General features: G+C 65.1%; 52 protein-coding genes, 1 tRNA gene and 1 pseudogene (1 of these 54 only partly in view). 20 read left to right on the top strand and 34 right to left on the bottom strand.

Annotation, left to right across the window (positions count from 1 at the left end; genetic code table 11):
* Positions 1 to 494 carry the 3' portion of a flagellin N-terminal helical domain-containing protein gene (locus tag OIK40_RS13140; protein WP_273678803.1) on the top strand. 322 nt of this gene lie to the left of the window's left edge, so the window shows 494 of its 816 coding nt (coding positions 323-816); its start codon lies off the left edge, out of view; its stop codon occupies positions 492 to 494.
* 103 nt (positions 495 to 597) lie between these two features.
* On the opposite strand, the gene OIK40_RS13135 is transcribed toward OIK40_RS13140, so the two are convergent.
* The 15 genes from OIK40_RS13135 to flgB form a co-directional block, all read right to left on the bottom strand.
* Positions 598 to 2,055, bottom strand: coding sequence for a S41 family peptidase (locus tag OIK40_RS13135; protein ID WP_273678802.1), 1,458 nt, complete (start codon positions 2,053 to 2,055; stop codon positions 598 to 600).
* A gap of 98 nt (positions 2,056 to 2,153) precedes the next feature.
* Positions 2,154 to 3,629 (bottom strand): S41 family peptidase, encoded by a 1,476-nt coding sequence (locus tag OIK40_RS13130; RefSeq protein ID WP_273678801.1) that lies wholly within the window; start codon positions 3,627 to 3,629, stop codon positions 2,154 to 2,156.
* Entirely contained in the window at positions 3,626 to 4,609 is a 984-nt protein-coding gene (locus OIK40_RS13125; protein WP_273678800.1) for a flagellar motor protein MotB, read from the bottom strand. The genes OIK40_RS13130 and OIK40_RS13125 overlap by 4 nt, the downstream gene beginning before the upstream one ends.
* 1 nt (position 4,610) lies before the next feature.
* On the bottom strand, positions 4,611 to 5,474 hold the full coding sequence (motA, locus tag OIK40_RS13120; protein WP_273678799.1) for a flagellar motor stator protein MotA: 864 nt from the start codon (positions 5,472 to 5,474) through the stop codon (positions 4,611 to 4,613).
* Positions 5,475 to 5,504: 30 nt separating this feature from the next.
* Entirely contained in the window at positions 5,505 to 6,425 is a 921-nt protein-coding gene (locus tag OIK40_RS13115; RefSeq protein ID WP_273678798.1) for a flagellin N-terminal helical domain-containing protein, read from the bottom strand.
* Between the two features lie 15 nt (positions 6,426 to 6,440).
* On the bottom strand, positions 6,441 to 7,781 hold the full coding sequence (flgK, locus tag OIK40_RS13110) for a flagellar hook-associated protein FlgK (protein WP_273678797.1): 1,341 nt from the start codon (positions 7,779 to 7,781) through the stop codon (positions 6,441 to 6,443).
* Entirely contained in the window at positions 7,781 to 8,110 is a 330-nt protein-coding gene (locus OIK40_RS13105; RefSeq protein WP_273678796.1) for a hypothetical protein, read from the bottom strand. Before OIK40_RS13105 ends, flgK begins: the two co-directional genes overlap by 1 nt.
* Positions 8,107 to 9,204 (bottom strand): flagellar basal body P-ring protein FlgI, encoded by a 1,098-nt coding sequence (locus tag OIK40_RS13100; protein WP_273678795.1) that lies wholly within the window; start codon positions 9,202 to 9,204, stop codon positions 8,107 to 8,109. The genes OIK40_RS13105 and OIK40_RS13100 overlap by 4 nt, the downstream gene beginning before the upstream one ends.
* Positions 9,205 to 9,215: 11 nt before the next feature.
* Positions 9,216 to 9,932, bottom strand: coding sequence for a flagellar basal body L-ring protein FlgH (locus OIK40_RS13095; RefSeq protein WP_273678794.1), 717 nt, complete (start codon positions 9,930 to 9,932; stop codon positions 9,216 to 9,218).
* 8 nt (positions 9,933 to 9,940) lie between these two features.
* Positions 9,941 to 10,732, bottom strand: coding sequence for a flagellar basal-body rod protein FlgG (flgG, locus tag OIK40_RS13090; RefSeq protein ID WP_273678793.1), 792 nt, complete (start codon positions 10,730 to 10,732; stop codon positions 9,941 to 9,943).
* A gap of 25 nt (positions 10,733 to 10,757) precedes the next feature.
* Positions 10,758 to 11,504: a flagellar basal-body rod protein FlgF gene (locus OIK40_RS13085; RefSeq protein WP_273678792.1), complete on the bottom strand. Its 747-nt coding sequence runs from the start codon at positions 11,502 to 11,504 to the stop codon at positions 10,758 to 10,760.
* A gap of 3 nt (positions 11,505 to 11,507) precedes the next feature.
* Positions 11,508 to 12,320 (bottom strand): flagellar hook-basal body protein, encoded by an 813-nt coding sequence (locus OIK40_RS13080; protein WP_273678791.1) that lies wholly within the window; start codon positions 12,318 to 12,320, stop codon positions 11,508 to 11,510.
* Between the two features lie 31 nt (positions 12,321 to 12,351).
* Entirely contained in the window at positions 12,352 to 12,660 is a 309-nt protein-coding gene (locus tag OIK40_RS13075; RefSeq protein WP_273678790.1) for a flagellar hook capping FlgD N-terminal domain-containing protein, read from the bottom strand.
* Positions 12,660 to 13,076 carry a flagellar basal body rod protein FlgC gene (gene flgC / locus OIK40_RS13070; protein ID WP_273678789.1) on the bottom strand — a complete coding sequence of 139 codons (417 nt, stop codon included), beginning with the start codon at positions 13,074 to 13,076 and terminating at the stop codon, positions 12,660 to 12,662. The genes OIK40_RS13075 and flgC overlap by 1 nt, the downstream gene beginning before the upstream one ends.
* Positions 13,073 to 13,426 carry a flagellar basal body rod protein FlgB gene (flgB, locus tag OIK40_RS13065; RefSeq protein WP_273678788.1) on the bottom strand — a complete coding sequence of 118 codons (354 nt, stop codon included), beginning with the start codon at positions 13,424 to 13,426 and terminating at the stop codon, positions 13,073 to 13,075. The genes flgC and flgB overlap by 4 nt, the downstream gene beginning before the upstream one ends.
* Before the next feature lie 253 nt (positions 13,427 to 13,679).
* Between flgB and OIK40_RS13060 the strand changes: the two genes are divergently transcribed.
* Both OIK40_RS13060 and OIK40_RS13055 read left to right on the top strand, forming a co-directional pair.
* Positions 13,680 to 14,354 carry a MotA/TolQ/ExbB proton channel family protein gene (locus tag OIK40_RS13060; protein ID WP_273678787.1) on the top strand — a complete coding sequence of 225 codons (675 nt, stop codon included), beginning with the start codon at positions 13,680 to 13,682 and terminating at the stop codon, positions 14,352 to 14,354.
* Positions 14,351 to 14,773 (top strand): hypothetical protein, encoded by a 423-nt coding sequence (locus OIK40_RS13055; protein ID WP_273678786.1) that lies wholly within the window; start codon positions 14,351 to 14,353, stop codon positions 14,771 to 14,773. Before OIK40_RS13060 ends, OIK40_RS13055 begins: the two co-directional genes overlap by 4 nt.
* A gap of 13 nt (positions 14,774 to 14,786) precedes the next feature.
* Here the strand turns inward: OIK40_RS13055 and OIK40_RS13050 are convergent, their stop codons facing one another.
* Positions 14,787 to 15,878, bottom strand: a complete 1,092-nt coding sequence (locus tag OIK40_RS13050; protein ID WP_273678785.1) for a GGDEF domain-containing protein — start codon at positions 15,876 to 15,878, stop codon at positions 14,787 to 14,789.
* A gap of 161 nt (positions 15,879 to 16,039) precedes the next feature.
* Here OIK40_RS13050 and OIK40_RS13045 point away from each other — a divergent pair, with 161 nt between their 5' ends.
* The 6 genes from OIK40_RS13045 (at position 16,040) to OIK40_RS13020 (ending at position 21,253) form a co-directional block, all read left to right on the top strand.
* Positions 16,040 to 16,579 (top strand): flagella basal body P-ring formation protein FlgA, encoded by a 540-nt coding sequence (locus tag OIK40_RS13045; RefSeq protein WP_273678784.1) that lies wholly within the window; start codon positions 16,040 to 16,042, stop codon positions 16,577 to 16,579.
* Between the two features lie 77 nt (positions 16,580 to 16,656).
* Entirely contained in the window at positions 16,657 to 16,956 is a 300-nt protein-coding gene (locus OIK40_RS13040) for a flagellar biosynthesis anti-sigma factor FlgM (RefSeq protein WP_273678783.1), read from the top strand.
* Between the two features lie 4 nt (positions 16,957 to 16,960).
* Entirely contained in the window at positions 16,961 to 17,299 is a 339-nt protein-coding gene (locus tag OIK40_RS13035; protein WP_273678782.1) for a flagellar protein FlgN, read from the top strand.
* A gap of 104 nt (positions 17,300 to 17,403) precedes the next feature.
* Entirely contained in the window at positions 17,404 to 18,375 is a 972-nt protein-coding gene (locus OIK40_RS13030; RefSeq protein ID WP_273678781.1) for a transglycosylase SLT domain-containing protein, read from the top strand.
* A gap of 11 nt (positions 18,376 to 18,386) precedes the next feature.
* Complete coding sequence (locus tag OIK40_RS13025) at positions 18,387 to 20,522, top strand: flagellar biosynthesis protein FlhA (protein ID WP_273678780.1); 2,136 nt, start codon at positions 18,387 to 18,389, stop codon at positions 20,520 to 20,522.
* On the top strand, positions 20,519 to 21,253 hold the full coding sequence (locus OIK40_RS13020) for a sigma-70 family RNA polymerase sigma factor (protein ID WP_273678779.1): 735 nt from the start codon (positions 20,519 to 20,521) through the stop codon (positions 21,251 to 21,253). The genes OIK40_RS13025 and OIK40_RS13020 overlap by 4 nt, the downstream gene beginning before the upstream one ends.
* Before the next feature lie 3 nt (positions 21,254 to 21,256).
* Here the strand turns inward: OIK40_RS13020 and OIK40_RS13015 are convergent, their stop codons facing one another.
* Complete coding sequence (locus OIK40_RS13015) at positions 21,257 to 24,574, bottom strand: amidohydrolase family protein (protein WP_273678778.1); 3,318 nt, start codon at positions 24,572 to 24,574, stop codon at positions 21,257 to 21,259.
* A 216-nt stretch (positions 24,575 to 24,790) separates the two neighbouring features.
* On the opposite strand from OIK40_RS13015, the gene OIK40_RS13010 reads away from it, so the two are divergent.
* The 3 genes from OIK40_RS13010 to OIK40_RS13000 all read left to right on the top strand — a co-directional run bounded on the left by OIK40_RS13010 (position 24,791) and on the right by OIK40_RS13000 (position 28,583).
* Complete coding sequence (locus tag OIK40_RS13010) at positions 24,791 to 26,083, top strand: APC family permease (RefSeq protein ID WP_273678777.1); 1,293 nt, start codon at positions 24,791 to 24,793, stop codon at positions 26,081 to 26,083.
* 150 nt (positions 26,084 to 26,233) lie between these two features.
* The gene (locus OIK40_RS13005; protein WP_273678776.1) at positions 26,234 to 27,220 is read left to right on the top strand and encodes a bile acid:sodium symporter family protein; all 987 of its coding nucleotides are present in this window, start codon (positions 26,234 to 26,236) and stop codon (positions 27,218 to 27,220) included.
* A 19-nt stretch (positions 27,221 to 27,239) separates the two neighbouring features.
* Positions 27,240 to 28,583, top strand: coding sequence for an APC family permease (locus tag OIK40_RS13000; protein WP_273678775.1), 1,344 nt, complete (start codon positions 27,240 to 27,242; stop codon positions 28,581 to 28,583).
* Between the two features lie 7 nt (positions 28,584 to 28,590).
* Here OIK40_RS13000 and OIK40_RS12995 read toward each other — a convergent pair whose 3' ends face one another.
* The 3 genes from OIK40_RS12995 to OIK40_RS12985 are packed head-to-tail and all read right to left on the bottom strand — an operon-like array spanning position 28,591 to position 32,665.
* On the bottom strand, positions 28,591 to 29,877 hold the full coding sequence (locus OIK40_RS12995; RefSeq protein WP_273678774.1) for an acyl-CoA dehydrogenase family protein: 1,287 nt from the start codon (positions 29,875 to 29,877) through the stop codon (positions 28,591 to 28,593).
* A 3-nt stretch (positions 29,878 to 29,880) separates the two neighbouring features.
* Positions 29,881 to 31,233 (bottom strand): phosphotransferase, encoded by a 1,353-nt coding sequence (locus tag OIK40_RS12990; RefSeq protein ID WP_273678773.1) that lies wholly within the window; start codon positions 31,231 to 31,233, stop codon positions 29,881 to 29,883.
* 4 nt (positions 31,234 to 31,237) lie between these two features.
* Positions 31,238 to 32,665, bottom strand: coding sequence for an aldehyde dehydrogenase family protein (locus OIK40_RS12985; RefSeq protein ID WP_273678848.1), 1,428 nt, complete (start codon positions 32,663 to 32,665; stop codon positions 31,238 to 31,240).
* Between the two features lie 189 nt (positions 32,666 to 32,854).
* Between OIK40_RS12985 and OIK40_RS12980 the strand changes: the two genes are divergently transcribed.
* Together OIK40_RS12980 and mtnP are read left to right on the top strand one after the other, a co-directional pair.
* A complete protein-coding gene (locus OIK40_RS12980; protein ID WP_273678772.1) occupies positions 32,855 to 33,559 on the top strand; it encodes a glutathione S-transferase family protein in 705 nt (234 codons plus the stop codon).
* 40 nt (positions 33,560 to 33,599) lie between these two features.
* On the top strand, positions 33,600 to 34,466 hold the full coding sequence (gene mtnP, locus OIK40_RS12975) for an S-methyl-5'-thioadenosine phosphorylase (protein WP_273678771.1): 867 nt from the start codon (positions 33,600 to 33,602) through the stop codon (positions 34,464 to 34,466).
* A 58-nt stretch (positions 34,467 to 34,524) separates the two neighbouring features.
* On the opposite strand, the gene OIK40_RS12970 is transcribed toward mtnP, so the two are convergent.
* Together OIK40_RS12970 and OIK40_RS12965 are read right to left on the bottom strand one after the other, a co-directional pair.
* Entirely contained in the window at positions 34,525 to 35,187 is a 663-nt protein-coding gene (locus tag OIK40_RS12970; protein ID WP_273678770.1) for an HAD family hydrolase, read from the bottom strand.
* Positions 35,188 to 35,282: 95 nt separating this feature from the next.
* Positions 35,283 to 35,570: a YciI family protein gene (locus tag OIK40_RS12965; protein ID WP_273678769.1), complete on the bottom strand. Its 288-nt coding sequence runs from the start codon at positions 35,568 to 35,570 to the stop codon at positions 35,283 to 35,285.
* 152 nt (positions 35,571 to 35,722) lie between these two features.
* Here OIK40_RS12965 and putA point away from each other — a divergent pair, with 152 nt between their 5' ends.
* The 3 genes from putA to OIK40_RS12950 all read left to right on the top strand — a co-directional run bounded on the left by putA (position 35,723) and on the right by OIK40_RS12950 (position 41,627).
* Complete coding sequence (gene putA / locus OIK40_RS12960) at positions 35,723 to 38,869, top strand: bifunctional proline dehydrogenase/L-glutamate gamma-semialdehyde dehydrogenase PutA (protein WP_273678768.1); 3,147 nt, start codon at positions 35,723 to 35,725, stop codon at positions 38,867 to 38,869.
* Between the two features lie 757 nt (positions 38,870 to 39,626).
* Positions 39,627 to 40,181, top strand: a complete 555-nt coding sequence (gene dcd, locus OIK40_RS12955) for a dCTP deaminase (protein WP_273678767.1) — start codon at positions 39,627 to 39,629, stop codon at positions 40,179 to 40,181.
* Positions 40,182 to 40,451: 270 nt separating this feature from the next.
* The gene (locus tag OIK40_RS12950; protein ID WP_273678766.1) at positions 40,452 to 41,627 is read left to right on the top strand and encodes a saccharopine dehydrogenase family protein; all 1,176 of its coding nucleotides are present in this window, start codon (positions 40,452 to 40,454) and stop codon (positions 41,625 to 41,627) included.
* Between the two features lie 77 nt (positions 41,628 to 41,704).
* Here OIK40_RS12950 and OIK40_RS12945 read toward each other — a convergent pair whose 3' ends face one another.
* Positions 41,705 to 43,897 (bottom strand): TonB-dependent receptor, encoded by a 2,193-nt coding sequence (locus OIK40_RS12945; RefSeq protein WP_273678765.1) that lies wholly within the window; start codon positions 43,895 to 43,897, stop codon positions 41,705 to 41,707.
* 194 nt (positions 43,898 to 44,091) lie between these two features.
* Positions 44,092 to 44,166: transfer RNA gene (locus tag OIK40_RS12940), tRNA-Gly, on the bottom strand.
* Positions 44,167 to 44,418: 252 nt separating this feature from the next.
* Here OIK40_RS12940 and trxA point away from each other — a divergent pair.
* Positions 44,419 to 45,348: a thioredoxin gene (trxA, locus tag OIK40_RS12935; protein ID WP_273678847.1), complete on the top strand. Its 930-nt coding sequence runs from the start codon at positions 44,419 to 44,421 to the stop codon at positions 45,346 to 45,348.
* 9 nt (positions 45,349 to 45,357) lie between these two features.
* On the top strand, positions 45,358 to 45,969 hold the full coding sequence (locus tag OIK40_RS12930; RefSeq protein ID WP_273678764.1) for an LON peptidase substrate-binding domain-containing protein: 612 nt from the start codon (positions 45,358 to 45,360) through the stop codon (positions 45,967 to 45,969).
* A gap of 7 nt (positions 45,970 to 45,976) precedes the next feature.
* On the opposite strand, the gene OIK40_RS12925 is transcribed toward OIK40_RS12930, so the two are convergent.
* From OIK40_RS12925 to argB, 6 genes are all read right to left on the bottom strand, one after another.
* Entirely contained in the window at positions 45,977 to 48,895 is a 2,919-nt protein-coding gene (locus tag OIK40_RS12925) for a CHAT domain-containing tetratricopeptide repeat protein (RefSeq protein ID WP_273678763.1), read from the bottom strand.
* A gap of 89 nt (positions 48,896 to 48,984) precedes the next feature.
* Positions 48,985 to 49,614, bottom strand: a complete 630-nt coding sequence (locus OIK40_RS12920; protein WP_273678762.1) for a MarC family protein — start codon at positions 49,612 to 49,614, stop codon at positions 48,985 to 48,987.
* A 7-nt stretch (positions 49,615 to 49,621) separates the two neighbouring features.
* Positions 49,622 to 50,389 (bottom strand): Cif family virulence factor, encoded by a 768-nt coding sequence (locus OIK40_RS12915; protein WP_273678761.1) that lies wholly within the window; start codon positions 50,387 to 50,389, stop codon positions 49,622 to 49,624.
* The gene (folD, locus tag OIK40_RS12910; RefSeq protein ID WP_273678760.1) at positions 50,386 to 51,297 is read right to left on the bottom strand and encodes a bifunctional methylenetetrahydrofolate dehydrogenase/methenyltetrahydrofolate cyclohydrolase FolD; all 912 of its coding nucleotides are present in this window, start codon (positions 51,295 to 51,297) and stop codon (positions 50,386 to 50,388) included. The genes OIK40_RS12915 and folD overlap by 4 nt, the downstream gene beginning before the upstream one ends.
* Positions 51,297 to 51,590 (bottom strand): YggT family protein, encoded by a 294-nt coding sequence (locus OIK40_RS12905; protein ID WP_273678759.1) that lies wholly within the window; start codon positions 51,588 to 51,590, stop codon positions 51,297 to 51,299. The genes folD and OIK40_RS12905 overlap by 1 nt, the downstream gene beginning before the upstream one ends.
* Positions 51,591 to 51,700: 110 nt before the next feature.
* Complete coding sequence (gene argB / locus OIK40_RS12900) at positions 51,701 to 52,621, bottom strand: acetylglutamate kinase (protein WP_273678758.1); 921 nt, start codon at positions 52,619 to 52,621, stop codon at positions 51,701 to 51,703.
* Between the two features lie 145 nt (positions 52,622 to 52,766).
* Between argB and OIK40_RS12895 the strand changes: the two genes are divergently transcribed.
* Positions 52,767 to 52,916: a hypothetical protein gene (locus OIK40_RS12895; RefSeq protein ID WP_273678757.1), complete on the top strand. Its 150-nt coding sequence runs from the start codon at positions 52,767 to 52,769 to the stop codon at positions 52,914 to 52,916.
* Positions 52,917 to 52,989: 73 nt separating this feature from the next.
* Here the strand turns inward: OIK40_RS12895 and OIK40_RS12890 are convergent, their stop codons facing one another.
* The 4 genes and pseudogenes from OIK40_RS12890 to OIK40_RS12875 all read right to left on the bottom strand — a co-directional run.
* Positions 52,990 to 53,247, bottom strand: coding sequence for an HP1242/YdcH family protein (locus tag OIK40_RS12890; RefSeq protein ID WP_273678756.1), 258 nt, complete (start codon positions 53,245 to 53,247; stop codon positions 52,990 to 52,992).
* An 85-nt stretch (positions 53,248 to 53,332) separates the two neighbouring features.
* On the bottom strand, positions 53,333 to 54,244 hold the full coding sequence (locus OIK40_RS12885; RefSeq protein WP_273678755.1) for a sulfotransferase domain-containing protein: 912 nt from the start codon (positions 54,242 to 54,244) through the stop codon (positions 53,333 to 53,335).
* Positions 54,245 to 54,754: 510 nt separating this feature from the next.
* The gene (locus OIK40_RS12880; protein WP_273678846.1) at positions 54,755 to 56,290 is read right to left on the bottom strand and encodes an NACHT domain-containing protein; all 1,536 of its coding nucleotides are present in this window, start codon (positions 56,288 to 56,290) and stop codon (positions 54,755 to 54,757) included.
* Positions 56,291 to 56,374: 84 nt separating this feature from the next.
* A pseudogene (locus OIK40_RS12875) lies at positions 56,375 to 56,481 on the bottom strand (IS5/IS1182 family transposase); the annotation flags it as partial.

Raw genomic sequence — 56,481 nt, 5'->3', positions numbered from 1 at the left:
TTGCCAATATCGAAGCCGAGCAGGATGCTCTTGCCGCCCAGATTACGCAGGTGGTCGAGAACACCGAGTTCAACGGCATCAACCTGTTCTCGACCGCGAGCAACACCGTCACCATTCAGGCCGGTGCGGCCACCGTCGACACGATCGACATCAGCCTGCCCGAACTCGACGTGGCGGCCGGCGCTCTGGCCGGCGTGGTTACCGGCGGTGCTTCGGTTGCTGCGGCGACGCTTGACGACTACGACACCGCTATCGGTGCCGTGACCACCGCCCGCGCCGATCTGGGTGCCGTGCAGAACCGTCTGCAGTCGGCGGTCAACAACCTCACCAACGTTTCGACCAACCTGACCGACGCCCGTTCGCGGATCGAGGACACGGACTATTCGGCCGAAAGCACCGCACTCGCCAAGGCGCAGATCCTCGGCCAGGCGTCGACCGCGATGCTGGCGCAGGCCAACCAGTCGCAGCAGAACGTGCTGTCGCTGCTGCGTTAAGCCCTTCCCCCGTCGCTCTTCTTCTTTCCCCCCGAAGGCGACCACCCGGCCCGGAGCCCATCGGCTCCGGGCCTTTTCGTGTCCGGCAAGCGCAAAGCGCCGGTCAGTCGTCGCCGATCATCGCTGCCAGCCTTTCGACCGCGCGCCAGTGGCCTTCGACCGGCGCATCGGCGGGATAGACGGCGAGCGGCACTTGCGGGGCGATCCCGCTTTCCTCGTAAACACTGCCGTCGGGCGCGGCGAAAACCTCGTTCGACAATTCCAGCAACCAGCCATTGGGAAGCCGCTTGGCCAATGGGGTGGAGAACGCGCCGCGCGTGGTCGCGCCGGCATGGATCACGCGCGGGTTCTGGCGCAGCGAAAGCGTGGCAAGCTCCCCGCCGCTGACCGTCACATTGCTGGTCAGCAGGTAGACCGGGCCGGCAAAGCGCGGGCCGGATGCCGGTTCGATCATATGCGGGAACGGCGCAAGACCCGATCCGCGGGTAACGGTCGTGAACCCGACATAGGCATCATCGGTAAAGCGTGCGGGGATCGCCTTGGCGATCTTGTCCCACCCGCCGCGATTGTTCGACAGGTCCAGAATCACGCTCTTCACCCCGGCATCGGCGAAGGCTGCGAAGGCTTCGTCCATTATGCGGTCGAATTCCGCCATTTCCGCCGCGGCCCAGGCTGCGCTGCCGAAATCCTCGCGGTCTGTGAAGCCGCCCATCTGGAACACCTGAAGATAGCCGACGCGTCCGTCGATCACGCCCCACACGATCCGGTCGTTGCCGGTGTGGTGCGCGGTTTCGCCGAGCTTTTGCATGGTGATGCCGATCAGCTCGATCAGCCACGCGCTCTCGCCGCCTTCGGCAGCGCGCATGCGGGGGAGGGTTTCGCCCTGCCCGTCCTGCACCCGGCGGCGTTCCCCGCCGACATTGCCGATCAGCTTGGTATGGCTATCCGATAGACCCTGCATATAGCCCGCTAGCGCGTCCCACAATTCAGCATCTCTCATCTCGGGGCGGATCGCGGCGCGCACGCGGGCGGCGCGTTCGGCATGACCGGGCGGGCGGCGGTCGAAGAAGGCATAGTGGCTCTCGAAGGCATCAAGAAAGGCATCGGCGACCGCCTGCGGAGTGGTTGCCGGGCTTTCGGTACATCCTTCGGGCAGCGCCTCCAGCCGGTCGAACACCACATTGGTATCGCCGCGCAGCAGCTGGAAAATCGCGCTGTCGCCGCCGGGCAAGAGCCGGAAATAGCGGTAGGAGACCGAATCCATCGCGCTCAACGCCTCGCCCGAGGTCACCGGGCGATAACAGGTCGCGCCGATCTCGAACTGCGTTACGCCGCGCTCGTCGATCCGCAGCAGCCGACCATAGCCGCGACTGCGCCACACGCCGCGGATCGCAGGATCGGTGGTGCCGTCGGCGGTGATAATGGTTTGGAGCGGTGCTGCGGCGCGCCATGGCTGCGGCGCATCGGCGAGGGTGCGGGCGGGGGCGGGGGCAGAGGCCACAGCGCAGGCCGAAAGCATGGCGAGGAAAACGGAGGCGACAGGCTTGAAAAATCGGGTCATGCGGGCCCGCTGCCTCCGGCAACCCCGCGAAACAAGGCCGGCGCTGTCAACGGCCCATGCAACTCGACGGATGTCAGCCGCCCCCGGCCCGACTACGATCAGCGCGTCAGGCCGATCTGGGTGACGGCGGTTTCCAGCATCCGGTCGTGCGCACTGCCGACAGGGGCAGGCGCGATCAGGAAATCGGGGACCACCCCGCGCACTTCTTCCGAACCTGACGGGCGCACCATATAGGCCTTGGGATAGATGATCTCCGCGCCCGAATGCGGCAGGCTGAAACGCTCCACCGCGCCGTAGGTGGTCGGCAGGTCGGCGGTCTCCTCGCCCATGATCGTGGCGATGCCGAGATCCTGCATCAGCGCCGCAATCACTGCCGCGTTGGAATAGGTGTGGCGGTTGACCAGCACCCACACACGCCCGTCAAAGGCATTTTCGGCGATCGGCGACGTTTCGGGCACTGCGATCGTGACCCGTTCACCATCGGCAGCGCTTGCAAGCGTGGCCTTGATCCGCCCGCCAAGAGTATCGGGATCGCTTTCGCGTCCGGCCCATGCCGCCTTGGTATTCGGCCCCGCTCTGACTTCGTAACGTGCGGAATAGCGGAACGGCCTGTTGGTTAGCCGTGCGATGATGAGGTCGGAAAAGCTGGCATCGCCGCCGCCATTGTCGCGCAGGTCGATAACCAGATCGCGCGCGCCGCTGGCTGCCAGCGCAGCGAAAGCATCGCGGACGAAATCGCGGAACGGATCAATGAAATAGGCCGCACCATCCTCGCCGCGTTCTTCACCCGTTGCCGAAAACGGGCCGGGCTGGAGATAGAAGACCCCATCGCCCAGATCGCGATAGATCCGCGCACCGGCTTTGCGATCGGGGCGCGGCACGCGGCGGGCATCCTGCAGGGCATACATCTCTCCCAGCGGCATCCCGGCCACATTGTGCGATCCGGCGGTGCCGTCGGGTGCGATGTAATCCACCCGCAGCGCCTCGCGCGGCCCGAACACGAGATAGAGATAGGCCGGCAGGCCAAGCTCGATCTGCGCGCGCAGCAGCCGGGTGGTGTCAGCCGAGATGATCCTGCGCGCTTGCGCCTCGAATTCCGGCAGGGACAACCCGCCCAGCGCCGTGATGCGCGATCCCGGCGGCAAGGCTGCGCCTTTGCCAGCCCAATTGTCGGTCAGCATCGCCGCGTCGCGATAGACCACCGACAGCGGAATGATCGCGCCGCCGTTGCCGACATGGGAGAAAACGTCGGCCATCGCCGCTTCTGTCTTGGCGTGGCCGACATTGCCGAAGGCCAGCGCCTCGTGCAGCGTCAGATTGAATTGAGCGCGCTGCACGGGGCCGTCGATCCGGGCCAGCAGGGCCGTGATCTTCGCATCATATTCCGCCCGGCTGCGGCGCGCGAAGAGATCGACATGCTCTTGCTGCAACCCTTCGTAGAGGGCCCGCAGATCCTCCCGCGCGTCCTGCGCGGAAAGACAATCGCCGCAAGGATCGGCATTCCCAGCCTGAACGGCGGAAGCAGTGGCGAACAGCAATGCAAAAAGGAAATTGCGCAGTCCGGTAATATTCATGTCGTCGGGTTAGCAGCCTCGCCGTCCGGGTCAACCGGCGTAGCCGGTGGTGCCTTGCCGACAGGCGTCACGGGCGCAGGCCGCCTGGTGATCGCCCTGCCCCCCGTGCCTTTGCCATCGAGCAGCAGCAGCGAAATCCGGCGATTGCGCGGATCGGCGGGATTGTCGGCCACCAGCGGCTCGGTATCGGCGACACCTTCGATCCGCGCGATGCGGTTCGCCGTCAGCCCGCCCAGTACCAGCGCCTGACGGGTCGCCTCGGCGCGGCCGGTGGACAGCGACCAGTTATTCGCGCTCACCCCGCTGCGCCACGGCAGCGAATCCGTGTGCCCGCGCAGGATCAGCGGCGCGCTTTCGTCTTTCAGCGTCTCGGCCATCACCTGCAGCAGCCCGCGCGCATCCCTGGTCAGGATCGTGGTGCCCAGTTCGAACATCGAGAAATCGGCATCGTCGACCAGATCGATCCGGATCCCTTCTGGCGCACGCATGACCCGCACCTGCCGCGCGAGGTGCGACAGCTGGCGACGCTGGACGAGTTTCTTCTCGATCTTGTCGCGCAGTTCCTTGAGCTTGTCGGAATCCAGTTCGCCGCGCCCGCCGCCTTCCACCGGGCCGCCGGTGACGCCGCGCGGAATGGTGATCGCGCGCGTGCCGGTTTGGCCCATGGCATTGGGATAATTATCCGCATCGGTTATCGAGCTTCCGCCCAACACCCCGTCGGAGCCGGCGCTTTCCTTGCGCAGCTTGACCAGCGTCGGGGTGAAATAATCGGCGATGCCCTTGCGCTGCTTCTCCTCGGTCGCGCCGAGCAACCACAGCAGCAGGAAGAACGCCATCATCGCGGTGACGAAGTCGGCATAGGCGACCTTCCATGCGCCGCCGTGATGGCCGGCTTCCTGGATCGTGATCTTCTTGACGATGATCGGCGCCGGGATCGCGGCAGCTTGCGCCAGCGCAGCTTTGGGATCGGCCTCTGCCACCTTAGCGTCCCCGCATCATGTCGAGCAGGTCGGTCAGCTTCGGGCGGTGCGCGGGCGGCAGGCCCGAACGTGCAGCTTCCAGCACCAGCGGCTGCGGATAGCCGTGCAGGCTGGCGATGATCACCTGCTTGATCGAATGGAAAATCTGCTGGTCATGGGTATTGATTTGCTTGAGCCGCGTGCCCAGCGGCCCGGCAAAGCCATAGGCCAGCAGCACCCCCAGAAACGTCCCCACCAGCGCGGAACCGATCATCTTGCCGAGGATCTCGGGCGGCTGGTCAATCGCGCCCATGGTCTTGATGATGCCCAGCACCGCCGCGACGATCCCCAGCGCGGGCAGCGCGTCGGCGAGCGACTGGATCATATGCGCAGGCTCGTCCATCTCGTGCAGCTGGGTCTTGATCGCGCTGTCGATCACGTCTTCCACGGCGTGGGTATCAAGCGTGCCCGAGGATACCACCATCAACGTCAGCGGATCGCAGATCATCGCGGTGACCACGGGATCGGACTGCAACCGCGGATATTCGCTGAAGATCGCCGAATTGCCCGGTTCGGTGACATGGCTTTCCAGCGCCACCGCCCCTTCGGAGCGCAGCACCTTCATCAGCTTGGACGTCAGGGCGATCGCGTCGATATGGTCCTGATCGGTATATTTCGGGCCCTTGAATACCTTGCCGAAGCCGCTGCCGAGCAGCTTTACCTCGTGCATCGAGTTGCCGATCAGCGTCGCGCCCACCGCCGCCCCGCCGATGATCATGAATTCGAGCGGGAGCGCGGCCAGCACCGGCCCCATGGCTCCGCCGGCGAGGATGAACCCGCCGAACACCATGGCCAGCAGCACGACTATTCCGATTGCGACAAACACGGGGAAGAGGCTCCTTGAAGAAGGTCTGGATCAGCGCAGCGCGTTGAACAGCGACAGCGAACTGACCCGCGCGAAAGCGGCCTGGCTGGCTTCGAGCGCGGTCAGCGATTGCTGCAAGCGCGCGATCGCCTCGGCGGTATCAGTATCACCCGCGCGGCTGCGCCTTTCGGCCAGCGCGACGCCGCGGTCGGCCTGCTGCTGCTGGATCTGTTCGACCCACGCCATGCGGGTGCCGAGGATGGTCTGCGCACGGCTGGCAGTATCGAGCGCGGCGTCAATCCCGTCGAGCGCGGCCAGCGCCGCGCCGGCCGGATCGGGCGATCCCCCGCCCAGCGCTGCGGCCAGTCCGCCCAGCACCGCAAAGGCGCTGGTCGGCGTGCCGCCAAGGTCGAACTGGAATACCTCGCTACCCGGCAAGCCGCGATCGATCGCGGTGCCCGGTGCAACCGGCACGGCCCCGCTTACAGGGGTGCCGTTATAGGTGACATTGCCCAGCGCATCGCGGGTGAAGGCCGGATCGGAGGACAGGCCCGAAAACAGCGGTTCGCCGGTCAGCGTGGTGCCGTTGGCGCGGCTGAACAGCTCTTCCGACAATTGCTCCAATTCGAAGGCGATCGCCTGCCGTCCGTCCTCGCCGGTCGGCGTGTTCGCCGCCTGCACCGCCAGTTCGCGGGCGCGTTGGAGCAGCGCGGTGACGGCCTCCAGCTCGGTCGAGGCAGAACCCAGATCCTGCCCCAGCCGCGCGGCATTGTCGCCTTCCACCCGGGCCAGCGCCCCGCGCCGCGCGATGCTGCGCAGCTGCGCCGCGGCGGCGGGATCGTCCGATCCGCGTTCGATCTTCTGCCCCGTTGCAATCTGCGTGCGGGTGCGTTCGATCGCCTCGCGCAGATCGGCCATTTGCGCGATCGAGCGATTGAAGAATGATCCGGTGGAATTGCTGACGAAACTCATCGCGACGCGCCCTCCCTATCGCAGGCCCAGCAGGGTATCGAACAGCTCGGCGGCGACCTGGATCACACGGCTGTTGGCCTCGAACGCCTGTTGCAGCCGCACCAGATTGGCGGCCTCGGTATCCAGATCGACACCGGTTTCGCGCAGCAGCTCGGCCTCCGCAGTGGCGGCGACAACGGCCAGACCTTCGCGCCGGGTGTCGAGCGCTGAGACGCGGCTGGAAAGACCCAGCAGCAGCGCGTCGGCCCCGGCGGCAGGGCCGGTATCGGCACCGAGCGTGGCCAGCAGAGCGGCAAGATTGGCTGTATCGCGGCTGCCCGCAGGCGCTCCGGCAGGGGCGGTGGCAAGCCCGTTTGCCGAGGCCAGCGCGACATCGATATCGCCGGCGCCGGTGCCGGAAAACAGCGGTTGGCCGGGATTGCCGGAAGTATCGACCCCAGCCGCCTGCGCGCCGTTGGCCAGCGCGATCACCGATGCGGCAAGGCTGTCGATCCCGGTCTGCAAGCCAGCCATCTCGACCAGCGCGGCAGCACGGCCGGCCATGGCCCCACCGGCAGGCGCAAAGGCAGTGCCCCCAAGATCGAAGGTCAGCGTGCCGTCGGCAGCGACAGCAACGCTCACGCTCGCCGCGACCCCGCCGCTTACCAGCGCAACGGGCGGCGCAGCGTCGATGGTGACATCGGCAGTGCCATTGGCATTGATGGTGGTCGAAAGACCGAATTGTTCGGCCAGCCCGCGCAGTGCCGCATCGCGACGGTCAAGCAGCGCGGCACGCCCGGAGGTGCCCTCGCGCACGCCCACCAGTTCGCGGTTCACACGGGCGAGTTCTTCGGCCAGTTCGTTGACCTGCACGATTTCGGCTGCGGCCTCGTCCTGCACCAGGCTGCGGGCATTGGCGAGCGTGCTGTCGGCAGTGCGGAAATTGCCCGCCATCGCGCGCGCGCTTTCGACCGCCGAGAGCCTGAGTGCCGGATCGAGCGGATTGGCTTCAAGCCGGGTCAGCGCCGCTTCGAATTCGACCAGTCCGGTGAACAGTCCCGAATTCTCCAGCGCGCTCTCCGCCTCGCGCAGCGCGAGATATTGGGCATCGACGCTGGCCAGTGCGGAGGACGCATCGCGCGCCTGCCGCTGCACCAGCGCGCTTTCGGCCCGCACGACCGCCGAAGGGCGGATACCGCCGAGCGAATCCGCCGCATTGATCCCGATCGCGCCGGTCATCACCAGCTCGCTCTGGGTCAGTTCGCGGCGCGAATAATCCGCGTTCGAGGCATTGGCGATATTCTGCGCCGTCAGCTCAAGGCTGGCGCGCGAGGCAGTCAAACCGCTGCGACCGATGGAGAAGAGAGCGCCGGGCATCAATTATCCCCTTTATCGGGAAGGTGTTGCGCAAGCTGCGCCTCGATACTCCGTGCAAACCCGAAGGCGCCGCTGGCGGCAGCGACATCGGCAAAATGTTCGTCACGCATCGTCTGGAACTGCTGGAGGCCGCCGCCGGTCAGCGGGGTTTCCTCGGCAAAGCTGGCCGCGCGGGCGGTCGCGAGCATCCTGCGGATCATGATCGCCTCGAACCCCTCCGCCGCCTTGCGCAGCTCGGCGCGCTCTTGCGAGAGCGCCGAGCTGCGGGCGACCGGGCCAGTCGACCGGGAAACGGAGGGCGGCACAGAAGGCGGCAGGGGGCTGGTCACAGCACCACCATCTCGGCTTGCAGCGCGCCTGCCTGCTTGAGGCTTTCGAGGATCACCACCAGATCGGACGCGCCCACGCCGAGCAGGTTCAGCGCATCGACGATCTCCGACAGCGAGGCTGCGCCGGGCATATAGGCGACCCGGTCGGCACGTTCGTTTATGGTGATATCGGAAGATTCCTCGATCGCGGTCTGGCCGCGGCTGAAGGGTTCGGGCTGCACTACTGCGGGATTCTCGTCGATGCGGATCACCAGCTTGCCGTGACTGACGGCGGCAGGCGACAGGCGCACGGCATCATTGATCACGACGGTGCCGGTGCGGCTGTTGACGATCACCCGCGCGGCGACCGGGGCGGGGGTAACCGCCAGCATCTCGATCTCCGCCATCAGCGCGGAACGCACGTCATTGCCCTGCGGCAGCGCCAGTTCAATGCTGACCCCGTCGGCGATGGCGGCAATCCCCGGCCAGCGCGCATTGATCGCGTCGCGCACCCGCGAGGCAGTAAGGAAATCGGCCTGGTGGAGATTGAAGCGCAGCGGCCCCGGACGGTCGAAACCGGTGGCGACCGCGCGTTCGACGGTGGCCCCGTCGGCAATCCGGCCAACTGTGGCAACGTTGACCGTCAACTGTGACCCGTCGCGGCCCGTCACGCCCAGACCGCCGAGAGCGACATTGCCCTGCGCCATGGCATAGATCTGCCCGTCCGCGCCGTAGAGCGGGGTGAGGATCAGCGCCCCGCCGCGCAGGCTCAACGCCTGGCCGAGGGTGGACACGGTAATGTCGATCCGCTGGCCCGGCTTGGCGAAGGGCGGCAGTTCCGCCGTCACGATCACCGCAGCGGCATTGCGCAGGATCGGGCTGACGCCGGGCGGCAATTGCAGCCCGAGCCGGCCGGATACGCCGCGCATCGCCTCGGTCACATATTGCAGGTTGTTGTCGCCCGTGCCTGCAAGGCCGACGACCACGCCATAGCCGGTCAGCTGGTTGGCGCGCAGGCCTTCGAACTGGCCGAGGTCGCGGATGCGCTCGGCGGCGGCGGGAACGGGGACGAAGGCTGCCAGCAAGGCAAGCAACAGGGGGAGAATGCGGTTCATCACGGCTCTCCTCAGAACGGCGAAATGGCGTTGAAGAAGCGGCTGAGCCAGCCCGGACGGCTGGCCTGCTGCACCGCGCCCTTGCCCGAATAGATGATCCGCGCATTGGCGACCTGCGACGAGGCCAGACGGTTGTCGCTATCGATGTCGATCAGGCGGATGCGCCCGGCGAACTGCACCCATTCATCGCCCTGGCTGAACATCATCTGCTTTTCTCCGACCACTTCGGCGGTGCCATTGGGGTAGATCGCGGCGATGGTCACCGCGACCGCACCGTTCAGGCGGCTTTGCTGCGCGGCATTGCCCCCTCCACTGAACGACCCTTCGGCCGCAGCTTTAAGGGCATTGGGGTTGAGGAAATCGAGCGGGCCGCTGGTGGGCGGCGTGATTCCGAAGCTGCCAGAGCGGTTGGTCTGGCCCGCGGTGCTCTTGGTGGTGGTGGTGGCTTCGGTGAGGATGATCGTCACCATATCGCCCAGTGCACGCGCGCGGGTGCCGGTGACGAGCCCGGAATAGCCCGTTCCCGCCTGAAAGATCGCGCCCGCGCTGGCGGCCTGTACCACCGGCTGGGGGGCGGCGACCAGCAGCGGATCTCCCGCGCCGGCCGCCACCATTGCCGCACCCGGGGGCGGGGGCGCGGTGAAACCTGCCTGCGGCCCGCTGCCGCCTGCGCCCATGCAGGCGGACAGCGCCAGCGGCGCAGCGAGGAGGAGAGTTCGAGCCTTCATCAGTTTTCTCACAGCGTCTGGTTGGCGTTGCGCAGCATCTCGTCGACCGCGCTCACCATCTTGGAATTGATCTCGTAGGCGCGCTGGGCCTCGATCATCTCGACCAGCTCCTCGACCACGTTGACGTTCGAGCTTTCGAGCATGCCCTGCCGGATCTGTCCGCGCCCGTTCTCGCCCGCAAAGCCGAGTTCGGCGGGGCCGGAAGCGGCGGTTTCGACAAGGAAGTTGTCACCGATCGCCCGCAGGCCCGCCGGATTGACGAAGCTGGCGACGGTCAACTGGCCGAGCAGCGTCGGCGCGGCATCGCCGGGGGTCAGCGCGCTCACCGTGCCGTCGGGCGCGATGGTGATCGACTGCGCGCCGGCAGGCACCTGAAGCGGCGGCTGAAGCGCATAGCCCTGCGAGGTGATCAGCGTGCCGTCCGCCGACAGGGTGAAATTGCCTGCGCGGGTGAAGCCCACCTGACCGCCCGGCGGCAGTTCGACCTGAAAGAACCCGTCGCCATCAAGCGCCAGATCGAGCGTGTTGCCCGTGGAGTTCAGCGTCCCCTGGGTTTCGATCCGGGTGGTGCCTTGCACCTGCACCCCGGTGCCGAGATTCAGGCCCACCGCGAAGGCGGTCTGTCCGGTCGATTGCTGCCCGGCGACCCGCTGTTCCTGATAGGCCAGCGTGGCGAAATCGGCACGGTCGCGCTTGAACCCGGTGGTGCCGATATTGGCGAGGTTGTTGGCGATGACGCGCATCCGCGCATCCTGCGCTTCAAGCCCCGTTCGGGCGACGTGTAGAGCGGAAGTGGGCATTGGTTGGTGCTCCCGTGAATGGAAATCAGCGCAGCGCCATCAGGCTGCTGGAGGCTTCGTCGAGATCGCCTGCGGTGCGGATGATCTTGGCGCGCTGTTCGAAGGCGCGCTGGGCATCGATCATCTGCACCAGCGTCTCGGCCGTCTCGACATTGGATTGTTCGAGCGCGCCGGTGGTCAGCCGCGCGGTCGGATCGGGGGGCAGCACGCCGCCGCCGGGGACTTTCAGGAAAGAGTCGATCCCCTTGGCCAGCGGGCTGCCGCCCGGCGTGACCATCCGCAAGCGGTCGATCGCCTCGGGCGGCGCGGTCGGTGCAGCGGGATCGCTCGCCATGATTGTCCCGTCAGTGGCAATGGCGATAGAAAAGCCCGGCGGCACCGTTATCGGCGCACCGCTTTCGCCCAGAACGGCAAGACCCTCGCCGTTCTCGATCACGCCCGATGCGGCGACGCGCAGATCCCCGCGCCGCGAATAGATTTCGCCCTGAAGGTTCGGCGCCTGATAGGCCAGCAGCGCCTCGCCTTCGAGTGCGACATCCAGCGGATTGCCGGTTGGCACCACCCGCGCCGCCGTCATGTCCGCGCCGCGCACATTGCCACGCGCCATTGCGCGGGCTTCGAGCGAGCCGTCCTTCAATGTGGCGGGCGTGACCGCGAAGATTTCCTGGCGAAAGCCCGGGGTTGAGGCGTTGGCGAGATTGTTCGCCACCACCCGCTGCCGGTCCATCGCCGCGTTCATCGCGGTCATGGCGGTGTAGATCAGCCGGTCCATGGATTACTGCCGCAGGTTCAGGACGGTCTGCGAGATCTGGGTGGCGGTATCGATCGCGCGGGCATTGGCCTGGAAATTGCGCTGTGCGGTGAGCAGCGACACCATCTCTTCGGCCAGTTCGACGTTGGAGCGTTCGAGCGCGCCGCTGATCATCTCGCCGTTCGAACCGATCCCCGGGCTGCCGAAGTTCGGCGCGCCGGAATCGCCCGATGCCTGCCACTTGGTCTGGCCGATAGCGCGCAGGCCATTGGGCGCGGCGAAGGTGGCAAGCGCGATCTGCCCGACCGGGGTCGCGGTACCATCGGCATAGGCCGCGTTCACGATCCCGCGATTGTCGATCGTGACATTGGCCAGCCCCGAACCCGCGCCGTTGATCAGCGGCACGATCACGTCGGCCGGGACGGTAGAGGTCGGGATACCCGCAGCATCGACCGGAAAGGCCTGCAGCCGGTTGCCGTTCGCATCCTGCAATTCACCCGTCGCGCGCAGCTGGAAATTGCCGTTGCGGGTGAAGCTGAGCTCGCCCGAGAACGGGTTTTCGAGCGCAAAGAACCCGTCCCCGTCGATCGCGACATCGAGACTGCGTCCGGTCTGTTCAAGCGGGCCGAGTGCGAAGTCCTGCGTGATCGCAGACACTGTCGCACCGATCCCGGCCGTGCGGCGCGGATCGGTGGCCGAACCGCTGGCGACCAGATCGGCGAACTGTGCCGAGCTTTTCTTGAAGCCGACGGTTTCGGCATTGGCGATATTGTGAGCAATCACGCGCAGGTCGGTTTCGGCGTTGCGCAGCCCGCTAAGGGAGGTGAAGAAGGACATTCGTGTGTGATCCTTGTGCTGTGGTCAATGGTCAGAGCTGCCCGGCCGGGCTCAGCGCGGCTTCCTGCGCCGCGATCAGCCGGTCGAGTTTGGCGGAAATCTCTGTCAGGGTGGCCGAACCTTCAGTGGTCGCCGCAAGCGAGGAGAACTGTGCCATCTGCGCCAGCATCGCCTCGTTATCGGTCGGTTCGAGCGGGTCCTGAAAGGTCAGCTGGGTTGTCAGCAGCTTCAGAAAATCGCCGCCGTCGAGCGAGCCGAGCCCGCCGCCGGTCAGGCGCGAAGGAGTGTTGAGCCGGTCGAGCGTGACTTGCGCGCCGGAATTGATCGCGGTGTTTTCCATTACTGGCTCCTCAGGGTTTCGAGCATCAGCTGCTTGGCGGTCTGGAGCGCCTGCACCAGATTCTGGTACTGGCGGGCGGACTCCATGATCTCGACCATCTCGGCGGTCTCATCGACCGGGGCTTCCCACACATTGCCATCGGCATCGGCGAGCGGATGGCCGGGGTCATAGCGCTTGGTCGGGGCTGTCTCGGCGCGCACCAGCCCACCCGATGTCACACCGGCGAGGCCCGAGGCGCGATCGAGTTCCACGGAAAACACCGCGCGGATCGGGCGATAGGCGCCCTCCTCGGTGCCGGAAACCGACCCGGCATTGGCGAGGTTGGATGTGGCCGCGTTCATCCGCACCATCTGCGCGCTCATCGCGCGGGTGGTCATCGAGAACAGCGTCATGGGGGCGCGTTCGGGCATGGTCATTCACCCTTCAGCGCGCGGGTGATGGTGCTGACCTTGCCCTGCACGAAGCTGAGCGTCGCCGAATAGGCTACGGCGTTTTCGGCGAAGGCGACCTGCTCGCGGTTCAGTTCGACCGTATTGCCGTCCATCGAAGGCATGGTCGGCGTGCGCCACACCATTCCGGCCTCTGTCGCCGAAGTGATGTCGCCGCGCTGGCTTGCCAGCCGGGCATCAAGCGCAGCGTTAAAGTCGATGTCGCGCGCCTTGTAGCCGGGGGTCGCGGCATTGGCGATGTTCGAGGCGATCACGCCCATGCGCTGCGAACGCAAGGCCAGCGCCGCGCCGTGAATGCCGAAAAGTCTCTCGTTCATGCGGGTCTCCCCTGATCGTGCCGGCAGTGGTCGGAACCATCCGCCAGCGGGTGCGCCAGAGGTTTTGCAGGAAGCGTGCCAGTTGGCCCTGCAAGGCGGCGATGACGGGGAAAGGCCGGGCCGGACGGCAAGCCTTTGCCGGTCCTGCGGCAAGGCCCTGCCGAAACTACCTAGGCTTAATCGTGCGCGCCGGCGGACGTTCTGCGATCGCGAAGGCCCGACGCGTTCTTGGGGGCCAGCAAGGGGATCGGCGATGCCGCAGACTGTCAGCTCCCTGTTTGATCCGGGAGCCTTCACGATCGTGGTGGCAGGGACCCTGCTGGCTTGTGCCGCGCGCTGCGGGTGGCGCGACTTCGGTGCGGCGCTGCGCGAGGCGGTGGCATTGCTGGGCAGAGGCTTCAACGAGGAGGCCAACCGCAAGGCGCTGGCACAGGCGGTCGGCGCGATCCGGCGTGACGGATCGTTTCGCGCCAGCCCGCCCTTGCCGCCGGACCGTGCGCTAGCCCTGATGCTTGAAACCTATCTCCGCCACGGCTCGCTAGAAGCCTTGCACAAGGCGCGCCGCGCCGAACGCGCGCTGGACGAAGCGCGGCGTGTATCGGCGGCGCAGGTATTTGCCTGGGCGGGTGAACTCGCCCCGGTGTTCGGCCTGATCGGCACGCTCTACGCTTTCACCCAGCTTGCGCCCGCAACCGGCGAGGATGCCTTGCGGGTAACGCTGGCGGCGATTGCGACTTCGGTGCTTTCGACGCTCTATGGTGCGCTGCTGGCGCATCTGGCGTGTTTCCCGCTCGCCGGCGCGATCGAGCGGCGCGGGCTTGCCCGCGAACAACAGCGCGAGGCACTGGCCGAATGGTTCACAGGCCAGATCGCACAACCCGCATCCCCGCCCACCGGCCGGCGGCCCCACTTGCGAGGCGTGGCATGAGCGCGAAGAGTCTTGAAATGAAGATCGGCGGCCACGGCTGGCAGTTGATCCTGGCCGATCTGGCGCTGATCCTGTTCCTTGTGACCTTGTCCAGCCTGCCTGCATCCGACGCCGTGCGCGGCGAGAAGCCCCGCGCCCGTCTGCGGATCGAGACTGCCGCAGCGCAGGCGCTTTACCGTCCGGTTTCCGACGGGCCGACGCTGTCGGCATGGCTCGCCGCGCAGCCGCGCGATCCGCGTGCCACGCTGACGATCTTCGCCCACTATCGTCCGGGGGGAGAAGCTGCGGCATGGGATGCCGCCGCCGCAATGGCCGCAGATATCGCCGCCAGCGGGGTGCCTGTGCGCACCGTCATCGCGCCGGGCGAGGAAGCCGATCTCTACGCCAGTCTTGCCTATGATTCCGTCGTGGCGAAATAGCGCGCGCCGGACTTCAGCTCACCATCACGCGATTGCGTCCGTCTTCCTTGGCCCGGTACAGCGCCGCGTCGGCGCGGGTCAGCGCACTGCGGGTGTCGGCATCCTCGGTGACTTCAGCCACCCCGCCCGAAAACGTCACCCGACCGAACGGCTGCCCGGTATCGCGGTTCATCAGCTGGCGCGCGGCCTGTGCCCGCCGGATCGTATCCAGCTTCGCACGCGCCGCCTCCTTGTCCATGCCGTAGAACAGCAGGACAAATTCCTCGCCCCCGTGACGCGCCACAAAGCAGGCATCGCCGGCGTGTTCGTTGAACGTGGCGGCGACCGCGCAAAGCACCCGGTCGCCCGCGTCGTGGCCATGGCGATCATTGATCAGCTTGAAGCGATCGACATCGCAAAAGGCGATCGATAGCGGTTCGCCCTTGGCCCGCGCCTCGATCGACGCCGACACCAGCCGGCGCTCGAAAGCGCGGCGATTGGGCAGGCCTGTGAGGTGATCGACATCGGCCTCCATCCGCGCCTTGGCGAGATTTTCGCGCAAACGGTCGGTCTCCTCTTGGCTGCGTGCCATTGCGGCCTCGACCTGTTCGACCCGTGCCAGCATCGCCCGTGACAGATCGATCACCCGTGCCAGCTCTCCCGCCGCTGCCGGCGCAAGTTCGACTTCGGCCATGGCATCGATCTGCGCACCCAGAGCGCCGCGATGATCGCTCGTCTCGCTCTGCGCCGAACGCGCCGTCTGGGCAAAGCGCATCAGCGAATATTCGAGCTTGTCCATCAGCGCTTCCAGCCCGGCGATCCGCGAATGGCCTTCGGGATCGAGCCGTCCGAGCGTATCGAGCCAGCGTTGGTCGATCGGCTCGCCGGCGATCTCGCGCGAGGTTAAAGCCTGGGCCAGTTCCGGGTGCGATCCCGACAACCCGCCGCAGATCGTGGCAAGATTGCCGGCGGTGACGGCGAGATCATGGGTTTCGACGAATTCGGAAATCCGCTGCAGCAGCCCCCGGCGCGCTTCCTGGGCGCGGCTTGCGGGCGAATCGACAAGTTCCGCGACAGGCTCGGCCGGGCGATAGGAACGGGAAAGAAAGCGGGACGCGAAAGTCATAGTGCGAACCTTGGGACATAGTTGAAGCTACGCCTGCCCCACTATTCCGATCGTGCTTAAACCCCGCCGCGCCGCGGCTCCGCAAAAGTCCTTAGGTCTCAACAAGGTGCGCTTGGCATGCCCCTTGCTTCGAAATGCGCGCAACGAAAAGGAGCATACCGATGGAGATCACCAATCCCTGGCCCGAAGGCTGGCGGCTTGCCCCGCTGGCGCTGGCGATGCTGACACCGCTGTGCGATCCGACGGCAGGCGCAAACGGCTTTACCGACCCGACAGCGATCGACCACGCTGTAGCGGCGTTTACGGGCGCGGCGACCGGCACCCCCGGCGGCGCCCGCGCGCCCGCCGACCGGCGCCTGCGGCTTGCGGCCTGCGACGGCCCGTTGGCGCTGGCCTGGCACGGCAGCGCGCGCAACATGGTGCGGGTCGAATGTCCCGGCCCAGCCAGCTGGCGCATCTTCGTGGCGGTGGACAGCACTGCCGGAATGGCCGCTGCCAGCCGTCCCGCTCCCCCGGCGATCAAGCGCGGCGATGCGCTGACCATCATGGTGCGCGGGCGCGGCTTTTCGGTGCAGCAGTCGGGCGAGGCGATGGATAGCGGCGCTGTGGGCGACTGGATCTTCGTGCGCACCGGGCGCAAGGCCGAGCCGCTGCGCGCCCGGATCGAACGCCCCGGTCTGGCGGTGATCCCGGCAAGCTGAAGAAATCTTTAAAGGCCCCTTAAAGGCCAACGCGACCGGCCGTTCTGCCTGTCACAATCCGACCAAGGAATTGAGCCATGCCATCTGTCGAACTGAGCAAATTGCAGGGAATCGCCGCTACCCGCGCGGTATCCGGCGGTGACCGCGCACAGATCGAACCCCGCGCCGCTTCCGCCCGCAACACCGCCGCGCCCGCTTCCGGCCTCAGCGTCGAAATCAGCGGTGCGGTGGATGCCGCCAGCCCGCCGGTCGATGCCGAACGGGTCGCGCTGATCCGCGCGGCCTTGCAGGACGGCTCCTACCCGTTGGTGCCGACCAAGATCGTCGATGCGATGATCGCTGCGCAGGTCAGCTTCGCGGTGCCGGTGAAGGAGTGACGCGATGATCGATACGCCGTCCCAGCCCCGTCCCCCACTCGCCGCCAGCCTGCGGCAGATGATTGCCGTGCTCGAGACCGAGCGGCAAGCGCTTGCCGGTCTCGATGCCGATGCTCTGATCGCGTCGGCGCACGAAAAGGAGGGGTTGTGCGATGTGCTGGCGGAATTCGGACCGCAGGCGCTCGACAGCGAGACCCGCGGGCTGGCCGAAACCGCCCGTCAACTGAACGAGGTCAATCGCCGGGTGCGCAATCTGCTGGCAGCCAATGTCGCCGCCCGTATCGAGGCGCTGGGTGGCCCGCACCGGATGCCGCGCGCAACCTATGCCGCAGGCCGCAGCTAGGTAGTCATACCTAATCCGCGTGCCGCCCATCTGGCACGCAGCTTGCTGAACTTCCTCCTGAAAGCATCGCCCCCTGCGGTGCTGAGCAATCAGGCGGAGTTTGCGTGAGCACCTCTTCCCTATCGCATGTGCCATCCGGCCCGATCCGCGCCGGGTTCGAAACCGCCGCCCGCACGCACGCGGTTGCGCGGCAAGGCGGCGCCGTGCGTCAGATCGCGCCCCAACCGGCAGGCACGCCGGTCGAGGCGGCGATTGCCCGCGCGGCGGAAGCGACCACGGTCGATTTCGGATACCTGCTGGCCCAGGCCGAAGTCGAATCCGCCATGAATCCCGCAGCCCGCGCCGCCAGATCGAGCGCAACGGGGCTTTACCAGTTCATCGAGAGCACATGGCTCGATACCGTCAGGAAGCACGGGCACCGCTTCGGGCTAGGCAACATTGCCGATCAGATCGGCGTCACGCCTGCGGGCAGCGCTTTCGTGTCCGATCCGGGCCAGCGGCAGGCGATCCTCGCGCTGCGGGCCGATCCGCAGGTCGCGGCGCTGATGGCGGCGGGTCTGGCAGAAGACAATCGCGCGCATCTCGCCCCCATACTCGGCCGCCAGCCCGATCATTCCGAGCTTTACCTGGCCCATTTCCTGGGCGCGGGCGGCGCCGGACGGTTCCTGTCGGAAATGCGCGCCGATCCGAACCAAAGCGCGGCGGCACTATTCGCCCGCCCGGCCGCCGCGAACCGTGCGATCTTCTATGCCCCCGACGGTTCTGCGCGCAGTCTTGCGGGCGTCATGGACGTGATCTCCGGCAAGCTCGGACGCGCATTGGACAAGGCCGGGAACGGCCAAGCACCCCGCCTCGCCCGCGCCGATTATTCCGCGCCGCCGTATGCCGCGGCGACACCTTACCCGATCGCCGAGAAGGCGGTCTTCAGCCCTGCTGTCGCGGCACCACCCGCCTTCACCCCGCAGGCCCGCATGCCGATGTCCCAGGTGCTCGGTACAGCCTTCGGCAGCGATACGTCCACCGCCCCCGCACAGGTGCGCCGCGCCTATGACCGGCTGAAAGCCTTCGGATTGTGAGCAAGACCATCATGAACAGTTCCACTTCCGCCCTTTCCCTGCATCGGCTGGCCGGGATGCCGGCCACGCTGGCGCTGCCGGCCGGCATCTTCGCGCTGCTGGCGCTGATGGTGCTGCCAATCCCGCCGTTGATGCTCGATGTCTTCTTTGTCCTCAACATCGCGATCTCTATCGCGGTGCTGATGGTGGCGCTGAACGCCCGCCGACCGCTCGATTTCTCGTCCTTCCCCAGCGTGCTGCTGTTCGCCACCCTGCTGCGGCTGGCGCTCAATGTCGCCTCGACCCGGATTGTGTTGATGAGCGGGCACGAAGGCGGCGCAGCGGCTGGCGAGGTGATCGAAAGCTTCGGCCAATTCCTTGTCGGCGGCAATTTCGCGGTCGGCCTGTTCGTCTTTGCAATCCTGATGATCATCAACATGATCGTCGTCACCAAGGGCGCGGGCCGCGTCTCCGAAGTCTCGGCGCGCTTCGTGCTCGACGCGCTGCCGGGCAAGCAGATGGCGATCGACGCCGACATCGCCGCAGGCCTCGTCACGGCCGATGAAGCGCGCGAACGCCGCCGCGAGGTGACGGTCGAGGCCGATTTCTACGGCTCGATGGATGGTGCATCCAAGTTCGTGAAGGGCGATGCGATTGCCGCGCTGCTGATCCTCGGGGTCAATATCATTGCCGGTCTGGCGCTCGGCATGATCAGCCACGGCCTGAGCGCAGCTGAGGCGGGCGAGGTCTACGTCACGCTCGCGGTCGGCGATGCGCTGGTGGCGCAGGTACCTGCGCTGCTGCTGTCGATTGCCGCAGCCGCGATCGTCACCCGCGTTTCCGACACCCGCGACCTTGCCGGACAGATCGGCGGCCAGTTCGCCGATCCGCGCGGATGGTTGCCGGTGGCGTTGATCCTCGGCGCGGTGGGGCTGGTCCCGGCGATGCCGCAAACCATCTTCCTGCCGGCCGCTGCCATCGCGGGCGCGATCTGGTGGCAGCTGAAACGCCGTGCCGCCGCGCCGCCGCCCGAACCCGTTGCCGTGGCCGAGCCTGCACCGGATCATATCGCACTGGCCGACGTGTCCGATCAGACGCTGGTCACCATCGAGCTGGGCTATGGTCTGGTCAGTCTGGTCGACGAGGAGGCAAGGAACGGGGACACCGCCGCGCCGCTGATCGCCCGCATCACCGGCATCCGCAAACAGCTGTCGCGCGATCTCGGCTTTGTCCTGCCGCAGTTCCGGATCCGGGATTCGCTGGATCTTCCGGCGCAGGACTATGCTGTCCGGCTGGGCGGCGTCAGCATCGCACGCGGCAGCGTGAAACCGGGCAAACTGCTCGCCATCGACGCAGGCGAGGTGCGCCCGGGCCACGGGTTGACGGGAGAGGCGACCCGCGATCCCAGCTTCGATTGCCCGGCGCTGTGGATCGCGCCCTCTTCGCGTGAGCATGCGATTGCCGAAGGCTTCCTGGTGGTCGATCCCGCCACTGTCATCGCCACCCACGCCAATCAGGCGCTGCTGGCCGACGCGCACCAGTTGCTTGGCCCCGACGAGGTGCGCGAATGGGTCGACGGTCTCAAGGCCCGCGCTCCGGCACTGGTCGAGGCGGTGACGCCCGAGCCGCTGTCGCTCGCCGCGCTGACCCGCACCCTGCGCGCGCTGCTGGCCGACGGCATAGGGCTGGCCCATCCGCAGCCGCTGTTCACCTCGCTGGCGCTGGCATTGCAGAAGACCAGCGATTTCGATGCGGTGATCGATGCCGTGCGCGCCGATCTGGGTGCGCGGCTGATCGCCCGCATCGCCGCACCGGGCGAGCCCTTGAAGGTCGCGACGCTGGATGCCGGGCTCGAAAGCGCGATCCTAGGCGGGATGATCGACCCCGCGACCGGCCAGCCCCTGATCGAGCCCGATTGCGGGGGCATGATCGTGCGCGAGATCAACCGGCTTGCCGATGAAGAGAAAAGCGGATTGGCGCTGATCGTCCAGCCGCCTGCGCGCCGCGCGCTCGCCGCGCTGCTCAAGCAACGCGCGCCCCGCTGTCTGGTGTTGTCGATCGCCGAACTGCCGCCGACCCAGGCGATCCTTGTGGTGGGCGTCATCGGCGAACCTGCGCCGGTCGCCGCGCCGGCGCTTGCCGCCCCTGAAGCGACGGAGCCTGCATGATGAAACACGACCACACCGGCTTTGCCGCCGCCGCCCCCTATTCCCCCAGCCGCGCGGAAGTAGAAGACCGCGTGCGCCGCTTCCTTCCGCTGGTGCGCCGCGCCGCGTGGCATATCCACGGCAGCGGGCGGGACGGACTGGAGATCGAGGATCTGGTGCAGGCCGGCATCGTCGCGCTGACCGAATGCGCGCAGCGTCACACCGGGCCGACCGAGGACGGCTTTGCCGCCTATGCCAAGATCCGCGTGCGCGGAGCCATGCTCGACGAAGTACGCCGCGCCGCGCACGACACCCGCACCGCGCGCCGCAAACGCGCCGCCTATGAACGCGCGCTCGGAACCTTGCGCGGGCAACTGGGCCGCGAGCCGAGCCGGGCCGAACTTGCCCGGCTGCTGGAGGTCAGCGACGCGGAATTGCTGGCAATCGAGAGCGCGGGTGTGACGCTGACATCTATCAGCGAGGAATATGACGAAAGCTCCACTGCCTTTGCCAGCGAGGATCCCGACCCGTTCGAGGCGCTGTGCGCCGCCGAGGACCGCGAGCGCCTGCTAACGGCGATGATCGAACTGCCCGACCGGCTGAAGCTGGTGCTTCAGCTGTTCTTCGTCGAGGAATTGAACCTCACCGAAATCGCCGCCGTGCTCGATGTCAGCGTGCCGCGCGTCCACCAGCTGCGCGCTAAGGCCCTGAAAGACCTGCGCGCGCTGATGGAAGCGGAAATGGTGGACTAGGCTCTAGCCCGCATCCCCGTCGGCATGAGCGCCGCCCGCATGGGTCGCCGCTTCCGAACCGCCCGCGCCGTTGCCGCCATTGGCTTCCCACCAATAGGGTGCACGCGGCGCGGCCCCGGTGCCGACCTCGTTCAGGGTCTTGGCATCATAGAGCCGCCCGCCGAGCATCACCTGTTCGATATCGTCGGAATTGCGGATGTCGGCACTGGGATCGGCGGACAGGATCACAAGGTCGGCAAGCTTGCCCGGCTCGAGGCTGCCGATGTCCTTGGCCATGCCGAGCGACTGGGCAGAGACAATAGTGCCCGCCTTCAGTGCCTCGACCGGGCTCATCCCGCCGCGCGCGAAGCTCCACAGCTCCCAATGCGCGCCGATGCCCGCCTGCTGGCCATGGGCGCCGATGCTGACCTTCACCCCGCGCTCCGCCAGCTTGTTGGCCTCGCGCGCGTTGTTGTCGTCGACGAACGACCATTCGGGCGCCTTGACCCGCCGTGCGGTCGCCGCAAGCAGCGCCTTGGGCGGGGTGTGGATCATCAGCGGATGATCGTACACGTCCATCGCCTGCCGCCAGTAGGGATCGCCCGCAAGGCCGCCATAGGTGACCACCAGCGTGGGCGTGTAGTTGCTGTTCGACTGTCCGAAGAATTGCAGCACGTCCTCGTACATCACGTCGACCGGCACATTATGTTCGATCGTCGAATTGCCGTCGGCGACAAGGTTCATGTCCATCCCGAACAGCGAACCGCCTTCGGCCACCACCAGCATGTTTTCCGCCGCCGCCGCGCGGGCGACCATCTGGCGCTGTTCACGCCGGGGCTGGTTGTAATTCTTCACCGAAATGCCGCCCTGCGCCTTGATCCGGCGTACATGGGCGAGCGCATCGTCGTACGAGTCGATCCGCGCGTAGACGCTGGGCGCCTTCGCCCCGTAGATGATCTCTCCGGTCGAGAATATGCGCGGGCCGAGCGTCAGGCCCGCACGCTGGCGTTCGGCGGCAGCGAAGACGGTGCTGGCCTGGCTCGACGGGTTGTGGATCGTCGTCACGCCCAGCGCGAGGTCCTGCAACAGCGTCCAGTTCTGCTGCGGGATCAGATCGCCGACGCCATAGGGGCCGTGGGCATGGGCATCGACGAGCCCCGGCATGATGGTCTTTCCGGCCGCGTCGATCACGGTCGCGCCTGCGGGCACCGTCACGCTGCCCGCCGGGCCAACGGCCTTGATCCGGTCACCCTCGATCACGATCGTGCCGTTGTCGATCACGCCCGCATCCTCGCGCGGCAAGCCCGCCTTCATGGTCAGGATGCGCGCACCGGTGATGGCGACACTGCCGGCCGGCTTGGCCGCCTGCACGGGAACGCCCAGCGGCACGCCGGTGGTGGGCGGGGTGAAGCCTTGTGCCTTGTCGCCTTCCGCCTTGGGAGCCGCTGGGAAGAAATCGGCGACCGCCGCGCTCTGCAGCTCCGGTCCGATCGACCAGAACAGCGTTTCGCCGCCGCGCGCCCAGCCGAGATAGTCCGCGCCGCCGGTGCTGACCTTGGTGACAGGCAGCGGGCCACCCTTCTCGCTGACGTCGACCGGCTTCCCGCCGGGCACCAGCGGCATCGCGAAGACTTCGTAATTCTGGCGGAAAGCGATGGTGCGTCCATCGGGCGCGATGCGGAAATCATTGGCAAGCTCGCCCTTGGCGTGCACCCGCTTCGCCTCGCCATTGAGATCGGTCGAGATCAGCGCCAGCCGTCCGCCCTCGCCCGCCAGCATGAATAGGCGATCATTATCGGTTCCCCATTGCGGATTGCCGCCGTTGCGGCTGACAAGGCGCGGCGCGGCCGAGCCGTCTGCGGGCATGACATAAACGCCCGGGTTCTCCGAAAAATCGGGCGAAGTCAGAAAGCCACCTTCGCGCTTCTCGAAAGCGATCAGGCTACCGTCGGGCGAGAAGGCAAGGTTGCCGTAATGCCCCGGCCCCGTCAGCGCGCGGCGGTTCTGCCCGTCGGCATCCGCGACGACGATCTCGCCCAGCGTCTTGTCGTTCCAGCGCACATAGGCGAGCCGGCTGCCGTCGCGGCTGAAGGCGGGGAAAGCTTCGAGCGCGTCGGCATCGTCACCCGTCAGCGGTCGCGGAAGATCGCGGCCCCGCGCCGACTTCACATGCAGCCGCCCGAGGCTTTCGAACACCACTCGCGACCCGTCGGGCGAGAGCGTGGCGAAGCGCGGCATGGTGGTCATGAAATTATCGGGCGAAACCTCGATCACCGGGTGGGGCGCATCGGCGATGCCGCGCGTGTCATTGATCGAAAACGGGATGACAGCATGGCCACTCCCGTCGCGATTGACGCGGTTCAGCTTGCCGCCCGCCCAGAACACGATTGCCGAGCTGTCGGGCAGCCAGTCGATATTGGGATAGACCCCGGTCACCGCCCAGGTTTCCTGCACGTCGAGATCGAGCGCGCCGTAAATCATCCGCTCGCGCCCGCTGGCAAGGTCTTTCACCCACAGCTGGCTTTGGTCCTTGTCGCGCCGGACGAAGGCGAGTTCCTTGCCATCGGGCGAAGGCGCCGGACGCACCGCTCCGCCATAGCCCGAAACCGCGGTGGTCACTTCGCCGGTGGCCAGATCGTGGCGTTCGATCGCGAAAATGCCGCTCTGCGAATCCTGCGCGTATTCGAAGGTGTTCCCGGGGGTGGTATTGCGGGTGTAATAGATCGCGCTGCCATCGGGCGCGAACGCAGGCTCTCCGAGTTCCTTTTGCAGGCGTTCGTTGGCGCGTTCCACCACCTGCACCCCGCCGCCGCCGCTGACGTGGTAGATCCACACCTCGCCCGTCCCGGCGCTGCGTTCGGTGGTGTAGTGCTTCTTGGCCGCGATGAACCGCCCGTCGGGAGACCAGGTGGGCTGGTTCAGAAGGCGGAAGTCCTCCTTCGTCACCTGCCGTTTATCGCTGCCGTCGACATTCATGACCCAGATATTATCCCCGCCGCCCCGGTCCGAGGTGAAGGCGATGCGGGTGCCGTCGGGCGAGAAGCGCGGCTGCACATCCCATGACAGGCCTTCGGAAATGCGCTTCGGCGTGCCGCCGGTGATCGGCATGGTGTAGATGTCGCCAAGGAGGGTGAAAGCGATGGTCTGGCCGTTCGGCGACACATCGACATCCATCCATGTGCCTTCGTCGGTCTTGATCGATACCTGCCTGATCGTCGCGCCCTTGGGCGCCTCGACGCTCCAGCTTTCCTCCGCCTTGGCGTCCTTGCCCTTGGGGGCGGCGGCAAGCGGTGTGGCAATGCAGGCGGCCCCGGCGAGCAGGGCGGCGGCGATTTGGCGCATGGTATTCTCCCTCTATCGGCGCGGGAGACTAGACCCTGTTTCTGCCGGTTGGAAGCATTGTCATCGCGTCAGGAAGTCCGCTGGATAGGAGTGGTGCGCAGCAGGGGCTGGTTTGCCCCTCTGTGATTGACAGGCCTGCCGCTTTGCTATCCTCTTGCGGCAAGGCACTGTCCACGGGGGGATTGGACAATCGCATATGACAAGAAACCACCGCGCGTGGTCGGGCTGCTTGGCGCGACCGTGATCAATCTCAACGCGGTCGTCGGGTCGGGCATATTCGCGCTGCCTGCCCTGCTATTCACTGCGGCCGGCACATTCTCGCCTATCGCGATCCTGATATTCGCCTGCTTTTATGCCAGCATCATGGCGGTTATCGCCAAGCTTTCGACCGTGTTCAGGCAGTCGGGCGGGTCACAGCTTTATGCCGAGCATGCTTTCGGCAAGGTCGTGGGTTTTCAGGCCGGGTGGTTCGGCCTTGCGGCCAACATGGCAGGGTCCGCAGCCAATTTTCACGTTCTTCTATCCTATCTCGCCTCGATCTTCCCGGTCTTCGGCGACCCGGTTTTGCGTCTGGCGAGCATTGCCGCGTTGATCGTGATGTTCACCGCGATCAGCATCAGCGGCACGCTGCGTGCGGTCCGCGCGATCGAACTGGGTACGGTGCTCAAGCTTGCCCCGATCCTGCTCCTGTGCCTTGTCGGGTTCGCGCAGAACGGGGTGCCGACAGATGTGGCGCTGCCGGTGTTTTCGGAAGTCGAATCGATTGCGTTGCTGCTGGCGTTTGCGTTTTCGGGCGCGGACATGGCCACGGTCGCGGCCGGCGAGACAAAGGAACCGCGCAAGACAGTGATGCTGGCGATCTTCATCAATCTTGCCGGCATCGCCTTGTTTTATGCGCTGGTGCAATGGGCCTATATCGCGATCGCGCCTGATCCGGCCGAAGTCGATGTGCCGCTTGCCGCAGCGGGTCAGGCCGTGTTTGGCCCTGCAGGCAACCTGATGATCAGTCTGGCTGCGATATTCTCGGTCGCGACTTTCCAGCTGAATGTGTTCTTTGCGATGCCGCGCATCGCCTATGGCATGGCGCGGCGCGGGCTGATGCCGCATGTGATGTCCTATGTTTCGCCGCGTTTCGAAACCCCGGTGGTCGCGATCGGGGCTTATGCTTCCGTTGTCGGGCTGCTTTCGCTGACCGGCAGTTTTGCGATCCTCGCAGTCCTTCTTGTAAGCGTGGAGCAGACGCTGTTCGCGCTGACGATCCTGGCGCTGGTGGTGATGTGGTGGCGCAAGGAAGCAGGTTTGCGCGCGACGATGGGCGCACGCTGGCTGGTGATCATTCCGGTGGCGATCGGCATGGTAATGTGGCTGCTGTCTCAGGTCCCGCCGGACGCGGCACGATCAACCCTGTTGCTGCTGGGTATCGGATTGGTGCTGTATTGGGCATCGGGCCGCGCGGCCGTGGTGCAGGACGGGATCGACCTGCCCGAGACCCGCACCACCCCTGTATGATCCATCACAACGCGCCGCTGGAGGTGATCCGGTCTCTGGATTAGCGGCGCGATAGAATGTTGTTAGTGTCCGCGATCCCGCCGGTCGATCATGGACAAAATCCGGCAGAACCGGGCATCCTCACCGGTCATGACGACGCAAGGATCAGCGATGCTGCGTACCATCACCAATAATTTCGCCATCCTGACATTGCTGGGCGTGGGGCTGGCCTGGTTTTTCCCCGCGGGCTTCACATGGATGACCGACGGCAGCATCCGCGTTGCGGGCCAGCCGCTGCTCAGCCTCGCGCTCGGCACGATCATGCTGGCGATGGGGCTGACTTTGACGTTCGACGATTATCGCAGCCTTGCCGCCCTGCCGCGCGCGCTGATCGCGGGCGTAGCGTTGCAATTCGCGGTGATGCCGCTGACCGGGTACGGGATTGCGCAGGCGCTGGGGCTGGAACAAGGGCTGGCAGTCGGGCTGATCCTTGTCGCCTGTTGCCCGGGCGGCACGGCGTCCAATGTGGTTGCCTTTCTGGCGCGCGGCAATGTCGCGCTGTCGGTTGCAATGACCATGGCCTCCACGCTGGCCGCAGTGGTGCTGACCCCGCTGCTGACCGGTTGGCTGGCCGGGGCCTATGTGGAGATTGACCGGGCAAACCTGCTGGTCAACATGATCGGTATCGTGCTGGTGCCGGTGGTGGCGGGGACGCTGCTCAACCGCCTGTTCCCCCGCGCTGCGCAAGCGGTAAGCGCCGGGCTGCCGCTGGTGGCCATCGTGCTCGTGATCCTGATCGTCGGCGGGATCGTCGGCGGGGCCAAGGCCCAGATCGCGCAACATGCGGGCACGCTGCTGCTGGCGACCTTCCTGCTCCACGCCTGCGGCTTCGCGCTGGGTTACGTGCTGGCGCGGATGCTCGGGCTGGGCGAGGTGGAGGCGCGGACGATCAGCATCGAGGTGGGGATGCAGAATTCCGGCCTCGGCTCGGGTCTCGCCAAGACCTCCGCCTTCGCCGCGCAATTCGCGAGCCTGCAACAAGCCACCCTTGCCCCGGTCCCGGCGGCGATTTCGGCGGTGTGGCACGTGCTGATCGGCAGCCTGCTGGCAGGGTGGTGGCGGCGGGATCAGACAAACGATCCCGACCCCTTAGGTTGACACGCCCCGGATAGCTGCGATGCTGCCTCCTCAAATCAGCCTTCGGGGGGAGGCAGTCTTTTTGGAAAAAGCAGTAGAACCGCCACGGGTGGTCGGCCCGGTGGGGGCGACTCTCATGAGCATCAACGGCATGATCGGTGCGGGTATCTTCGCCGTGCCGGCGCTGCTTTATGCCGAAGTCGGCAATTTCGCGCCGTGGATGTTTCTGATTTTCGGTTTGTTCTACGCCTGCGGCACTCTGATTGTCGCGCGGCTGTGCAACATGTTCCGCTCATCGGGTGGACCGCAGCTCTGGATACAGGCGGCATTCGGGCCTTTTGCCGGCTTTCTGATCGGATTCTGGATGGTGCTGGGCATCAGCGCGGGCCGTGCGGCAACGCTGTATGTGCTGGTTGCCTACTTGGCCGTGATCTTTCCGGTGCTTGCCGAACCGGGGGCGCGGGCACTGGCGCTGGCGTTCCTGCTTGTCGCGCTTACCGGGATCGTCATTTCGGGCATGCGGAACAGCATCGGCTCGCTGGCGGTGGGAACCGTGTTCAAGCTTGCGCCGATCCTCTTGCTGTGCGTGATCGCCTACGCCTCGGGCGGCATTGCGACCCAGTTCACTCTGCCGCGCTTCGGCCAGTTCGAAAGCGTCGCGCTGCTAGTCTATTTCGCCTTTTCCGGCGCGGAAGCCGGTGCCTTTTCAGCCGGTGAACTGAAGCGGCCCCGGCGCGATCTGCCCCTGACGATGCTCGGTTCGCTAGCGCTGATAACTGCATTCTACATGGCGGTGCAATGGGCCTTCATCGCCGCCGGCGCCCCGCAGAGCGATGGGGATGCGACCCCGCTGGCCGCTGCTGCCGGAGCCGTCATGGGCGATACAGGCGTGCTGATCATCAGCGTCGCGGCGGTCTTCTCGATCGCGACCAATGCGCTAAACTATTTCATCGGCGGGCCGCGGGTCGTCTTCGGCATGGCCGATCGCGGCCTCTTGCCCGCGACATTCGCCCATGTGTCGCCCCGGTTCCGCACGCCTGACCGCGCCGTGCTGCTGTTTGCTGCCGTCACAGCCATAATGCTTTCGAGCGGTGCCTTCGTCTTTCTGGCGCAGGTCACGTCGCTGGCATCAACCGTGACAAGCCTGCTGGTGATCGCCAGCTTCGTTATCCTGATGCGCCGCACTGACGAACGGCACAATGGACGCCTCGCGCTCTATTGGTGGCCGGTGATGGCGGTATCGGGCGGGTTCACGCTGTTCACGATGATTCAGGCCCCGGCGAGCGCCTTCGGACTAATGATCGTCTTGCTGATCGTGGGAACCGGCCTCTATTTCGCGGCGCGGCGCAAGGAGACGCGGGTTCCCTCGCCTGAATTCGACTAGACGAACGTCAGGAAAACTGGCCCCGCTTCGGCCCGAGATAGCCGAACAGGTACGCCCCCACCTTGCGCATCTGGATTTCCTCGCTGCCCTCGGTGATCCTGTAGCGGCGGTGGTGGCGGTAGATGTGCTCGAACGGCTTGTGCCGCGAATAGCCGATGCCGCCGTGGACCTGCATCGCACGGTCCGCCGCCTCGCATACCAGCCGGTTCGCCCAGTAATTGCACATCGAGACCTTGTCGGAGATGGTCTTCTCGATCTCTTCGTGAGGCATGTTGTCCATCTCCCACGCGGTCTTGAAGATCAGGAGCCGCAGCATTTCCGCCTGCGTCGCCAGTTCTACCAGCGGGAACTGGATACCCTGATTGCGCGCCAGTTCCTCGCCGAAGGGTTTTCTCTCCCGCGCGTATTTCACGCTTTCGTCGATGCAGTAGAGCGCCGCGCCGCAGCTCGACGCCGCCTGCCGGATGCGGTTCTGGTGGACGAAGCTCTGCGCCAGCGCGAGGCCGCGGCCTTCCACGCCGAGGATCGCGCTGTCGGGCACCCAGACGTTCGTCACCGACAGGCGCGGGTGATCGGTGGGCATGTTGAAGGTCCACATCCACTCCTCGATTTTCAGGCCCTCGGTCGGGTTGGGAACGAGGAAGCAGGTAATCCCGCTGGCATCGCCAGCCTTGCCCGCCGTGCGCGCGAACATCGCGCAGTGGGTGGCGACGTGCATCCCGGTGATCCACATCTTCTCGCCGTTGATCAGCCAGCCATCGACCCCGTCGCGGGTTTCCCTGACAGCGTGGGTCTCCATGTGGGTGGCGTCCGAGCCGTGGTGCGGTTCGGTGAGGCCAAAGGCGACGCGCCGCGTGCGTTCAAACCCGCCAGTGATGAATTCCTGCTTCTGTTCCTCTGTGCCCCACTGATCGAACATGGCGACGAAGGGGAAGTTGCCGACGATGGAGTGTTCGTTCTGCAAGTCATTGTGCAGCCCGAGGCCCGCCCTCGCAAAATGCTCGCGGATCACCGCCATCCAGAGGTTGCTGCCGTCCTTCCCGCCATAGCGCTTGGGGGCGGAGAAGCGCCAATGCCCGGCCTTGTCAGCGCGGCGCGTAGCTTCCTTAAGCAGTTCCTCCCACTCGTGCCGGGGCAACCCGCCCGCCTCGAAGTCCGTGCGCGCATATTCGCGGCGGTGGTCGAAGAAGCGGATGTTTTCATCCTGCTGCTCCAGCGGCTTGATCTCGGCGGCGATGAAGGCGTCGAGTTCGGCGAGATAGGCTTGCAGGTCGAGGGGAAGCGCGAAGTCCATGGGTTATTCCTCTCCGGTCCATTTTTTGCGCGCATGGGCGAGCGCGGGGTATTTGGGGACGTCCGTTGTTAGCTTGTCCAGCGCGTCGGCTCTGAGCTCACTCAGTAGCTTCTTCGTTTTGAGCGATTTCTTACCTTTGAGAATATAGCGACAAAGCCCCTCGTCAGTGGTCAAGAGCGGCACCGTATCTTCGTTCTCTCGCGCAACTATGCCCAATGCGTTTCTAGCGACCGCAAGTTGAAAGCGATCGTGGCCATCCAACTTACCTTTCAGGGTCGCGAGCCATTCGCTCACGGCTGTCACGATCTCGGATGTCGCCGCTTCACCGGAGCGCATCAATTCGACCCGCGCGAACAGAACCTCTCGCGCCCGCTCCTCTTCCGGCGCATCCTCCTCCAGCAGCAGCAGCAGATCGAGTTCCTGCTCGCTCGTCCGGCGCGAGATCACGACGCGCTCCAGCATCCGGTCCGCGCCGCTGCGCCATTGGGCGGCCATCTTGAGGCACCCGAGCGCCCACCACACGGTGCGGTAGATCGTCCAAAAGCGAAAGCGCAGCGGATCGATGGTCACCCCCGCCTCGGCCTCGTAGGCGGCGATATAGTCCGCGATGCTCCCCAACCCCAGCGCGGGCCGATCGTAGCGGGCGAAGCGCCACACGGCCATGCAGCCGAAGGCGAGGTCTTCGTGGCGGTCGCCGAAATGGGCGATTTCCCAGTCGAGCACCCCGGTCAGGTGCGAGCCCTCGACCAGCAGATTGCCCATCCGGTAATCGCCGTGGTTGAGCACCGGCTCGACCTCGGCGGGGCAATTGTCTTCCAGCCACTTGAGGCCGAGCGCGATGATCGGGCGATCCCCGCCCGCGTCGAAAAACTGCTGCTTCAAATCGGCAATCGCGGCGCGGTAATCCACCACCGGCACGCCTGCGGGTACATCAGCCTGCCGCAGGCGGTGGATGCGGGCGAGGTCGCGGGCGATGCCGCGCAGCAGACCGTCAGGGTCGTCGCAGCCGAGGATCGCCTTAGGATCCGCCGTCCCCGGCAGTGCGCGCATGACGAAGCCGGAACCGAGGCCGTCCGCCTCTTCCAGCACCGCCACCACTTCCGGCGCGGTCACGCCCTTGGCGCGGGCGGCTTCGATCAGCGCAGCCTCAACCGCGTGCCCGTAAGGCCGCCCCTCCATGAAGGCGAGGCTCGGCGCGCGGCGCAGCACGTAATCGGAATGGTCAGCGGAAAACCGCCAGCTTTCCATCACCGCCCCGCCCGTCAGGCGCTGCGGCTCCAACGACAAAGCGCCGAGGCCGACGCGGGCACACACCCGCGCCAGCCCGGCGCTCAGTTCTTCGACCGAAATCCCCACGGTCTTACGCGGGGACGTTGTCCTTCTTCACGGTGATCACCTGTGCGTATGTGAACTCCTTCAGGCCTTCCTTGCCGTATTCGGCACCGAAGCCCGACTGCTTGTGCCCGCCGAAGGGCGCGAAGGGCGAAAGGTGGAGATATTCGTTGATCCACACCGTGCCGGTTTCGAGCTGCTCGGCGATTTCCACGCCCTTGTCCGGATTGCCGGTCCACACCGCACCGGCGAGGCCGTATTCCGAGTTGTTGGCGCGGGCGATCACCTCTTCTTCCGAAGAGAACTTCATCAGAGGCATGACCGGGCCGAACTGCTCCTCGGCGACGATGCGCGCATCTTCGGGCGGGTTGTCGAGGATGGTCAGCGGCACGAAGTAGCCGGTGCCGCTCGGGTCCACATTGCCGCCCAGCAGGAACTTGTAGCCGTTCGACTTGGCATCCTCGATCAGCTCGAGCACGCGGTCATACTGCTTCTTGTTCTGGATCGGGCCGACGCCGGTGCCTTGCTCGCTGCCGTCGCCGACCTTCACGGTCTTGGCATATTCGACGATCGCGGCGCTGAGTTCGTCATAGATGTCCTCGTGGATATAGACGCGCTTGGCCGCCACGCAGATCTGCCCGGCGTTCGAGAAGCTCGACCAGAATAGCTGTTCGGCGACCTTCTTGGGATCGGCATCGGGCAGCACGATCGAGGCGTCGTTGCCGCCGAGTTCGAGCGTGATCCGCTTGAGATCGGCGCTGGCGCCTTCCATGATCTTCTTGCCCGTCGCGGTCGATCCGGTGAAGGTGATCTTGTCGATGTCGGGGTGGCTGGTGATCATCGGGCCGAGGTCATCCTCGCCGGTGATGATGTTGACGACGCCAGCGGGCACCTTGTCGGCGATCAGCTCGGCAATCTTCAGCGTGGTCAACGGGGTGAAGGGCGAGGGCTTCAATACGATGGTGCAGCCCGAAAGCATCGCGGGCACGATCTTCTGGATCGCCATCATCACAGGGAAGTTCCACGGCACGATGCCGCCCACCACGCCCACCGGCACGCGGCGGGTGCGGCTGAGGCGGGTGTCCGAATCCTCGTTGATCTCGTCATCGAGGCTGAGCGTGGACTGTGCCGCGCTCATCGCGGCTGCGCCGTAGATTTCGCCCTTGGCTTGATCGTGCGGCTTGCCCTGCTCGCTGGTGAGCAGGCGATAGAGTTCCTCGGCATTGGCCTTGATCGCGCCCGAAATCGCCATGATCGCGGCGCGGCGTTCCTCGATCCGGGTGTTCTTCCACGTCTTGAACGCGGCGCGGGCGGCGGCGACCGCCTTGTCGAGCTCGTCCTTGCCGCAGGCCGGGACCTGACCGATCACCTGCTCGGTGGCCGGATTGACCACGTCGAGCCAGCGGTCGGTGGCGACCATCTCGCCGCCGATCAGGTTCTTGTACTGGGTGACCATCTTCATTCCTCTCTCGTCGAATGGGGGGAGTCGTCTCTCCCGCGCAAAGTGGCGCGTTGCATTCAAAAACGCAATCGCTGCCTTGGCCACAAGTGTAGTGGGCACGACGGCCCGTATCGCCTAGCGATTGCGCTATCGCCGCACGCGCCTATGGAGACGCGCAGACATGCCTTTCGAGGAGAGCGACGCATGAGTGATTCCCGCCCCGATCTGGTCATCTACGGTAGCCCCGTATCCCCCTTCGTGCGGAAGGTCGCGGGCGTTTGCATCGAAAAGGAGGTGCCCTACGAGGTCGAGGCGGTGAACGTATTCGATCCGCCCGCGTGGTTCCGCGAGATCTCGCCGATGAAGCGCATCCCCGTGCTGCGCGACCGCTCGATGGCGGAGGAAGGCATCGCCGGCACGATCCCCGATTCCAGCGCGATTTGCGCCTTTATCGAGAAGAAGCACCCCGCACCGGCGCTTTACCCGGCCGATCCGGCGGCGCTGGGCGAGGCGCTGTTCATCGAGGAATTCGCCGATACCACGCTCGCCATGGCAGGCGGGCTGGGCATCTTCCGGCCGATCTACTTCGCCATATCGAAGGGCGAGGAGCCGGGGCTCGAAAAGGCGCGAGACACCTGGGCGAACCAGTTGCCGCCGGTGTTCGACGTGCTCGAAACGCGGCTGGCGGGCCGGGAATTCTTTGCCGGAGATGCGCTGTCGATTGCCGATATCACCGTGGCCTGCGTGCTGATGCAGGTGGCGCTGGTGGCCGAGACTCCGCTCGACAAATGGCCCGGCCTTGCCGCCCACTTTGCCGCGATGCAGGCGCGCGATTCGATCGCGACCCCCTACGCGGCGGCGGAAAAGGTCATCCGCAAGGCCTTGCCGACCCGCTTCGACCTGACCTAATCCCTCCACCCCACGGGCTTAAAAGGACAAGGCGGCAGGCATGGCCAGCGAATGGTGCATCGGGATCATCGGCGGATCGGGCCTTTATGCGATGGACGGCATAGAGGACGCGCAGTGGATCGCGATCGACACGCCGTGGGGCGATCCTTCGGACGAGATCCTGTGCGGAACGCTCGGCGGGGTGAAAGTGCGCTTTCTCCCGCGCCACGGACGCGGGCACCCGATCAGCCCGACCGAGCTCAATTCGCGCGCCAATATCGATGCGCTCAAACGCGCCGGCTGCACTGATATCATCGCGATATCGGCGGTCGGTTCCCTGCGCGAAGAACTGGAGCCGGGACGCTTTGCGATCGTCGAACAATTCATCGACCGCACAGTGCACCGCGAAAGCACCTTCTTCACCAGCGGTTTCGTCACCCATGTCTCGATGGCCGATCCGGTCTGCCCGCGCCTGTCGGACATGGCGGCCAAGGCAGTGGCCAAGGCGAAGGGCAAGGTCGCCGTCGGCGCGACCTATCTTGCCATGGAAGGCCCGCAATTCTCGACCCGCGCCGAAAGCCGGATGTACCGCCAATGGGGCGCGGACGTGATCGGGATGACGGCCATGCCCGAAGCCAAGCTCGCTCGCGAGGCGGAGCTGCCCTATGCCCTCGTGGGGATGGTCACCGACTACGACTGCTGGCGTGAAGGCGAGGCAGTCGATGTCGCGCAGGTGATCGAACAGATGCAGGCCAACGGCGCGCTCGCCCGGGCGATGGTGAAGAACTTCATAGAGGCTCTGCCGAAAAAGCGCGAAGCCTCGCCAATCGACACCGCGCTCGATGATGCGGTGATCACCGCGCCCGACGAACACGATCCGGCGGTGATGGCAAAGCTCGACGCGGTGGCCGGACGCCTGTTCGGATAGGCCGCGCGGGGCCCCGTCGCGTCCAAAAGCGGATATTCGTTTACCGACCCCGAAGCGGTCAGCAGCCTGAATGCAGGCGGGATACCGCCTGCCACGATGCAGCAACATCGTCAGCGCCGGCCTCAAGAAGCTGCTCTGCATGCCCCGAGCGGATATGCGAACCAACCGTTAGCCCGAAGACCGTCATCCCGGCTGCCTTCGCGGCTACCACCCCCGAGACGCTGTCTTCGACAACGAGGCACCGGGCCGGTCGCACGTTCAAACGCTCGGCTGCAAGCAAGAATATATCAGGATGGGGTTTGCCTCGCTCGACCATGTCCGCGCTGAATACAGTTCCTGGAAAATCCGCGGAGAGTCCGAGAACCTGAAGGCAAAGGCTTAACCGCTCGCTCGTGCTTGAAGAAGCAATGCATTTCGGCAGTGATCCCAACTGGCGAATGAACCTGGTAGCGCCTCTGATTTCCTTTAGATCGCTCTCGAATCGCTTTAAAGTTGCGAGCATGAGCGCGTCCGAGAAATTCGAGGGCAGCTGCTGTCCGAGTGCATCTTCGATCGTCGCCAAGACTTCGGGCCACCGCCTTCCCATGTAACGCTTGTAGGCATCCTCGAGAGTGGTTGGCACACCCATGCGTGTGACGTGCTCTGCCAGCACCTGATTGGCCAAGGCTTCGCTATCGGCAATAACACCGTCGAAATCGAAAATGACTGCATCGAATCTCATGCCGCCCTAATGCCAACCAGCCGAGCGTCGGGAAACCACCCATCGCCGGCCACACACTTTCCGGCTCCGCGCGCCCGAAAGCTGCCCCCGGCAGACTAGGCCCAGTCCCCCAGCAATGGCGAGAATTCGTCCACCCGGATCGACTGCCACACGCCGCCGGTGAGATAGGGGTCTTCCGACAGGATTTCGCGCGCGGCGGCCTCGTCTTCGGCCTTCACGATCAGCAGCGATCCGATGATCAGCCCGTCGGCGCGCTTCAACGGGCCGACGATCACGAAATGATCGGCATTGGCGTGAATGAAATCGAGATGCGCCGGGCGGTGCACTGCGCGCAGGCGGCCGCCATCTTCCCCGTCGCGGCAGTGGAAGCAGAACATCCGCATGGCTGGTGACCCCTTGTTGTGGCCTGCCGACCTTAACAGCCGCCCGCCGGGGTTCAAGCGGGCGCACCATGCGACTTCGCTTGAAAGCGGGCGGCATGAAGTCCAGATCGCAGCGGATACCACGACTCGAACGCAAGGAAAGCTCCTCCCTCGTGACCACAACCGACCTGCCGCCCCGCACCGCCCAGTTGATCGACCGCGCCGACCTGCGCCGCGCCTACCGCGCCGAAGAGGAAGCCTGCATCGCCGCGCGGATCGAACAGGCCGCCCCTGCCGCGCGTGTCCATGCTGAGGCGGCGACCCTCGCAATCCGGCTGATCGAAGGCGCGCGGGAAGAGAAAGCGAGCGGGATCGACGCTTTCCTGCAGCAATACGGGCTCGATACCGAGGAAGGCATCGCGCTGATGTGCCTCGCCGAGGCGCTGCTGCGCGTGCCCGACGCGGCGACCGCCGACGCGCTGATCCGCGACAAGATCGGGACCATCGAATGGGGCGAGCATCTGGGCGAAAGTTCCTCCACCTTCGTCAATGCCGCCACCTTCTCGCTGATGCTGACGGGCGAGGTGCTGGAACAGCCCGAAGCGCACCAGAAAGGGCTCGGCAGCGCCTTCAAGCGGGCGATGAACCGTCTGGGCGAGCCGGTGATCCGCACCGCGACGGCACAGGCGATGCGCATTCTCGGCGGGCAATTCGTGTTCGGCCGCACCATCGAGGAAGCGCTGAAGCGCGCCGCGCCCGAACGTGCGAAGGGCATTACCCATTCCTTCGACATGCTCGGCGAGGCGGCGATGACATTCGCCGATGCCGAAAAGTATCGCCGCGCCTATGAAGCCGCGCTCGAGCGGCTGGCGCGCGAGGCCGGGGCGGGCGTCGCCGGATCGCCGGGCATTTCGGTCAAGCTGTCGGCGCTGCACCCCAAGTACAATTTCTTCCACGCAGCCCAGGCCCGCGCCGAAATGGTGCCGGTGGTCAAGGCGCTGGCGATCAAGGCACGCGATGCCGACATCCATTTCACCATCGACGCCGAAGAAGCCGAGCGGCTCGAACTCAGCCTCGACATCATCGAGGCGCTGGTCGCCGATGACGAGCTGTTCCGCCGCCCGGACGGCAGCCGCTGGGAAGGCTTCGGCCTTGCCATTCAGGCCTATCAGAAGCGCGGCGTGCCGCTGGTCGACTGGGCGGGCAAGCTTGCCCGTCGCCACGATCGCAAGCTGTTCGTGCGGCTGGTGAAGGGCGCCTATTGGGACAGCGAGATCAAGCTCAGCCAGGTGGGCGGCTATGCCGATTATCCGGTGTTCACCCGCAAGGTGGCGACCGATGTTTCCTACCTCGCCTGCGCCGCCCGCCTGTTCGAACATGCCGACGTGATCCGCCCGGCCTTCGCCACGCACAACGCCTATACCATCGCCTCGATCAAGGAGATGAGCGCGGGCAAGGCATTCGAATTCCAGCGTCTGCATGGCATGGGCGAGGAAGTCTACGACGCACTCCACGCGCTCGAAGGCAACCAGCGCACCCCTGTGCGCATCTACGCGCCGGTGGGCGGGCACAAGGAACTGCTCGCCTATCTGGTGCGGCGCCTGCTGGAGAACGGAGCCAATACCAGCTTCGTCAACCGCATGGGCGATGCCGATATTCCGGCAGAGGAACTGGTCGGCGATCCGGTGGCCGAACTCGCCGGGCTGACCCCGCGCCGCAATCCCGCGATCCCGCTGCCGACCGACATTTTCGCAGACCGCCGCAACAGCGCCGGGATCGACCTGTCCGATCCGGCCGTGCGCGAGCCGTTGATGGCGCGGCTGAAGAACCTCGAAAACATCCATTGGCGGGCCGAGCCGACCTTCCCCGGCGACACCCCCGGCGAAATCGCACCGATCACCATGCCGCATGATCTGTCCGCAGTGGTCGGCACCCGCCGCGACGCGACAGCCGAAGAAGTCGACGATGCCTTCGCCCGCGCCGCCAGGATCCAGCCGGGCTGGGACGCGCTGGGCGGCGAAAGGCGCGCGCTGTTGCTGGAAGAAGCCGCCGACCTGTTCGAGGCGCACACCGACGAATTCCTGTCGCTGTGCCAGCGCGAGGCGGGCAAGACCCTGCTCGACGCGGTGCTGGAACTGCGCGAGGCGGTCGATTTCCTGCGCTACTATGCCCAAGGCGCGCGCAACCAGTTCGGCGCGCCGACGATCCTGCCCGGCCCGACGGGGGAGGAAAACTCGCTCTCGCTCCACGGGCGGGGCGTGTTCGCCACGATTTCCCCGTGGAATTTCCCGCTGGCGATCTTCACCGGCATGGCCGCCGCCGCGCTCGCCGCGGGCAATGCGGTGATCGCCAAACCCGCCGAACAGACCCCGCTGATTGCCGCGCTAGCGGTAAAGCTGTGCCACGAGGCCGGCATCCCGCCAGAGGCGCTGCAACTGCTCCCCGGCGCGGGACAGGTCGGCCAGCTGATCACCGCCAATCCGCTGCTTGCGGGCGTCGCCTTCACCGGATCGACCGAAACCGCGCAGGCAATCAACCGTACGCTGGCAGGCCGCGACGGCCCGATCGCCACGCTGATCGCCGAGACCGGCGGCCAGAACGCGATGATCGTCGATTCCTCGGCGCTGCCCGAACAGGTGGTGCGCGACGTGCTGGCGAGCGCCTTCCAGAGCGCGGGCCAGCGCTGTTCGGCGCTGCGCGTGCTCTATCTGCAAGACGATATCGCCGATGCGATGCTGGCAATGATCCGCGGCGGGTTCGAGGCGCTGAATATCGGTGACCCGGCCAGCCTCGCCACCGATGTCGGCCCGGTGATCGATCCGGACGCGCAGGCGCGGCTCGAACGCCATGTCGCGCGCTGCCTTGCATCCGATCGCAAGGTCACCCGCCTGCCGCTGCCGCCGGGGGTGGAAGCGGGCTGCTTCGTCGCGCCCACCATCGTCGAGATCGGATCGATCCGCGATCTCAGCCGCGAACATTTCGGCCCTGTCCTCCACGTGGCGCGCTTCAAGGCGAGCCAGCTGGAGCAGGTGATCGAGGACATCAACGCCAGCGGATACGGCCTCACCCTCGGCCTGCACAGCCGCATCGCGGCGACGCGCCGCTTCGTGCAGGCGCGTGCGCGGGTCGGCAATTTCTACGTCAACCGCAACCAGATCGGCGCAGTGGTGGAAAGCCAGCCCTTCGGCGGCGAGGGCCTGTCGGGCACCGGGCCGAAGGCAGGCGGGCCGCACTACCTCGCGCGCTTCGCGACCGAGCGGGTGATGACGATCGACACGACCGCCGCCGGGGGCAATGCCAGCCTGCTGACGGCAGGCTGAGGCGGGGCGGATTTCGGCTATCGGGAGTGACGAAGAACCGGCAGAATGTCCGGGGATGGGTGGATTGCTGCCATGCCTCGCGCTAAGCCAGATCATGCTTTGGCTCCGGATTTTCGCAATCGCTCTCGCGTCGTGGGCGGCTCTTGGATGGCCAACAGCTGCCACGTCGTCATCTCCGCCAGAGGCACAACAGTGCTTCGATGCCTTGGTTGTGGCCAAGGTCGTGGGACAAGTCCCGAGCGACTTCCCGGATTCAGACGATGACTATATCGTGATGTCTTGGCCCTACTTTATTGACCTCGAAATAGTGCGGGTTCTTGAGGGATCCATTGGGGCGAGGAAGATTACCGCACTGTCTGTTCAGCACACCTATTGGCGCAGCGATCTGGGCGCACGAAGGTGGTGGCTGCGACGTAACACCGCGAGTGGCTACAACATCCTGCGGATCGAAGATGGTGCTGAACCACCCAAGTGCCCTCAGGGAGCAGCACCCGCCCGCTCGTATTTGGAGCCAGCACCCGGCCAGACACTAGACGAAATGCGGAAGGCGGGAGAGCGGAGGTATGGAAGCCGCCCGTAGTCCGATTAGATGATCGGACCGCATTTGCTCATGGCAACTATGGGGTCGGAAAGCGAACTTCCACTTTCTACCGCATCGCCGCGAAAGCGGACGCGGTTGGACCGGGGCGGCAAGACTCATCCGGATAATTCCGCCGCACCCCTTGTCGCCCTTCCCCCCATCGGGAATCACATCTCCATGGCGATTCTCTCCGACAAATGGATCCGCACGCAGGCGCTCGAGCACGGCATGATCGAACCTTTCGTCGAGGCCCAGCGCCGCGACGGGGTGATCTCCTATGGCCTGTCTTCCTATGGCTATGACGCGCGGGTCGCCCCGGAATTCAAGATCTTCACCAATGTCGATTCATCGGTGGTCGATCCCAAGCAGTTCGATCCGAAAAGCTTTGTCGATCGCGAGACCGATGTCTGCATCATCCCGCCCAATTCCTTCGCGCTGGCCCGGACGGTCGAATATTTCCGCGTGCCGGAAGATGTGCTGGTGATCTGCCTCGGCAAGAGCACCTATGCGCGCTGCGGGATCATCGTGAACGTCACCCCGCTCGAGCCGGGATGGGAAGGCCATGTCACACTGGAATTCAGCAACACCACGCCGCTGCCCGCCAGGATTTACGCCAACGAAGGCGCGTGCCAGTTCCTGTTCCTCAAGGGCAACGAACGCTGCGAGACCAGCTACAAGGATCGCGCGGGCAAATATATGGGCCAGCGCGGGGTGACGCTGCCGCGGCTCTAGGGCGCTAGGGCGGTTTCCTACAGGGGCGGAGCGGGATTAGCCTGCCCTGCCCAACCGCAAGGATCCCGGCTGATGATGATTGCGCTGTCATTCCCCTGTGTCCGTCCGCGCGCCGCACCCGATGCAACACTGTGTTAAATATTCCTTTTTCCTTATCTCGCAAAGTTGACACGGTGTCACCTTTGTCAACTTTGTAATAATGTTGCGCAGGGCCTTTGACACCTGCCGCGCGCGATTGCATGGCATGGGGCAAGCCAAGGGAGAACCAGCATGAGCACCCGTGAGTTCGACATCATCATCTTCGGCGCCACCGGCTATACCGGCCGTCTGGTCGCCGAATATCTCAGCTCTCATTACGCCGGTCGCGCCGATGCGCCGAAATGGGCGATGGCGGGCCGCAGCCTCGCCAAGCTGGAGGGAGTGCGCGACGAAATCGGCGCGCCTGCCACCACTCCGCTGGTGGTCGCCAATGCCGACGACAGCGCTGATCTGGAAGCGATGTGCAAGCGCACCAAGGTCGTCCTGACCACGGTCGGTCCCTATCAGCTTTACGGCGACAAGCTGGTGGCCGCCTGTGTCGCCACCGGCACCGATTATGCCGACCTGTGCGGCGAACCGGCGTGGATGGCCGAGAAGATTGCCGAGCATCAGGCCGCCGCCGAAGCCACCGGCGCTCGCATCTGCTTCTCGTCGGGCTTCGATTCGATCCCCTTCGATCTGGGCGTGATGATGACGCAGAAAGCCTGTGTCGAACGCTTCGGCCACCCTGCCCCGCGCATCCGCGGGCGCGTGCGGGCGATGAAGGGCACTTTTTCCGGCGGCACCGCGGCCAGCCTTGGCGCGACAATGAAGGCGGCAGCGAAGAACCCGCGCCTCATCAACGTGCTGCGCGATCCCTTCGCGCTAACCCCCGGCTTTGAAGGGCCGGACCAGCCTTCGGGCATGATCCCGTCCTATGAGGATGATCTGGGCAAGTGGTCCGCGCCCTTCGTGATGGCGCCGATCAACACCAAGAACGTGCACCGCACCAACTTCCTGCTCGGCCACCCCTACGGCACCGATTTCAAGTATGACGAAATGATGCTGACCAGCCCCGGGGAGGCGGGCAAGGCAGCGGCCAACGCGGCGCTGGAGATGATGAAGAACCCGTTCGGCGCAAAGCCGCCCAAGCCGGGCGAGGGGCCGAGCAAGGAAGAGCGCGAGACCGGCTTCTACGATGTCGTCTTCGTCGCCGACATGGCCGATGGCCAGCGCCTGCGATACGCCGTGAAGGGCAAGTATGATCCGGGCTACGGCTCGACCAGCCGGATGCTGAGCGAGACCGGCATCGCGCTGCTTTCGTGTGACAAGCCGGGCGGGATCGGCACCCCTGGGTCGTTCCTCGGCGAAGACCTCGTCAAGCGGCTTGAAGAAAATGCCGAGCTGACCTTCGCGATCGAGGACTGAGCTTCGGAGCAGCAAAAAAGGGGTAGCCGGCGAACGGCTACCCCTTCTCTTGCGACCCTTTGGCGGGCTCGGTTGGCTCAGAAGCTCAGACGCACGCTCGCACGGAAATTGCGACCCATCAGGGGCACGAAATCCTTGGTGAAGCTGGCGTGGCGGCGGCCGTTGACATCGAAGATGTTGTCCGCCGCGATCTGCACCGTGACGTTCTGGTTCTCCGCAAACGGACGCCACGCCACCAGCGCATTGACCAGCGTGAAGCTGTCGGTCGGGCTTTCGAAGCTGGTGACGCGGTTCTGGCCGTCGAACCACTGCACCTCGCCGCGCACGTCGAACGCTTGCGTTTGCGCTTCGAGCGCACCCAGCAGGCTTAGCGGCGGGATACGCGGCACGGCGGTGCCGTCGGCAAGCTCTGCCTCGACATAGGAGGCGCGCAGATCGGTGAGCAGGCGGAACCCGTCAGTATCAATCACGGGGTAGGAGAAATCCGCCTCCACGCCCCAGAAGTCGGCATCCTGCTGGAGATACAGGAAGACCGGCAGATCGTCTTCCTCAAGGCCTGTCTCCTCAAGGAAGATGTAGTTGTCGAACCACTGCTTGTAGACCGCAAGGTTGAACGTGCCTGCGCCGATCTGGCCGCGGGCATAGGCCTCAAGCCCCCAGGCGCTTTCGGTATCAAGATCGGGGTTGCCGATCTCGAACGCCTGCGTGGCGATGTGCGGTCCGTTGGAGAACAGTTCCTCCGCGCTCGGCGCGCGTTCGGCGCGCGATCCGTTGAGGCCGATGCGGATGCCCTCGATGCCTTCGTAGACAACGCCCAGCGCCCCCGAGAAGGTATCGTAGTCGCGTTCGATGCCCAGCGTCTGCGCTTCGACATTGGTGAATTCCGCACGGGCGGCCGCTTCGATCTGGAACGGGCCGGTGCCCAGTTCCTGAAGCGTGAAGATCGCCACCTGATCGGTCAGGTTCGGCGGGACATAGGCTTCTGCACCAACCGCGAAGAAATCGCGGTGCTGGTATTGCAGACCGGTCGAACCGCGCAGCACACCGCCTGTGTTCTGGACCAATTCGGCGCGGGCTTCCACGCTGGTGCTGTCGAACACCGTGCCGACTTCGCCCGGGCCTTCGAATTCGGTGTGGGTGTAATCCGAATAGCCCACGCGCAGCTTCAGCCGCTCGAACGCGCCGTCACCGAGATAGATGTCGCCTTTGAAGTCGGCGCGGAACTGCTGGAGGTCGATGCGGACGTTTTCCTCGCCCTCTTCCTCACCGTGATCCTCGCCCTCGTGCTCTTCCCCTTCCTCGTCACCATGTTCGTGCTTGAGGCCGGGGCGCTTGATGACGCCGTAATTGGTGTCGTACCAGCCGATCGAAGCGCCGAAGGTGCTTTCGCCGAGGATCACGCCAAGACCGGCATTGATCGTCCAGCTTTGCATGTCGCTGTTGGGCACGAACCCGCGCTGGGCGGCAGCTTCGCGGAATTCCTCTGCTTCGGCCGGCTCGCCATCGGCATCCTTTTCCGCAGCTTCTTCCAGCAGTTCGGCGCGCAGGTCGGGCGAGAGCTGGAAGCCGCCGATTTCCATATTGCCGGTGTCGCGCCACGATCCGTCGACATGGAACACGACGTTCGAGCCAATTCCGATGTCGAGCGAGGCCGCGCCGGTCCTGAGGTTGCTAGCGCTGTCGACCCCGGCGAAGGCATCGAGGTGGAAGGCCTCGTCCGGCATGCGGGTCGGGATGCGCTTGTCGATCACATTGACCGCGCCGCCGATCGCCTGGCTGCCGTAAAGCAGCACGGCCGGACCGCGCAGTACCTCGACCCGTTCGACCGTGATCGGGTCGATCGTGGTGGCATGATCGACCGAGGTGTTGGAGACGTCGGACGTGCCGACCCCGTCGATCAGCACGCGCACGCGTTCGCCCTGCTGGCCGCGCAGGACCGGGCGCGACGAACCGGGGGCGAAGCTGGTGGCCGAAACACCGGGGATCTTGGTCAGCAGTTCGCCGATCTGGCCGGTCACTGCCTCACGCTGGATGTCGCGCACTTCGAGCACGCTGGTGCCGGCGAGCAAGTCGAGTTCCTTGAGGCCGGAGGCGCTGACGATGATGTTGCCCTGTTCGTCGGCCTGACGGTTGTGGAGGTCGTCCTCGACCTGCGCATCGCTGTCGGCGGGCTTTTCCTGAGCGAAGGCGGGCGCTGCGGTAACCGCAAAACCGAGCACCGTGGCGAGGGCGAGGCGAGAGGGCGCGAGGCGAAGCTTGCGAGTGATCATGGGTTTTCCCGTTTTTGCATGTGATAACGTATCACGCGACTAGCAGCGAAAACGGCGAATGCAAGAGGGAAAGGGATGAAAGACCGGCTGTCATCGACCATTTGCGTCGCAATGGCGACGACACAGACGCGCAGAGGAACCGTCCGCAGCGGCTGGCTGCGGCAGGGACTGGTATCATCGGTCGGAAAGAAAACTGGAGCGGGCGAAGGGATTCGAACCCTCGACCCCAACCTTGGCAAGGTTGTGCTCTACCCCTGAGCTACGCCCGCTCACTGGCGCTGACAAAAGCCGCGAGGTGCGCGGTTCCTGCCGGAGAGGCGGCGCGATTAGCAGCGCCCCCCGCCCGCTGCAAGCGTAAAATGCACGCACCCTGCCAGCGCAAAATCTGGCCGATCGGGGCTTGATCGCTGCAGGCATAAGCGCCAGCACAAATGCGCGCTTCACATCCGCCGAAGATGCCCCACATTGGGGCGAAGAAACCCGACGATCAAAACAACGACAGGAGCATCCCCTTGGCCAGCATGGGACTGAGCATTGACGAACAGAAGGCGGTTGACCGTTTCCGCCAGACGGTGGTCGAACCTTCGCAGAACAAGCTCGTGATCCTCGATTTCTGGGCCGAGTGGTGCGGGCCGTGCAAGGCGCTCGCCCCGGTGCTGGAAAAGGTCGCGGGCGAATATGCCGACAAGGGCGTTGTCCTCGCCAAAATCAACGTCGACGAGGAACAGTTCATCGCCGCGCAGTTCCAGGTGCGCTCGATCCCCACGGTCTATGCCATGTTCCAAGGCCAACCTGTCGCCGATCTCACCAATGCCCGCAGCGAATCGCAATTGAAGCAGGTGCTCGACCAGCTGCTCGCGCAATTGCCGGTGCAGGCCGGCGCTGAAGGGGCCGCCGCACCGCAAGGCCCCTCGCCCGAAGAGCTGGCGCAATATGTGAAGATGGGCGAGGACGCACTGGCAGGCGGCGATCCGCAGCGCGCCGCTGGCATTTTTGCCCAGATCACCGAATTCGCGCCCGAAAATGCCGCAGCCCATGCAGGGCTGGTGCGCGCGCTGGTGCAGATGGGCGAGACCGATCAGGCGCGTCAGGTGATGGATGTGATCGAAAGCGATCCGCGCCTCGCCACCGATCCCGCCATCGCCGCAGCCCGCAGCGCAATCGAACTGGCTGGCATCAAGGTAGACGACGGCGAGCTGGCGGGCCTGCGCGCCGCCGCCGAGGCTGCCCCCGGTGATATGGACGCGCAATTTGCCTATGCCGAGGCCGCCTTTGCCGCGGGCCAGCGCGATGCCGCTGCCGACACGCTGCTGGCGATGGTCGCGGCAGACCGCGAATGGAACGAAGGCGCGGCGCGGGCCAAGCTGCTCAAGATCTTCGAGGCGATCGGGCTTGAGGATGAATGGGTAGTGGCCACCCGCCGCCGCCTGTCCAAGATCCTGTTCGGTTGAGCGCAGGCAATGACCCGTCGCCTCTCGATCTTTCCGCTGACCGGCGCGGTGCTGTTTCCCGGGCTGCAGCTGCCGCTGCACATCTTCGAACCGCGTTACCGGTCGCTGGTGGGAGATGCGCTGATCCGTGACCGCCAGATCGCGATGATCCAGCCCCAGCGCCCGGTCGAAGGCGCGCCGCTTTACAAGGTCGGCTGCGTCGGACGAATCGGCGAGATCCAGGCGATGGACGACGGCCGTTACAACCTGATCCTCGAAGGCGTCGCGCGCTTCCGGCTGGTGCGCGAACTCGACGTCACCACCGCATTCCGTCAGATCGAGGCGGAAATCTACGACGAGGACGAGGACGAAACGCTGACCCACGCCCAGCGCGGCGGGTTCGAGCGCGAGGCGCGGCGGTTTGCCGAGAACCAGGGTTACAGCGTCGACTGGGATTCGGTCGAGCGGCTCGACGATCGCACGCTGATCAACGGCGTGTCGCAGATTGCGCCGTTCGATCCCGCCAGCAAGCAGGCGCTGCTGGAAGCGGAAACGCTGACCGACCGCTGCGAATTGCTGGTGCAGCTGATGCAGTTCTACGGCCGCCACGACGGCGGCGAGGAAATCGTGACGCTGCAATAGCGCGTCGTCAGTTCTCGATCAGCACGTAAGGCGCCCAGATTGCGGGATGCGCTGCACCGGCCAGCGATTTATCGCGGATAAGCGCGAGCTGCGCCCGGCGCAGTGCCTCTGCCCGCCCTTCACCGTCACGCGTCGCCTGCACGGTGCGCACGCTGAGCCACGAAGCCGCATCGTCGCGCACCCGCCAGTGCGACAGCAGCAAGGCGCGCGCGCCGCTTTGGGCAAAGGCCGTCGCAAGGCCCGAATAGGACGGCGCGCCCTCACTCCCCCCGCTCGCAGTGTTGCAGGCCGACAGGATTACCCAGTCGGCATCGATCGCCAGCCGCGCGATCTCGCTTGCGCCCAGCACCCCGTCCTCGCCCGCAGCCGGATCGCCTGTGCCGAGCAGCAGGGCGGGCTCCCACAGGCCCGCCAGCTCGCCCGCGACAAGGCCATGGGTGGCAAAGGCAAGCACATCGAGCCCGGTCAAATCGGCGCGCTTGAACCGCTCCTCCGCCGCCTCGGGCCCGATCAGCAGCATCCGGCCGGATTCGGGAAAGGTCTCTGCCAGCCCGCGCAGTTCCTCGGCCGCGGCGGGTAGCGACGGCAGATCGCCGATCACGCCGCGATCGGGCCGGCCGCCCCGGAACAATCCGGCAAGCCGCGCCGTTCCCGCGTTCGCGCTACCGGGCAGCTCGACCCCGCCGACACCGACAAACCGGCGGGCGCGGGTAGCAGTGGGGGCGGGCACGGGCTCCGCCCCGAACAGCGAAAGATTGCCGACCACCTGCACGCCGGCCGAACGGATCAACCACGGCGCGTCGGCCAAAGACCCGTCATGCGCGCGTGTCGTCAGCAGCGCGAAGGGCAGGCTCGCCAACCTTTCGCCGCCGTGCACCAGCACCCGCCGCACCTTGCCCAGCCCTTGCGGGAAGAGCCCGCGAAACAGGGCGTGCGCCGTGTCGAGCGGAAAACCGGCCAGCGCCGGATCGGGCAGATCGACCGCATCGCGCAGGCTTGCCACCTGTTGGCCCAGCTGCATCGTGTCGAGCACCGACCAGCGCAGGCTGTCTTTTCCGATTGCCAGCACCCAGGTGGTCGCCTCGCCTTCGACGGGCGCCAGCACCAGATCGCCCTTGCGCATTCTGCTGCGCAGTTCGGCCAGCCTCAGCGGCTGCGGGCGATAGCGTGCGACGAAATCGGGGTGGTCGCGCAGCAGCTTCATTTCGATCGCCTGCGCGGCGCTGTCCGCAGAGGCGAGCTCGCGCGCCAGACCATCGCGATCGGCGTTTTCGTCAAGCTGGGCCGCTTCAAGTCGCGCGGCCAGTTCGGCGCGGGTGCGCCCGAGATCGAGCAGCCGCGCGCGCAGGGCCAGCGCCCCGTCCGGCGGTGCATCGTCCGGCTGCGCGAATTGCTGCCCGCGCGCGAGTTCAGTGATATTGGCGAGCTGCATCGAACGCACCATGCGTTCCCCGTCACCGAGATCGGCCGCCAGCGCGAGGTAGAGGATCGCCGCCTCGCGGTGCCGCCGCGCCTCGCGCACCAGCGCCTCGTCCGATACGGCAAGGTCGGCAAGCTTGGCTTCGAGCTTGTCCATCGCATCGTCGGCCAGGGCCAGCACTTCGCCCGGCTCCCCGCCGGTAAGCTGGCGCAGCCGGGCAAGCAGCATTTCCGCCCAGATGCGGTCTTCGTGGCTGACGATGAGATCGGATTGCATCACCGGCACCCAGCGTTCCGCCACGCCGCGTGCATCCGAAAAATCGCCTTTGCGCAGCAGCCATTCGGCGCGGTAGAGATGGATCTGCGCCTGTTCGGCACTGTCGTTGTCCAGCGCGGCATCGGCGCTGGCAATGGCCTTGTCGGACAGCGCGAAATAGCTCTCCCACTCGTCCCGACGCGCAGCGAAATCGGCCAGCTCGGAATAGAGATAGGCCAGCGCGAAGGGTGTATCGACCTCGCCTGTCGCTTCGTAGATCTCCAGTGCGCGGCGGTTCAACGCCTCGGCATCGGCATCGGCGCCGGTCGCCTTCAGCGCGGTGGCGAGGTTGCGCATGGTAATCGCGGTGCCGCTGGCCTGTTCGCCCCCGGTCTTGATCCGCACCTCCAGCGATTCGCGGAGCACCGGGATCGCCTCGCGGAAGATGCGGTTCTCGATCAGCGCATTGCCCAGATTGTTGAGCGCGATGGCGAAGGTGGGATGATCCGGCCCGAGATATTCGCGCGCCAGCGCCTCGGCCTTGCGCGCTGCGGCAAGACCTTCGGCAGTGCGCCCGGAACGCCCGAGCACGCTCGCCAGCGATGTCAGACGCACGATCGGCAACGGGTTGCCCGGACGCAGGTAATCGAGCTGCTGGTCGGCCGCCTCGCGCAGGAAGGGCAAGGATTCCTCGATCCGGCCCTGACGGTAATAGACATAGCCCAGCCCGAACAGCGAGGATGACACCGCCTCCCCGCGCTCGCCTTCGATCTGGCGGCGGATCGCCAACGCCCGCCGGTGATCGGCCTCGGCCTCGCCATAGCGCCCCAGCGCGGCGAGGATCGAGGCGCGGTTGTTGTAAAGCCCGGCCAACTCGTCCGGCGGCGCGTTCCCGGCCTCGAACAGCGGCGCGGCGCGGCCATAGGCGGCAGCCGCAGTCTCGAAATCGCGCAGGTAAAAATGCGCCGCGCCCTCGGCGGATTCGAGCAGACCCATCGCCATCGGGGGAAGCCCGCCATGGGCTTCGATGCGGCGGCGCAGATCGGCAATCTTTTCCAGGTCGCCCGCCGGATCAGCCGAAGCATCGGCAGCGCCGAAAGCATCGATCTCGGCAATCAGCGCAGCGCTGGCCGGATCGGTCCGCGCCTCACCGGGCACGTCCGGGGCGTTCTGCGCCAGCGTGGGAGCAACCGCCCAGAGCCCGAAGCCAAGCGCTGCAAGAGCGGCTCCGGCACGAAGCGGTAACGGCATCACGGTTCCCCCCCAACATCGGCCACACCCTTGGCGCACCGCCGCAGAATGATGCCACAATGCCGCACCGAGGCAAGCACGCAGGCCTGCTACAGACCGAAGCTGCCCTTCAACCCGTCGATCACATATTGCGCCGCCAGCGCCGCCAGCAGCACGCCCAGCAGGCGGGTGATGACAGCCTCGACCTTGTCACCCAGCAACCGGATCAGCGGCCCTGCCGCCACCAGCGCGGCGGCGGTGATAATCAGGACGGCAGCCAGCGCCGCCAGCACCTCGATCATCTCGGCCCAGCCTTCGGCCTCGTTCATCAGCAGCATGATCGCCGCGATCGCGCCGGGGCCGGCCAGCATCGGCATAGCCATGGGGAAGACCGAAACATCTTCGATCTCGGGGGTGGCGGCGATCTTTTCGGCGCGCTCCTCGCGGCGCTGGGTGCGCTTTTCGAACACCATGTCGAAAGCGATGAAGAACAGCATCAGCCCGCCCGCAATGCGGAACGAGTTCAGCTCGATATGCAGCGCACCCAGCAATTGCTGCCCGAACAGCGCGAAGATCAGCAGAATGATCGTCGCGATAAAGGTCGCCCGCAACGCCATGCTGCGCGCCTGCTGTGGCGACGCGCCCTTGGTCAGCCCGGCATAAATCGGCGCGCAACCGGGCGGATCGATCACCACGAACAGGGTGACGAAGGCGGAAAAGAAAAGCTCGGTAAGCACCATCGCCGCGCTACTGCCCCGCTGCAGGGATCAGGGTCTGATCGAAAGCCTGCAACCAGCGCCCTTCGTAGAAATATTCGACCGCGGCATAGCGGGTGCCGTCATCGCGCTGTTCCCAGCGCCAGCGCAGCGTGCCGTCACGCGACAGGCGGGCATCGGTCTTGCCGTCCTCCCCGATCGGAATGGCGGGCGGCGGCGGCACTTCGTCCCGGCCGCGCGGACAGCTGGCGACCAGGCCCAGCACCGCATCGATCGACGTGACGACGATATCCCCGTCCTCCACCGCCTTGCGCGGCGGGGGCTGCGGCACGTCCGGCCCGCCCACGTCATAGACGTAGCGGTATTCGCCGCCCGACTGGCGTTCCCATACCGTCACGAAATTGCCGACCGTGCCATTGGGATCGCGATAACGCCCCTGCGACACGGCAAGCGCGCCGTCGCAGCTGATCGCAACCGCGCGCGGTTCCCATTGCACCGCCTCTGCCGGATCGGTCCGCCCGGCGAGGAAGGTGTCGGCAACCACCGGCCCCGACGGCGTGTGGATCACCGCGCCCGGCGCGGCAAAAGTGCGAAAGGCCGTCCACTGCCCCTCTTCGCGCGCGGCGCGGGCAAAGGCGATTTCGGCAGCGACGATGGTGCTCGGTTGCGCCGCACCCGGCGCACGGGCGAGCACGCGGTTGATGATCTTCGCCGGCGGCCCCTTGGGGCGCGGCGAGCCGCAGGAGGCCAGCGTGGCAGCCAGCGCGCCGGCGATCAGCAGTGCAGGGGCGAACCTCACAGGCCCTCGGGCGCGGGCAGCCCCGCATGGGAGTGCGCGGCGACCAGCGTATTGCGCAGTAGCACCGCGATGGTCATCGGCCCGACCCCGCCCGGCACGGGGGTGATCGCCCCTGCCACTTCGGATGCCTCGGCAAAGGCGACATCGCCGACCAACCGGCCTTTCGCCTTGCCCTCTTCCGGGGGCAGACGGTTGATGCCGACATCGATGACGGTCGCGCCCGGCTTGATCCAGTCGCCTTTTACCATTTCCGGTCGGCCCACGGCAGCCACCACGATATCGGCGCGGCGCACCAGTTCGGGCAGGTTCTTCGTGCGGCTGTGCGCGATGGTGACCGTGGCGTTGGCATCGACCAGCAATTGCGCCATCGGCTTGCCGACGATGTTCGAACGCCCGATAACCACCGCATCGAGGCCCGACAGATCATCGCTCAAACGGTCTTTCAGCAGCATGATGCAGCCCAGCGGCGTGCAGGGCACGAAGCCTTCCTGACCCACCGCCAGCCGGCCGGCATTGATGACATGGAAGCCGTCCACGTCCTTGTCTGGACTGATTGCGGCGATGACCGCCTGTTCGTCGAGATGGGCGGGAAGCGGCAATTGCACGAGGATGCCGTCCACCGCCTCGTCCTGATTGAGCCTTTCGACGAGCGAAAGCAGCGCGGCCTCGCTGGTATCGGCCGGCAGGCGGTGCTCGAAGCTCGCCATTCCCGCCGCCTCGCAGGCCTTGCCCTTGGCGCCGACATAGACCTGGCTGGCCGGGTCTTCGCCCACCAGCACCACCGCGAGCCCGGGCTTGCGTCCGGTCGCCTGCGCAAAGGCCGCAGCCGCCTCGCCCACGCGGGCGCGCAAGGCTTCGGCAAAGGCCTTGCCGTCGATCAGCGCTGCCATGGTCGCGGCCTCTGGCATCAATAAGCTCCCGCCACGCCCATCAGCACCCGGATCAGGATCTGCAATCCGAGGATCAGCACCAGCGGCGAAAAGTCGATCGCGCCGGTGTTGGGCATGATGTTGCGGATCGGGCGGAGCACCGGTTCAAGCAGGCGGTTGATCGCATCATAGACCTGCCGCAGGAATTCATTGCTCGGGCTCACCACATTGAAGGCGAACAACAGTCCGATCACGAACTGCACGATGATCAGCATCACCAGCACATTGGTGATCATCACCAGAATATCGACGAGAACAGCCAGGCCTTGCATTGTCTTATCCGCTTCCATTTCCGGAATGCGCCATGCGCATCCGCGTGATGTCCCTCGAAAGGCGTATTAGCGAGTTAATACGCCTCGCGCCATAGGGTTCCCGTGGCGCCTCAGGCGCGCACCAGCGTACCCGCGCCGCGGGCGGTGAAGAATTCGAGCAGCATGGCGTGCCCCACCCGCCCGTCGAGCACAACCGCCGCCTCGCAACCCGATTGCACCGCGGCAACGCAGGTTTCGAGCTTGGGCACCATGCCGCCGCGGATCACACCGTCCTCGCGCAGCTGCGCGATATCGGCAGGGGTGAGATCGGTCAGCAGTTTGCCGTCGGCATCAAGCACGCCGGCAACGTCGGTCAGCAGGAACAGCCGCGCCGCGCCCAGAGCCGCCGCAATCGCGCCTGCCATGGTGTCGGCGTTGATGTTGTAGGTCGCCCCGTCCTCGCCCGGGGCGATCGGCGCAATCACCGGGATCATCCCGGCGGCCACAGCGGTATCGATCACGCTGGTATCGACCACCGCGGGCTCCCCGACAAAGCCGAGATCGACCACCTGTTCGATATTGCTGTCGGGATCGCGGGTGGTGCGATTAACCTTGCGCGCCGTCACCAGGCCGCCGTCCTTGCCAGAAATACCGATCGCCTTGCCCCCTGCGGCCGCGATCCAGCTCACCAGTTCCTTGTTGATCGCACCGGACAGCACCATTTCGGCAACCTTGGCGGTGGCCTCGTCGGTGACGCGCAGTCCGTCGACGAAAGTGCTCTCCACCCCCAGCCGGGCCAGCATCTGGCCGATCTGCGGCCCGCCGCCGTGAACCACGACCGGATTGATGCCGACCGCCTTCAGCAGCACGATGTCCTCGGCGAAATCGCGCGCGGCCTGGGCATCGCCCATCGCATGGCCGCCATATTTCACCACGAAGGTGCGTCCGGCATAGCGCTGGAAGTAGGGCAGCGCCTCGATCAGCACTTCGGCCTTGGAAAGATCGGGCATCGGCGCGCCGGAGGCGCTTGGCTTGGTGTCGGTCACAGGCATCGCTTTCTCTCGCCCGCTTGCGGGCAAATGCAATGCCGCGCCCCTAGCGCGTTGCGCGCGCAGTGCAAGGCGGCTTGGCCAAGGCCTTGACGCCCGATTTGGTTTTCCGGTCGCTTGATGATAAAAATCCGCACCGGAGGTAAGCATGGCTGACGACGATAATCCGAAGGACTTCCCTGCCGAAGGCCGACGCAAGAGCGACCGCAGGCAGGCGCAGCAGCCCTTTGACGGCCCCGACCGCCGCAAGGGTGATCGCCGTTCGGTTGACGATCGCCGCGCCACGCCCCGCAGTTGACCGGCCGATCTATCGCGGCCGGGACGGGTTGCGGGCGGCGCGTCGCCTCTTGCACCGCCCGCACAAGCTGCGATTAGGCAGTGGCTTCGGACTGCTGGTCCAGCATCGCCGCAATCTCGTCGAGCAGATGCAGCCGCTCTTTCTTCAACGCCTCGATCCGTTCGTCGCTTGCCGCCTCGATCTCGCTTTCGATGCGGTGGATTTCGCGGTTCACCTCGTGATGCCGTTCGGCCAACCGCGCGAAATGCGCATTCTCTAACTTCAGCCGGTGCAGCGCTTCGGCATCATTCGGAAATTCGTCGTGCAATTCGTGCGGCGTATGAGCGGACATGAAATTCTCCCTTAGTTCGCACGATCTGCCTAGGCCGCCCGCGCCGCACGGTATTTGACGCGGATCAAGTTGCGCGCGGCAGATGTCAGGCCGGATCGATCGCCGCGGCGAGGCTGGCGAAATCGGCATGACCGGTGGCGGGCAGCACCCTTTCGGCCCACATCGCATCGATTTGCGCCGCAATCGCCGGAGGGATCACCCCGGCATCGCTCCCCACTGCCTGCACCTTGGTCGAATCCGCATCGTCCGGAATCCCCAGCCGTTCCTCCATCACGCGGCAGATCATGCTGTCGTCGAAGCGATCATGATGCGCGTGCATGAATTCGCGGCTTGTCATCTCCTCCACCAGCGCGGCCTGTTCCGGCGTCAGCGACAGCCCGAGGAAGTCCGCCATCCGCGCAATCATCGCCGCGCGGTTCTTCGCCGCCCAGCGGTAGCTGTAAAGCAGCGTGTCGGGCGCATCGCGGCGCGCATACCAGCTGAGCAGATGGGTGAAGTAATCGCACCCGCCCGGCCCGCCGGCCATCCACAACGGGAAGAATTCGTCCAGCGACAGGCTGCCGCGCTCGATATGCCAGCCGTCGAAGAAGCGGTAGAACGAGACATAGGTCTCCTTCGGATCGCGCAAAGTGACGACATAGCGCCCGCCCGCCGGCAGATTCTCGTAGGACTGATGCGACTTGAACCCGCGCGGGGCCGCACGCTGGGCTATGTTCATGTCGAGATCCACCATCACCGCGGTATCCGCCCAGGGGGTCATCCGGCTGATATCGTCGAAATCCATATCGCCCGCACCCGTGGCGGCGATCATCCGGATCTGGTGGAACATCTGCTGCATCATCGTGGTGCCGCTTTTGGCCCAGCAGGTGATGTAAACATCCCCCGGCTGCGGTTCGAGCGGGCGGAAATGCTGCTGCGGCGCGCTTTCCATCAGCGCACCCATGTTGATCCCCAGCTCTTCCAGATTGCGCGCACGGCGCCCCAATGGTCCCGTCATGGCCTGATTCCCCCCGTAAAGCGCCCCGCCGGCGAGTGTGACACGGGCGGCGGGATTTTCCCACCCCCGATCGGGCGAGCGGCAGAGAGCGGATGTGAAGTATACAAAGGTGACACCCTGTATACTTTACCTGCGCAGGCTTTATAACTGTTTTTCAGATGCTTAAGATTAAACGCCCGCAGCGGACGAACACATGGCGCGAGCGGGAAAACGGGCGGGATGCAGGTGACAGAGCCGCAAAGGGCGGCGCGGGCGACGCACAAGAGGCACAGCGGACGCATCGCGCAGAGCCTAGGGCGCGGGGGCGGTGGTAGGAAAGGCGAATGGGAGCGGGAGGGGCGCGCAAGGACTGGTATCAGGCCGCCACTCCCGCCGCGAGGAGCGACAGACAGCCTACCAGAAGAACACGATCAGGAAGACGGCGGCGATATGGGCTGGGGTGCGCACGAGGCCGAGCAGATCCATCGCGGCAGGTTTATGGCGCGATGGATTGCGGAAGCGAATGCAATTTCAGTTAAAGAGCTCTTCAATAAATTTGTCACCTTTGCGGCGCCGGTCGCGCTGCACCTTTTGAATCGAATCAATACCTTTTAAAGTCGTCTCATAATTTTTTCCAAGAAGCTCAATAAAAAATGGTTCGAAAGATGGGTCTACAGAGAATCGGAACATTGGCACTTCCTTCTTCTCTGATGCTTCTTTCAAAAATAGGCTGAGGCCTTCTAGCGAGGTTACCCCTCGTCCTTCCAAGTTTATTAAGGCTTCGATCTGACGAGACTCCTTTTCCCTCACTTCTCTTACTGACTTCGGACGCACCCATTTTTGAAAATTTCCAGGGTAGAGATTCTCCAAAATACGCACACATCTGTCGAGCCTAGTGCTCTCAAAAACCGAAAAGAAGCGGTGATCACTTGACTGATGAAGATTCCACTCTGGATATCGGTCGGCAAATAGTCTCGTATGCCGAGAAACGTCTTGCTTCGGATATTTTTTTATTAGATCCTCAACAAAATCCGACGCCCACTCGTCTTCAACACGTTCGGGACAAATACCCATCAACATCGGAAGAACGTTATCATGCACTCGAAGGTTGGCGGTCTCGAAATATCTTTCAATGAAGCCACCGGGCGACATCGATAGAAAGACTGCACAGAAATACTCTTGAAAGGAGCGGTGCACAAAGCTGATTTCGAGACCCTCTTCGTGTAGCAGACAGATGGACTCAATCAGGTCCTTTAAAAGAAGAGAAGGGTCTGCATTCATCCCCTGCTGCCTGATAGCGGAGCTAACGTAGTTCAGCGCGTCATCTCGATGGAATGAGAACGCAGACTTTGAGTAGGTAAGAACACAGAAACTTGCAAAAACCTTCTTAAATTCTTCCGCTGTACATCCAGAGTGCGTCGCCCGCAGAAATTGACTTTTCATTGCATCATGTCTTCTGATCAATGTGTCAAATGCATTCCTATAGAACTCATGCAGACTGCTCGGAATCTCAGCATATTCTTCAAATGTTCTCATGAGCATGATGGCCAAGAGCGGTGTATTTAGGAAGCTCTCGTGCTCTTCGAAGAACGCAGATGTCAATCTTTTCAAAAAGTTCTTCTTGACTTCTTCTGAGTACTCGGCCTTCTCAATTAAGAGGCGGGTCTGATCTCTTGTCATCGCTGATAATTGCAGGACAGTAAAGCTTTCCCATGACGAAAAGCGCTCGTCATGTCGTCCCGATACTACAATCGGGCATTCTGGGTACTCTTGCCTTATTTCGAGTATTTCCCGCTCCACTTCGTCCCGATCTGTTGGGGCGATTTCGTCAAAACCATCCAATAGAATTACGAAATAGCCTCGAGATAGCGCATCCAAAAAATCATCGAACTTTACAGCATTCCCTGAGTTATATTGCGCATGTATTAGATGAAGAATATCTTTCTTTGTTAAGGAGTTCAATGACCTTAATTCAAGAAAAAGTGGCAACTTTCCTCTTGGCGCATGATACATCGACAGCGCCAAATAGCGCATTAAAACGCTTTTGCCGCGACCCGCCAAGCCCACCACAATAAACGATTGATCATCGTGAATACAATCTAGGAGTTCTGCTGCACTTAAGCTCTTATTGGAACGCTCTAGGCTCAGGACTCATTGCGGCAGCCAGAAGATGACGGTTGCGGCGATGCAGATGGCGGACATGAACGTGTGCGCGCAGCGGTCATAACGGGTGTGGATCCGTCGCCAGTCCTTGAGCT

Source organism: Erythrobacter fulvus (genome assembly GCF_028595285.1).
In the GTDB taxonomy this organism is placed as follows: Bacteria; Pseudomonadota; Alphaproteobacteria; order Sphingomonadales; family Sphingomonadaceae; genus Erythrobacter; species Erythrobacter fulvus.
The sequence above is the reverse complement of the archived record's forward strand: the minus strand, read 5'-3'. Positions and strand labels throughout refer to the sequence as shown.

Excerpts from the sequence above, each read along its gene's own strand:
- OIK40_RS13035 (WP_273678782.1), top strand. The coding sequence starts at position 16,961 with ATGATCGATACGCCGTCCCAGCCCCGTCCCCCACTCGCCGCCAGCCTG.
- OIK40_RS13005 (WP_273678776.1), top strand. The coding sequence starts at position 26,234 with ATGCTGCGTACCATCACCAATAATTTCGCCATCCTGACATTGCTGGGC.
- OIK40_RS13095 (WP_273678794.1), bottom strand. The coding sequence starts at position 9,932 with ATGAAGGCTCGAACTCTCCTCCTCGCTGCGCCGCTGGCGCTGTCCGCC.
- flgC (WP_273678789.1), bottom strand. The coding sequence starts at position 13,076 with ATGACCATGCCCGAACGCGCCCCCATGACGCTGTTCTCGATGACCACC.
- OIK40_RS12925 (WP_273678763.1), bottom strand. The coding sequence starts at position 48,895 with ATGCCGTTACCGCTTCGTGCCGGAGCCGCTCTTGCAGCGCTTGGCTTC.
- OIK40_RS13115 (WP_273678798.1), bottom strand. The coding sequence starts at position 6,425 with ATGAGTTTCGTCAGCAATTCCACCGGATCATTCTTCAATCGCTCGATC.
- OIK40_RS13015 (WP_273678778.1), bottom strand. The coding sequence starts at position 24,574 with ATGCGCCAAATCGCCGCCGCCCTGCTCGCCGGGGCCGCCTGCATTGCC.
- OIK40_RS12985 (WP_273678848.1), bottom strand. The coding sequence starts at position 32,665 with ATGGTCACCCAGTACAAGAACCTGATCGGCGGCGAGATGGTCGCCACC.
- OIK40_RS12970 (WP_273678770.1), bottom strand. The coding sequence starts at position 35,187 with ATGAGATTCGATGCAGTCATTTTCGATTTCGACGGTGTTATTGCCGAT.
- OIK40_RS12980 (WP_273678772.1), top strand. The coding sequence starts at position 32,855 with ATGAGTGATTCCCGCCCCGATCTGGTCATCTACGGTAGCCCCGTATCC.
- OIK40_RS13085 (WP_273678792.1), bottom strand. The coding sequence starts at position 11,504 with ATGGACCGGCTGATCTACACCGCCATGACCGCGATGAACGCGGCGATG.
- argB (WP_273678758.1), bottom strand. The coding sequence starts at position 52,621 with ATGCCTGTGACCGACACCAAGCCAAGCGCCTCCGGCGCGCCGATGCCC.
- OIK40_RS13055 (WP_273678786.1), top strand. The coding sequence starts at position 14,351 with ATGAGCGCGAAGAGTCTTGAAATGAAGATCGGCGGCCACGGCTGGCAG.
- OIK40_RS13040 (WP_273678783.1), top strand. The coding sequence starts at position 16,657 with ATGCCATCTGTCGAACTGAGCAAATTGCAGGGAATCGCCGCTACCCGC.
- OIK40_RS13080 (WP_273678791.1), bottom strand. The coding sequence starts at position 12,320 with ATGTCCTTCTTCACCTCCCTTAGCGGGCTGCGCAACGCCGAAACCGAC.
- OIK40_RS12930 (WP_273678764.1), top strand. The coding sequence starts at position 45,358 with ATGACCCGTCGCCTCTCGATCTTTCCGCTGACCGGCGCGGTGCTGTTT.
- OIK40_RS12950 (WP_273678766.1), top strand. The coding sequence starts at position 40,452 with ATGAGCACCCGTGAGTTCGACATCATCATCTTCGGCGCCACCGGCTAT.
- mtnP (WP_273678771.1), top strand. The coding sequence starts at position 33,600 with ATGGCCAGCGAATGGTGCATCGGGATCATCGGCGGATCGGGCCTTTAT.
- OIK40_RS13020 (WP_273678779.1), top strand. The coding sequence starts at position 20,519 with ATGATGAAACACGACCACACCGGCTTTGCCGCCGCCGCCCCCTATTCC.
- OIK40_RS13075 (WP_273678790.1), bottom strand. The coding sequence starts at position 12,660 with ATGGAAAACACCGCGATCAATTCCGGCGCGCAAGTCACGCTCGACCGG.
- OIK40_RS13050 (WP_273678785.1), bottom strand. The coding sequence starts at position 15,878 with ATGACTTTCGCGTCCCGCTTTCTTTCCCGTTCCTATCGCCCGGCCGAG.
- dcd (WP_273678767.1), top strand. The coding sequence starts at position 39,627 with ATGGCGATTCTCTCCGACAAATGGATCCGCACGCAGGCGCTCGAGCAC.
- OIK40_RS13135 (WP_273678802.1), bottom strand. The coding sequence starts at position 2,055 with ATGACCCGATTTTTCAAGCCTGTCGCCTCCGTTTTCCTCGCCATGCTT.
- OIK40_RS12895 (WP_273678757.1), top strand. The coding sequence starts at position 52,767 with ATGGCTGACGACGATAATCCGAAGGACTTCCCTGCCGAAGGCCGACGC.
- flgB (WP_273678788.1), bottom strand. The coding sequence starts at position 13,426 with ATGAACGAGAGACTTTTCGGCATTCACGGCGCGGCGCTGGCCTTGCGT.
- OIK40_RS12890 (WP_273678756.1), bottom strand. The coding sequence starts at position 53,247 with ATGTCCGCTCATACGCCGCACGAATTGCACGACGAATTTCCGAATGAT.
- OIK40_RS12965 (WP_273678769.1), bottom strand. The coding sequence starts at position 35,570 with ATGCGGATGTTCTGCTTCCACTGCCGCGACGGGGAAGATGGCGGCCGC.
- OIK40_RS12945 (WP_273678765.1), bottom strand. The coding sequence starts at position 43,897 with ATGATCACTCGCAAGCTTCGCCTCGCGCCCTCTCGCCTCGCCCTCGCC.
- OIK40_RS13130 (WP_273678801.1), bottom strand. The coding sequence starts at position 3,629 with ATGAATATTACCGGACTGCGCAATTTCCTTTTTGCATTGCTGTTCGCC.
- OIK40_RS12995 (WP_273678774.1), bottom strand. The coding sequence starts at position 29,877 with ATGGACTTCGCGCTTCCCCTCGACCTGCAAGCCTATCTCGCCGAACTC.
- flgG (WP_273678793.1), bottom strand. The coding sequence starts at position 10,732 with ATGCCCACTTCCGCTCTACACGTCGCCCGAACGGGGCTTGAAGCGCAG.
- OIK40_RS12905 (WP_273678759.1), bottom strand. The coding sequence starts at position 51,590 with ATGCAAGGCCTGGCTGTTCTCGTCGATATTCTGGTGATGATCACCAAT.
- OIK40_RS13100 (WP_273678795.1), bottom strand. The coding sequence starts at position 9,204 with ATGAACCGCATTCTCCCCCTGTTGCTTGCCTTGCTGGCAGCCTTCGTC.
- OIK40_RS13000 (WP_273678775.1), top strand. The coding sequence starts at position 27,240 with ATGCTGCCTCCTCAAATCAGCCTTCGGGGGGAGGCAGTCTTTTTGGAA.
- OIK40_RS12885 (WP_273678755.1), bottom strand. The coding sequence starts at position 54,244 with ATGACGGGACCATTGGGGCGCCGTGCGCGCAATCTGGAAGAGCTGGGG.
- trxA (WP_273678847.1), top strand. The coding sequence starts at position 44,419 with ATGGGACTGAGCATTGACGAACAGAAGGCGGTTGACCGTTTCCGCCAG.
- OIK40_RS13060 (WP_273678787.1), top strand. The coding sequence starts at position 13,680 with ATGCCGCAGACTGTCAGCTCCCTGTTTGATCCGGGAGCCTTCACGATC.
- folD (WP_273678760.1), bottom strand. The coding sequence starts at position 51,297 with ATGCCAGAGGCCGCGACCATGGCAGCGCTGATCGACGGCAAGGCCTTT.
- OIK40_RS12920 (WP_273678762.1), bottom strand. The coding sequence starts at position 49,614 with ATGGTGCTTACCGAGCTTTTCTTTTCCGCCTTCGTCACCCTGTTCGTG.
- flgK (WP_273678797.1), bottom strand. The coding sequence starts at position 7,781 with ATGCCCGGCGCTCTCTTCTCCATCGGTCGCAGCGGTTTGACTGCCTCG.
- OIK40_RS13025 (WP_273678780.1), top strand. The coding sequence starts at position 18,387 with ATGAACAGTTCCACTTCCGCCCTTTCCCTGCATCGGCTGGCCGGGATG.
- OIK40_RS13045 (WP_273678784.1), top strand. The coding sequence starts at position 16,040 with ATGGAGATCACCAATCCCTGGCCCGAAGGCTGGCGGCTTGCCCCGCTG.